Source organism: Streptomyces triculaminicus, assembly GCF_017349075.1.
GTDB classification, from domain to species: domain Bacteria; phylum Actinomycetota; class Actinomycetes; order Streptomycetales; family Streptomycetaceae; genus Streptomyces; species Streptomyces triculaminicus.
Map to the genome: position 1 here is coordinate 801684 of NZ_JAFMOF010000003.1, position 57671 is coordinate 859354.

Here is a 57671-nt window from a genome sequence, read left to right on the forward strand (position 1 = left end):
GGCATGCTCGTCGCCGCTGCCGTATGCCCCTGCCCGCCGCTGCTCGTCCCGGAAGTGGCCGCCGGTGCCGCCTCCGAACTGGACGCCCTGCGGGCCGCCTGCCTCGACGCCGTGGCCGTGCTGGCGGCCGCCCGCCCGGACCGCCTGGTCGTCGTCGGACCCGACGACGACCAGGAGCGCGGAACGTACCCCGAGGGTGCCACCGGCTCCTTCCGGAGCCTGGGCGTGGACCTCGGCGTGCGGCTGGGGCGGGACGACGCCGAGGACGGGCCGCAGGACGGCCGGGAGCTGCCGCAGCCCCTGGCCGTGGCCGCCTGGCTGCTGGAGCGCACCCGCTGGGCGACGCCCGTCGCGGGACTGGGCGTCGGCGAACGACTGGAGACCGGGCGCTGCCTGGAGGCGGGCCGGGAGCTGGCGGACGGGGCCGGGCGCGTCGCGCTGCTGGTGATGGGCGACGGCAGCGCCTGCCGGACCGTGAAGGCGCCCGGCTACCTGGACGAGCGGGCCGAACCCTTCGACGCGGAGGTGGCGCGGGCGCTGGGCGCCGCCGACACCGCCGCGCTGGCCGCGCTGGAGGCGGAGCGGGCCCACGATCTCAAGGCCGCGGGACGGGCTCCCTGGCAGGTCCTGGCGGGCGCCGCGGAGGGCGCCGGGCTGAGCGGCCAACTGCTCTACGACGAGGCGCCGTACGGCGTCGGGTACTTCGTGGCGAGCTGGTCCTAGGACCAGCGCCGACTCGTCGGACACGCCCTGGGCGGCCGGGCCGGGCCGGGGCCCGGCACGGCGACGGCCGCGGAGCGCGCTCCACGGCCGGCCGCCGACGAGGTGTGCGGAAGGTCAGGAGGGCCGGGAGCCCGTACCGCCGCCCTTGCCGTCCTTCTCGGCGAGGTGCCCGAGGGCATCCTTGGCCTTGCTCGTGCCGGTCCGGATCTGGCTGCTGTACTTGCCCTTGGTCTTCTCGTCGACCACCTGAGCGGCCTTCTCCAGCCCGCGTTCGATCTTGGCCTCGTGCTGCTGCGCGAGATCGCCGACCTTGCCCTTCAGCGGACCGAGCCTGGCCTTGAGATCGTTCAACAGCCCCATGGTGATCGCCCCTCGTCTTTCCTTGCCAAACCTACTTGCGGGCGCCCTCACCGGCCTCGCTGTCGGCCGCCTTCTCCGCGGACTGCTGCTTGGGGATCTCCACTCCCTCGGCCGCCTCGTCCGCGGCGTCCTCGGCCTTGGCCTCGGCCGCCTCCTCGGGCTTCTCCTCCGCCGTCTCGGCGACGTCGGTGGATTCCGCCGTCCGAGTGGCAGTCGCGGCCTCTTCCGTTGACGCCGGCGACTTCTTGCGGAGAAGCCTTGCAAACACGCCCATATCTACTCCATTACCTTACTGGTGTGAGCGAAATCCCATGTCGCCCGGGGCGTCCCATGGCGCCGCCGGCGAACACCGGTCCGCGAACCGGCTCTCGGGACCTCGCAACAGGCAACGAACCCGTCGGCGTCGCGTCACGTCGCTCGTTCGTGGGGCGGTCGCGAGGTTTGGGACACTGATCAGGTGAGAAACGCACCCCCCGCACCCCGGGTCATCGCCGTCGTCGGTCCCACGGCGGCCGGCAAGTCCGATCTCGGCGTCGCCCTCGCCCAGCGCCTGGGCGGAGAGGTCGTCAACGCCGACTCCATGCAGCTCTACCGCGGCATGGACATCGGCACCGCCAAGCTGACCCTGGAGGAGCGGCAGGGCGTGCCGCACCACCTGCTCGACGTCTGGGACGTCACCGAGGCCGCCAGCGTGGCCGAGTACCAGCGGCTGGCCCGGGCGGAGATCGACCGCCTGCTCGCCGAGGGCCGCACCCCGGTGCTCGTCGGGGGCTCCGGGCTCTACATCAAGGGCGCCATCGACGCCATGGAGTTCCCCGGCACCGACCCGGCCGTCCGGGCCCGGCTGGAGGCCGAGCTGGAGGAGGCCGGCCCGGGCGCCCTGCACGCCCGGCTCGCCGAGGCCGACCCCGAGGCCGCCCGCGCCATCCTGCCGGGCAACGGCCGACGCATCGTGCGGGCCCTGGAGGTCATCGAGCTCACCGGACGGCCCTTCACGGCGAACCTGCCCGGCGAGACCCCCGTCTACGACGCCCTCCAGATCGGCGTCGACGTCGAGCGGCCCGAGCTGGACGAGCGGATCACCGTGCGGGTGGACCGCATGTGGGAGGCGGGGCTCGTGGACGAGGTCCGCGCGCTGGAGCGCGAAGGCCTGCGCGAGGGGCGCACGGCATCGCGCGCCCTCGGCTACCAGCAGGTGCTCGACTTCCTCGCGGGGGAGTGCACGGAGGAGGCCGCGCGGGCCGAGACCGTACGCGCCACCAAGCGCTTCGCGCGCCGTCAGGACTCGTGGTTCCGGCGGGATTCGCGGGTGAACTGGCTCAGCGGCGCGGCCGACCGGCGCGCGGAACTCCCCGGGGAAGCGCTGGCGTTGGTCGAACGGGCGATTACAGCCTGATCACGTGATGGCATCGGGACGCTCCGTACGCCGTGCGGGCCTCGTCCGACGTGCCATCATCAAGGCTCGATCGAGCCGTGAAGTGCGAGTTGGGAGGGCGCGTGGCGATGGAGGCCGGCCCTCGTGACAGACCGCAGCAGCCGCCGCGTGGGGGACACCTCCCGGCGGTGGCCGGAGGAGAGCCGGAAGCACTCACTCCGGACGGCCCGGACGACACCCTCGAGCCCGTGCCGGACGTGACGGCGCCCGCGTCGTTCCGCGAGCTGCGGCCGCCGCGCAGGCTGCGCGCCTGGCAGCTCGCGCCCATCGTCGTCCTCGCCGCCGTCGGCTCGCTGATGTTCGCCTTCCCGCTCGCCTTCGAGTTCGGCGACGGCGGCCCCGTGGTGGCCATGCTCGGCCTGCTCATCAGCTGCTGCGCCGCCGGCTGGGGCGTGATGGCGGCCCGCCGCGTCGGCTACACCTGGCCCGGCCTGCCGCCCCGCGGCTCCGGCCGCCGCCCGGACTGGCGCTACGTGGCCGCGTACGCCGCCGTGGTCGTCGTGCTGGTGGTGCTCGCCGTGTGGCGGGTGGCCCGGCTGCGCTGAGCCGCCTGAAGGCCCCGGGAGGCGTTGTCGCAGGTCCCCCGTACCATCGAAGGCGTGAGCACCGCGCAGATCGCCTTCCTCAAGGGTCACGGCACCGAGAACGACTTCGTGATCATCCCCGACTACGACGGCCGCCTCGAGCTGTCGCCCGCCGCCGTCGCCCGGCTGTGCGACCGGCGGGCCGGGATCGGGGCCGACGGCGTGCTGAGGGTGGTGCGCTCCGCCGCCCATCCCGAGGCGCTGGGCATGGCCGACGAGGCCGAGTGGTTCATGGACTACCGCAACAGCGACGGCAGCATCGCCGAGATGTGCGGCAACGGCGTCCGCGTCTTCGCGCACTACCTCCAGCGGGCGGGCCTCGTCGAGGAGGGCGACGTCGCGATCGCCACGCGTGCCGGCGTCCGCGGCGCCCACATCGCCAAGGCGGCCCCCGACGGCACCCCCGGTGAGATCACCGTCGCCATGGGCCGCGCCGTCCTGCCCGACGGCGACGTCACCGTGACCGTCGGCGAGCGCAGCTGGCCCGCCCGCAACGTCAACATGGGCAACCCGCACGCCGTCTCCTTCGTCGACGACCTCGCCGACGCCGGCCGGCTGCTCGACGCTCCCGCCGTCGCCCCGGCCGCCGCCTACCCCGACGGCACGAACGTCGAGTTCGTCGTCGACAGGGGCCCGCGCCACGTCGCCCTGCGCGTCCACGAGCGCGGCTCCGGCGAGACCCGCTCCTGCGGCACGGGCGCCTGCGCCGTCATGGTCGCGGCCGCCCGCCGCGACGGCGCCGACCCGGCCGTCCTCGGCCACCCCGTCACGTACACCGTCGACCTGCCCGGCGGCCGCCTCGTGATCAGCGAGAGCCCGGACGGCACGGTCGAGATGACCGGCCCCGCGGTGATCGTCGCGGAAGGCGTGCTGGACGCCTCCTGGTTCGTCCGGGCGACCGCCTGACGCCCCGTTCGCGGCACGATCCACGCCCCCTTCCGGCGCGTTCCGGAAGGGGCGCCGCCCTTTCCGGGAGTGGGCTCCCTCGAATGGGTGATCCGGTTCACTCTGGGCGAGAGCGGGTGAGCGGTGCGTGATGGGCTCGGTAGCATCAAGCACCGGTCTGGAGGCGTGAGCCGACCGCCGGTCGACGCTGCCGGAGGTGCCCATGAGCGCAGAGGCCACGAACGAAGGTGCTCCCGGCCGCAAGCGCGGCCGCCGCATGGATCTGAGACGGCTCGGGCGGGCGGCGCTCAGCGGATCGGGCGCCCGCGGCCGGCTCCCTGATGCCATCGACCACGTCGCCAAGGTCCACCGGGGCCATCATCCCGGCGCGGACCTCGGCATCCTGGGCCGCGCCTACGCCCTCGCCGAGACCTCCCACCGGGGCCAGACGCGCAAGAGCGGCGAGCCGTACATCACCCACCCGCTGGCCGTGACCCTCATCCTCGCCGAACTGGGCGCCGAGACCACCACCTTGACCGCCTCCCTGCTCCACGACACCGTCGAGGACACCGAGGTGACGCTCGATCAGGTGGGCGAGCAGTTCGGCGCGGAGGTGCGCTTCCTGGTCGACGGCGTCACCAAGCTGGAGAAGGTCGACTACGGGGCCGCCGCCGAGCCCGAGACCTTCCGCAAGATGCTCGTGGCCACCGGCAACGACGTCCGTGTGATGTCCATCAAGCTCGCCGACCGGCTGCACAACATGCGCACCCTCGGCGTGATGCGCCCCGAGAAACAGGCCCGCATCGCCAAGGTCACCCGCGACTTCCTGATCCCGCTCGCCGAACGGCTGGGCGTGCAGGCGCTGAAGACCGAGCTGGAGGACCTGGTCTTCGCCGTCCTCCACCCCGACGAGTACGCCCGCACCCGCGACCTCGTCCTCGCCCACGCCGGCCGCCCCGACCCCCTGCGGGCCACGGCCGCACGCGTGCGTGCCGTGCTGCGCGAGGCCGGCATCGCCGCCGAAGTCCTCGTCCGGCGCCGCCACTTCGTCTCGGTGCACCGGGTGCTCCTCAAACGCGGCGAGCCGACCGGGTCCGACCTCGGCCGGCTGCTCGTGCTCGTCGCGGAGGACGCCGACTGCTACGCCGTCCTGGGCGAGCTGCACACCTGCTTCACGCCGTTCATCTCGGAGTTCAAGGACTTCATCGCGGTCCCCAAGTTCAACCTCTACCAGTCGCTGCACACCGCCGTCGCCGGCGAGGACGGCCACGCGGCCGAAGTGCTCATCCGCACCCACCAGATGCACCGGGTCGCCGAGGCCGGCGTCATCGCCCTGGGCAACCCCTACGCCGCCCCCGAGGCCCCCGACGCCGCCGACGGCGAGCGCGCCGACCCCACCCGCCCCGGCTGGCTCTCCCGGCTGCTGGAGTGGCAGCGGGCCGCCCCGACCCCGACACCTTCTGGACCTCCCTGCGCGACGACCTCGCCCAGGACCGGGAGGTCACCGTCTTCCGGGCCGACGGCGGGACGATCGGCCTCCCGGCGGGCTCCAGCTGCGTCGACGCCGCGTACGCGCAGTACGGCGACGGAGCCCACCACTGCATCGGGGCCCGCGTCAACGGCCGGCTGGCCACGCTCAGCACGGTGCTGCGCGACGGCGACACGCTGCACCTGCTGATGTCCCCCGACACCGCCTCGGGGCCCTCCCCGACTGGCTCGAGCACGCCCGTACGCCCGCGGCCCGCATCGCCATCGACCGCTGGCTGACCGCCCATCCCGCCTCCGAGCCCGTCGCCCCGGCGCCCGCCGCGCCCCGGCCCCCGGGCCGCCCCGGCCCGCCCAGCGTTCCGGCGCGCCCGTCGCCCGCGGGCCGGTCGCCGTCGTCGCCGAGGGCGAGGCGCCGCCGGGCGGGAGCGTACGCCTGGCGGGCTGCTGCACTCCCGTACCGCCGGACGAGATCACCGGCTTCACGGTGCGCGGCGGGGCGGTCACCGTGCACCGGGCGCAGTGTCCCGTGGTCGGCCGGATGGTCGGCTCCGGCCGACAGCCCGTGCGGGTGCGCTGGAGCAGCCCGGACGTCGCCGGAACGGGCGACTACAGGGTCACACTGCGCGCCGAATCGTTCAGCAGGCCGCATCTCCTCGCCGACCTGACCGAGGTGATCGCCGCGGAGGGCGCCGCCGTCATCTCCGCCGCCGTCGAGCCGCCGCACGAACAGCGCGTCCGGCACACCTACACCCTCCAGCTGCCGGACGCGGCGCTCCTGCCGGAGCTGATCCGGGCCATGCGGCGCGTACCGGGCGTCTACGACGTCGAGCGGGCCGGCCGGGCGGTGGCCGCGGCGCCCCTGTAGACGCGAACGGGAGCGGCCTCACGCGTGCGGGGTACACCCCCTGCCCGCAGGGAGCTGATACGACACTCGTACCACCATCCGAGACGCTCGTACGGGTGGGACCGCGCCGCGCCGCCGCCGGTGGACCGCCGTGCGCTGGTAGCGGTGGACGCATGCCGTACTCACCCGGGGGCCGCTCCCCTCAGCGCCGTCAGTCCCTGCGCCGCCGTGCCGTCCTGGTCGCGGCCGCGGCCGCCCTGGTCCTCGGAGCCGCCGCGCCGCCGGGGCCGCTCGCCGTGGGAATCGGCGACCGGCTCTTCCCGCACCTGGGCAATCCCGGCTTCGACGTCGCCGCCTACGACATCTCCTTCACCTACCGGGCCAACAACCAGCCGCTCGACGCGGTGACCAGAATCGTCGCCCGCGCCACCTCCCGGCTGGAGCGCTTCAACCTGGACTTCACCCACGGCACGGTCGGCAAGGTCGAGGTCAACGGCGTCCCCGCCCAGTACGCGGCCGCCGGGGAGGACCTGGTCGTCACCCCCGCGCAGGCGCTGCCCTCCGGAGGATCGTTCACGGTCACCGTCCAGCACACCAGCGACCCGCGCGGCGAGGGCGAGGGCGGCTGGGTGCCCACCGCGGACGGCCTGGTCATGGCCAACCAGGCCGACGCCGGCCACCGCGTCTTCCCCGGCAACGACCATCCCTCCGACAAGGCGCTGTTCACCTTCCGCGTCACCGCCCCCAAGGACCTGACGGTCGTCGCCAACGGCCGGCCCGCCGGCCGCAGCACCGAAGGGGCGAACACCACCTGGGTCTACCGCACGCTCCACCCCATGGCCACCGAGCTCGCCCAGGTCGCCATCGGCCGCTCCGCCGTGCCCCAGCGCTCCGGCCCGCACGGCCTGCAGCTGCGCGACGTGGTCCCCGCGGACGACCAGAAGGAGCTCGACACCTGGACGGCGAAGACCCCCTCCCACATCTCCTGGATGGAGGGAAAGGTCGGGCAGTACCCCTTCGAGAACTACGGCGTGCTCATCGCCGGCGCCTCCACCGGCTTCGAGCTGGAGACCCAGACCCTCTCCCTCTTCGAGCGCGACCTGTTCGTCAAACCCGGCTTCCCCGCGTGGTACATCGAGTCGGTCATGGTCCACGAACTCGCCCACCAGTGGTTCGGCGACAGCGTCAGCCCCCGCGTGTGGTCCGACCTCTGGCTCAACGAAGGCCATGCCACCTGGTACGAGGCGCTGTACGCGAACGAGAAGGCGGGCCGCAGGCTGGAGGACCGCATGCGCGCCGCCTACGGCCTGTCCGACCAGTGGCGCGCCGACGGCGGACCGCCCGCCGCGCCCAAGGAGACGGTCCCCGGCAAGAAGATCAGCATCTTCCGCCCGATCGTCTACGACGGCAGCGCGCTCGTGCTCTACGCACTGCGCCAGCGGATCGGGGCGGCCGCCTTCGACCGCCTGGAGCGCACATGGGTCGCCCGCCACCGCGACTCCGTCGCCAGCACGGCCGACTTCGTCGCGCTGGCCTCCGAGGTGTCCGGCCGCGACCAGTCGGGCTTCCTGCGCCCCTGGCTGTACGGACAGAAGACCCCGCCCATGCCCGGCCACCCCGACTGGAAGGCGGCCGCCCGGAAACCCGCGTGACGGCCCGGCGGGGGCATGGGACCATCGACGGGTCGGCGAGGCCGCCGGCCCCGGGAATCTCCGGGGCGTTCCGGGCGTTGCCGACCATGAGAGCCCTCGGCACGAGGGCTGCAAGCACCGACGACGTAAAGGATCAAATGACCTCCTCTTCTTCCCTTCCCCAGGACCGGCAGAGCCTCCCGGAGAGCCTTCGGGCCGACGCCCTGATGGAAGAGGACGTCGCCTGGAGCCACGAGATCGACGGAGCGCGGGACGGCGAACAGTACGACCGCTCCGAGCGCGCGGCGCTGCGGCGTGTGGCCGGTCTGTCCACCGAGCTCGAGGACGTCACCGAGGTCGAGTACCGGCAGCTGCGCCTGGAGCGCGTGGTGCTGGTCGGCGTCTGGACGTCCGGCACGGTCCGGGACGCGGAGAACTCCCTCGCGGAGCTGGCCGCGCTCGCGGAGACCGCGGGCGCCCTCGTCCTCGACGGCGTCGTCCAGCGGCGCGACAAGCCGGACCCGGCGACGTACATCGGCTCGGGCAAGGCCCAGGAGCTGCGGGACATCGTCCTGGAGACCGGCGCCGACACCGTCGTGTGCGACGGTGAGCTCAGCCCCGGCCAGCTGATCCACCTCGAGGACGTCGTCAAGGTCAAGGTGGTCGACCGGACCGCCCTGATCCTCGACATCTTCGCCCAGCACGCCAAGTCCCGCGAGGGCAAGGCGCAGGTCTCGCTGGCCCAGATGCAGTACATGCTGCCGCGGCTGCGCGGCTGGGGTCAGTCGCTGTCCCGGCAGATGGGTGGTGGTGGCTCCGGTTCGTCCGGCGGCGGCATGGCCACCCGTGGTCCCGGTGAGACCAAGATCGAGACGGACCGGCGGCGGATCCGCGAGAAGATGGCGAAGATGCGCCGGGAGATCGCGGAGATGAAGACCGGCCGCGACATCAAGCGCCAGGAGCGCCGGCGGAACAAGATCCCGTCCGTCGCCATCGCCGGTTACACCAACGCCGGCAAGTCCTCGCTGCTCAACCGCCTCACCGGCGCGGGCGTGCTGGTGGAGAACTCCCTGTTCGCCACCCTCGACCCGACCGTGCGCCGGGCCGAGACGCCGTCGGGCCGGCTCTACACCCTCGCCGACACCGTCGGGTTCGTCCGGCACCTGCCGCACCACCTGGTCGAGGCGTTCCGCTCCACCATGGAGGAGGTCGGCGACTCCGACCTGATCCTCCATGTGGTCGACGGCTCGCACCCGGCTCCGGAGGAGCAGCTGGCCGCCGTCCGCGAGGTGATCCGCGACGTGGGCGCGCTGGACGTGCCCGAGATCGTCGTGATCAACAAGGCGGACGCCGCCGACCCGCTCGTCCTGCAGCGGCTGCTGCGGATCGAGAAGCACTCGATCGCGGTCTCGGCGCGCTCCGGGCAGGGCATCGAGGAGCTGCTCACGCTGATCGACGCCGAGCTGCCGCGGCCCGCCGTGGAGCTCGAGGCCCTCGTGCCGTACACCCACGGCTCCCTGGTCGCGCGGGCCTACGCCGACGGCGAGGTGATCTCCGAGGAGCACACCCCGGAGGGCACGCTGATCAAGGTCCGGGTGCACGAGGAGCTCGCCGCCGAGCTCCAGAAGTACGTACCCGCCGCGCGCTCCTGACCGGCGTACGCCGCGGCCGTACGCCCCTGGGCGTCGCGGCCGCGGCGAAGCGGAAGGCCCGCCCCGACAGTCGTCGGGGCGGGCCTTCGCCGTGGTGCACCTACCGCTTGGTCAGCGCTTGTTGGCGAACTTCTGGCTGAGCGCGTCGTAGACGCCCTTCGCCTCCGGGCCCAGGCGCGGGCCGGCCAGCCAGGTGCTGTTGGCCGGGCCGATCGAGGTGTTGGAGACCAGCACCGCCTTGCCGTCGGGGCCGGGGGCGAACCAGCCGCCGCCGGAGGAACCACCGGTCATCGTGCAGCCGATGCGGTACATGGTCGGCTGCGACGGCTCGATCGTCAGACGGCCCGGCTTGTCGATGCAGTCGTACATCTTCTGGCCGTCGAAGGGCCGCGCGGCCGGGTAGCCCCAGGCGCCCATGCTGCGGATGGACTTCACCTGCGGGGTGCTGAAGTCGATGGTCAGGGCGTTGCCCACCGTCTCCTCCAGGGACTTGCCGTTGCCGTTCTCGGACTTCACGTGCAGGACGGAGAAGTCGTACGGGGCGCCCGCGCCACCGGTCTCGGCGCCCTGGGTGATCCACTGACCGGACGTCTGCGCCCAGTCCGCCCACCACACGCCGTACGGCGCGACGTCCGTCACCGGCGCGCTGTTGACCTGCGCGGCCGGCAGGCCCTTGTCGTTGTACGACGGCACGAAGGCGATGTTGCGGTACCAGCCGCCCTTCTTGCCGGCATGCACGCAGTGGCCCGCGGTCCAGACCATGTTGGACTTACCGGGGTGTGCCGGGTCCTTGACGACCGTCGCCGAGCAGACCATGTGGCCCTCGGGGCTGTCGAAGAACACCTTGCCCACCGGCGCGGCGTTGTCGTGGTACGGCAGGTCGACGGCCTTGGCCTGCACCGGGCGCGGCTCGGGGTCGGTGACGCCCTGGTCGCTCGAGCCGCTGCCCGGCACCGATCCGGGGGCGCCCTGGGTGGCGAGCGTCTTGTCGCTGGAGCGCGCGTCCTTCATCGTGTCGGGCTTCCAGTGGCCCTCGATGATGGGGTTGATGAAGTCGCGGGCCTCACGGACCCACTGGTCCTTGTCCCAGTTCTTCCAGGCCCCGTCCTGCCACTTCTTCTTCCACTTCTCCAGGTCCTTGCTCGGGATTCCCTTCGGAAGGCTGGGGAGGTCGTCGCCCTTCTGGCTCGCGGCGGCGCTGGGCTTGGTGTCGCCGCCCGAGGCCTTGTCGTCGGACGGGCCGCACGCGGTGGCGGTCAGCGCCAACGAGGCGATGAGTGCGGCGGCGGCCAGGGCCGGCCGGCGTGTCGATGGCATGGAGTGGACTCCCCCTGTGATCTGTACCTGTTGCGGACGAATGCCCGCTCTGCGCGCGGACTGTTGTGAACTTGTCATGCACCGCCCCGGCGAGGGGCAGGGCCACACTATGCCGGTGCCGGGGGAGACGGGCGCGGGTGGGTCCATGGTTCCGCTGTGAAGGATCTTGAGTTCCGGCCGTGATCCGCAGCTCCCGGCGTCGTTGGTACGTACGGGGGACACACGACCGTCGTTCAGCGGCAGGAGGAGGAAACCGAGCCGTGGCCCTGACCCAACTACCGCCGCCCGTACCGTCCGCGGGCGCCCAGGCCGGCCACGAGGGCATCCTCCGGCGACAGTCGGCGCGCGAATCGGCGGCACGCACGTACGCCCGCTCGCTGCCCATCGTGCCCGTCCGCGCGCGCGGCATGACGATCGAAGGGGCCGACGGCCGCCGCTACCTGGACTGCCTCTCCGGCGCCGGAACGCTCGCCCTCGGCCACAACCACCCCGTGGTGCTCGAGGCCATCCGCTCCGTCCTGGACTCCGGCGCCCCGCTGCACGTCCTGGACCTGGCCACCCCGGTGAAGGACGACTTCACCAGCGAGCTGTTCGCCACCCTGCCGCCCGGACTGGCCGAGTCCGCCCGCATCCAGTTCTGCGGACCGGCCGGCACCGACGCCGTGGAGGCCGCGCTCAAGCTCGTACGCACCGCCACCGGCCGCGAGGGCCTGCTGGCCTTCACCGGCGCCTACCACGGCATGACGTCCGGCGCCTTGGCCGTCTCCGGCGGAGCGCCCGACGTACGGGTGACCAGACTGCCGTTTCCGCAGGAATACCGCTGCCCCTACGCGACCGGCGGCGAGGCCGGCGAGCGCCTGGCGGCCCGCTGGACCGAGAGCCTGCTGGACGATCCCGGCAGCGGAGTCCCGGCCCTGGCCGGGATGATCGTCGAACCCGTGCAGGGCGAGGGCGGGGTGCTTCCCGCCCCCGACGCCTGGCTGCGTCGTATGCGCGAGATCACCGCCGCCCGCGGCATCCCGCTGATCGCCGACGAGGTGCAGACCGGCGTCGGCCGGACCGGCGCCTTCTGGGGCGTCGAACACAGCGGGATCGTCCCCGACGTGATGGTCCTGTCCAAGGCCATCGGCGGCAGCCTCCCCCTCGCCGTCATCGTCTACCGCGACGAGCTCGACGTGTGGCGGCCCGGCGACCACGCCGGCACCTTCCGGGGCAACCAGCTGGCCATGGCGGCGGGCACGGCCACCCTGCGGTACGTCCGGGAGAACGCCCTCGCCGAGCGGGCCGCCGCACTCGGCGAGCGCATGCTGGACCGGCTGCGCCCGCTGGCCGCCGACCACGCGTGCGTGGCCGAGGTACGCGGCCGCGGGCTGATGCTCGGCGTCGAGATCGTCGACCCCGAGGCTGCGGTGCCGGGCCCCCCGGTCGGCCCCGGTGCGCCCGGATCCGTCGCTTTGAGCGCCTCCGGATCTGTCGCTTCCGGCACGTCCGGGGCCTCCGGCTCCGCACCGACCGTCCCCGGCTCGCCCGGCGCCGGCCCGTGGACCGAGCCGCTGCCCGCCGCACCCGCGCTGGCCGCCGCCGTGCAGCAGGAGTGCCTGCGCCGCGGACTGATCGTCGAACTGGGCGGACGGCACGCGTCCGTGGTCCGCCTGCTGCCTCCGCTGACCATCACCGACGAACAGGCGGAGGCCGTCCTCGACCGCCTCGCCGACGCCATCGCCGCGGCCTCGCGCACCGGCCGCCGGATCCCCACCCCCCGAACGCCGAAGGAGGCAGGCGCCGCGACCCCGGCCGGAACGCCGTCCACCCGCGCGCCGCACACCGCATGAACGCGCCCCGCCCCACCGACGCGCCCCCGGCCGGCCAGGGAACGTCCCCCACGGTGCCCCGCCCGGGCGGCCACCACGGCGAACCACCGGCGCCGGGCCCGTACCCGTCCGCCGACCCGCTGGACCACCCCGACCCCCGCGCGGCCGCCGACGCGGCGGCCGTGGAGAACCTGCTGCGCTGCTGGGTGCGCGAGAACGACATCCCCCGCCCCCACGGCGACATCCTCTACCTCCCGCTCAACGCGTCCGGGATCCCGCTGAGCGTGCCGGTGCGCTACTGGTCCCGCACCGGCTGGCACCGCTTCGGCCAGGTCACCCTCACGGGCGGCCCCGACGACGCCCCGGCCTTCGACGCCGTCACCCTGGCCGCCCTGCTCGGCCGCGAGGCCGCCCACCGCGCCGCGCAGGCCGGGCACGCCCCCGCCGACGGCGGCGCCGAACTCGTCGCCCGGGTCGCCGACTCGGCCCGCCGCACGGCCGCCTTCCTCGCCGACCGGCGTGCGAGGCCCGCCGACCCGGACGACGGGAACCTCTTCCTCCACGGCGAGCAGTCCCTGATCCTCGGGCACCCCCTGCACCCCACGCCCAAGAGCCGCGAAGGCCTCTCCGACGCCGAGGCGACCGGCTACTCACCCGAGACGCGAGGCGCCTTCCCCCTGCACTGGCTGGCCGTCCACCGCTCCGTACTGGCCGCCGACTCCGCCTGGACCGAACGGGGCCGCGCCGTCGACGCGCCCACCCTCGCCGCCCGCATCGCCGGGCACGGGCTGGAACTCACGCTTCCGGACGACACCGTCGCCCTGCCCATGCACCCCTGGCAGGCCCGCGACATCCGGCACCGCCCCGACGCGGCCCGCCTGTTCGACGCCGGACTGCTGCACGACCTCGGCGCCCACGGCGAACCCTGGTACCCCACCTCCTCCCTGCGCACCGCGCACCGGCCCGGCGCGCCCGCCATGCTGAAGTTCTCCCTCGGCCTGCGCATCACCAACTCGCGCCGGGAGAACCTCCGCAAGGAACTGCGGCGCGGCGTCGAGGTGCACCGGCTGCTGCGCAGCGGCCTCGCCGAGCGCTGGCGGGCGGCCTGCCCCGGCGGCCTCGGCTTCGACATCGTCCGCGACCCCGCCTGGCTCGCCGTCGACACCCCCGACGGCACCCCGCTTCCCGGCGTCGACGTCGTCATCCGGCACAACCCCTTCGGGCCCGGCGACGACGCCGTGTGCGTCGCCGGGCTCACCTCGCCCCGGCCCTGGCCCGGCACCGCGACCACCGCCGGCCACCCCGCCGTGAGCTCCCGCCTCTCCCGGACGATCGCCCGGCTCGCCCACCGCACGGGCCGGCCCGGGGGAGCCGTCGCCGCCGAGTGGTTCCTGCGCTACCTGGACGCGGTCGTGCGCCCCCTGCTGTGGCTCGACGGAGCGGCGGGCATCGCCCTGGAGGCCCACCAGCAGAACACCCTCGTCCTGCTCGACGCCGACGGCTGGCCGGTCGGCGGACGCTTCCGCGACAACCAGGGCTACTACTTCCGGGACTCCCACCGCGCCGCGCTCGCCCGGCTGCTGCCCACGATCGGCGAGGAGAGCGACACCTTCGTCCCCGACGCCGTCGCCGACGAAAGGTTCTTCTACTACCTCGGCATCAACAACGTCCTCGGGCTGATCGGCGCCTTCGGAGCCCAGCGCCTGGCCGACGAGGAGGTCCTGCTGGCCGCCCTGCGCCGCTTCCTCAAGGACTCCCTCTCGGGCCCTTCCCCCACGAGCTCGTCGCTTCCCCGGCACTTCCTCGAGGCGCCCGCCCTGCGGTGCAAGGCCAACCTGCTGACCAGGCTGCGCGGCCTCGACGAGCTCGTGGGGCCGGTGGACACGCAGTCCGTGTACGTGACGGTCGCCAACCCGCTCGCGGCGTCGGCGGGGTGAGGGCCGATGAGCACCGAGAGAGACGACGGCCGCATCGCCCCCGCTCCTGCCTTCGACCCGTTGACCGACCCCCTGCCGGACGTGCTGACCGGCCCTCTCATCGATCCCCTCACCGCCCCGCTGTCGGACCTGTTGGCCGGTCCGCTGTCCGATCCGTTGTCCGGTTCGCTGTCCGGCCCGCTGTGTGATCCGCTCTGTGATCCGCCGCGCGATCCGTTCGCCGGGCCGGCCGGAGCGGACATCGCCGACACGATCGAACTGCCCCTGACCGACGGACTGATCGACTTCTTCGCCCACGAACGTCAGGTCGCCGCCGGGCCGCCACCCAGGCCCGACCTCCTCGACGGCGTCGCCGGCTGGGGGGCCGTCGGCACGGAAGCGGGCCCCTTCCAGCTCGTACCGGTCGGCATCGAGCGCGACCTCCGGCTGATCGGCCAGTGGATGAACGATCCGGCAGTCGCCGCCTTCTGGGGACTGTCCGGCCCGGACGGCGTGATCGCCGGCCATCTGCGGGCACAGCTGGACGGGGACGGCCGGAGCGTCCCCTGCCTGGGAGTGCTCGGCGGCGTCCCCATGAGCTACTGGGAGGTCTACCGCGCGGACCTGGACCCCATCGCCCGCCACTACCCCTCCCGGCCGCACGACACCGGGATCCACTTCCTCCTGGGCAACGTGGCCGACCGGGGGCGGGGCCTGGGCACGCTGCTGCTGCGGACCGTCGCCGATCTCGTACTGGATCACCGGCCCTCCTGCGGCCGGGTCGTCGGCGAGCCCGACCTGCGCAACACCCCGTCCCTCGCCGCGTTCCTCGGCGCGGGGTTCCGGCTGTCCGGCGAGGTGCAGCTGCCCGACAAGCGCGCCGCCGTGATGATCCGCGACCGTGCCCTGCGCGCGGTCCTCTGACGCGGAGCGGGTGGCCGTCACCGTGGCCGGACGGCGGCGGGCGGTGATTCCACCGGGTCCCAGGGCTCTCCCGGGTGCCGGGAGGGCCGTCTCGGCCCCCGATGTCAGTGCCGCCCCGTAGGCTGACAGAGCTATGACTGCCACCTCGCCTACTCTCACCGAACTGCTGCACGCGGCCGTCTCCGCCGTCGGGGGCACCGAACGGCCCGGCCAGGTCGCGATGGCCGAAGCCGTCTCCGCGGCCATCGACGGCAATTCCCATCTGCTTGTGCAGGCGGGCACCGGCACCGGTAAGTCCCTCGGCTATCTGGTCCCGGCCCTCGCGCACGGTGAGCGGGTGGTGGTCGCCACCGCGACGCTCGCGCTGCAGCGGCAGCTCGTCGAGCGCGATCTGCCACGCACGGTCGACGCCCTGCACCCCCTGCTGCGGCGCCGCCCGGAGTTCGCCATGCTCAAGGGCCGTTCGAACTACCTCTGCCTCCACCGGCTGCACGAGGGCGTGCCGCAGGACGAGGAGGAGGGGCTGTTCGACCCCTTCGAGGCGGCGGCCCCGTCCAGCAAGCTCGGCAAGGACCTGCTGCGGCTGCGCGACTGGGCGGACGAGACCGAGACCGGCGACCGCGACGATCTCACCCCCGGCGTCTCCGACCGGGCCTGGTCGCAGGTCTCCGTGACCTCCCGGGAGTGCCTGGGCGCCTCCAAGTGCGCGTACGGCGCCGAGTGCTTCGCCGAGGCGGCCCGCGAGCGGGCCAAGCTGGCGGAGGTCGTGGTCACCAACCACGCCCTGCTCGCGATCGACGCGATCGAGGGCGCGCCGGTGCTGCCGGGCCACGAGGTGCTGATCGTCGACGAGGCCCATGAGCTGGTCTCCCGCGTCACCGGCGTCGCCACCGGCGAGCTCACCCCCGGCCAGGTCAACCGCGCGGTGCGGCGGGCCGCCAAGCTGGTGGACGAGAAGGCGGCCGACGCCCTGCAGACCGCGGCCGAGAGCTTCGAGCGGCTGATGGAGCTCGCCCTGCCGGGCCGGCTCGAGGAGATCCCCGAGGACCTGGGCTACTGCCTGATGTCCCTGCGTGACGCCGCGCGCACGGTCATCTCGGCGCTGGGCAACACCCGAGACAAGTCGGTCCAGGACGAGGACGCGGTCCGCAAGCAGGCCCTCGCGTCCGTGGAGAACATCCACGCGGTCGCCGAGCGGATCGTGGAGGGCTCCGAGTACGACGTCGTCTGGTACGAACGGCACGACCGCTTCGGCGCCTCCCTGCGCGTCGCGCCGCTGTCGGTCTCCGGGCTGCTGCGGGAGAAGCTCTTCAACGAGCGCTCCGTGGTGCTCACCTCCGCCACGCTCAAGCTGGGCGGCGATTTCAACGGCGTCGGCGCCTCCCTGGGGCTGGCCCCCGAGGGCGTCGAGGGCGATGACCTCCCGGAGTGGAAGGGCGTCGACGTCGGCTCGCCCTTCGACTACCCCAAGCAGGGCATCCTCTACGTCGCCAAGCATCTGGCGCAGCCGGGCCGCGAGGGCACCCGCGGCGACATGCTCGACGAGCTGGCGGAGCTGGTGGAGGCCGCCGGCGGGCGGACGCTGGGCCTGTTCTCCTCGATGCGGGCCGCGCAGGCGGCCGCCGAGGAGCTGCGCGGACGTCTCGACGTGCCGATCCTGCTGCAGGGCGAGGAGACGCTGGGCGAGCTCATCCGGAACTTCGCCGCCGACCCGCGTACGTGCCTGTTCGGCACCCTGTCGCTCTGGCAGGGGGTCGACGTCCCGGGGCCGAGCTGTCAGCTGGTCGTCATGGACCGGGTGCCGTTCCCGCGCCCGGACGATCCCTTGATGAGCGCCAGGCAGCGGGCTGTGGAGGAGCACGGGGGCAACGGCTTCATGGCCGTCGCCGCGACGCATGCGGCGCTGCTGATGGCCCAGGGCGCCGGCCGGCTCGTACGGGCCTCGGGGGACCGGGGCGTCGTCGCGGTGCTGGACCCCCGCCTGGCCACCGCCCGTTACGGGAGCTTCCTGCGGGCCTCGCTGCCCGACTTCTGGTACACCACGGACCGCAATCAGGCCCGGCGCTCGCTGGCCGCCATCGACACGGCGGCGAAGGCCGAGGGCCGCTAGCCGGCGGAGGGGGGCCGAGGGCCGGTCACGGGCTGACGGCAGGGGCCTCCCCGGGCAGAGAAAAGCCCCGGAACCGGCGCAGTGGTTCCGGGGCCGGTCTTCCGGCGGGTGGTGTCACACGCGCCGCAGCACCGCCACGACCTTGCCCAGGATCGTGGCGTCGTCGCCGGGGATCGGCTGGTAGGCCGCGTTGTGCGGGAGAAGCCAGACGTGGCCGTCCTCCCGCTTGAAGCGCTTGACCGTGGCCTCGCCGTCGAGCATGGCGGCCACGATGTCGCCGTTCTCCGCGACGGGCTGGCGGCGTACCGTCACCCAGTCGCCGTCGCAGATCGCGGCCTCGATCATGGAGTCGCCGACGACCTTGAGGACGAACAGCTCTCCGTCGCCCACCAGTTGGCGGGGGAGGGGGAAGACGTCCTCGACGGACTCCTCGGCCAGGATCGGGCCACCGGCGGCGATGCGGCCGACCAGGGGAACGTACGAGGCGGCGGGCTTGCCCGAGGTGTCGGTGGGCTGGGTGCTCGGCTGATCGGAGCCGCGGACCTCGTAGGCCCGGGGGCGGTGCGGATCCCTGCGGAGGAAGCCTTTCCGTTCGAGGGCCATGAGCTGGTGGGCGACGGACGAGGTGCTGGAGAGCCCCACCGCCTGGCCGATCTCGCGCATGGAAGGTGGGTATCCACGGCGCTGGACGGAATCCCGGATGACCTCGATCACGCGGCGCTGCCGGTCGGTGAGCCCGGAGCTGTCGGCCCGGATGCCCGGGGGCCGTCCGGGGAGCGAGCGGGCCGGCTTCTGCCCCTCGGCGTTCATGGCTGCGTCATTCATCGGGTGTGCCTGGTCGAGTCGGTTCTGGGAGCGGTCCTGGGCGGTGATGGTGGCGCTGTCTGCGGTGGTGGTCACGTCGGCCCCTCTCGAGATGTTCTCCCTAGCTGGACAACGGTAGTTGCTTTCGAAAGGTTGCGCCAAACACACGTTCGAGTGAAATATCGAGGATCGGCTGACGTGATCTAGGGAGAGGGTGTACCAGCGGAGATCAATTCGCCCTATTACGGTAACCTTCGGTACGAAGTCCATGGGATCGGACCCCGTGCCCGACGGCTCGGCGCCGGTCCGGTGGCGGGTGCTCCCGGGCCGGGCGGTAGCCGGACATTAGCCGATTCGGGCCCCGCCGGACGGCGCCGCGCGGGCTCGCCGCGCCATGGGTCCAGTGTGTCACCCGCACGCCTTCGGCCCGCCCCCGGGCCTCGCGCGTGGGCGCGCCTCCCGCCTCGCCGGCATGCGACACGCTGGGCGTCGGTTGGCCGCTCGGCACCAGATCTAGTGCTTTGATGGCGACGGCTACCCATAAGTTGTGGTCGGTGCCCCCTCCTGGTCATCGCCAGTGGTGTCCATCGCCTATGCTGGGGGCTGCCCGGTGAGACCTCCTGAGGGGGACCGCCGGAGCCTGAGGCGTACGCATGTGTCGGCATTTGTCGATGATCATCGGCATTCGGCGGCGTTCGTCAGCGCTTTTGGACGTTATTTCGAGGTTCCTCGAGGGTGAAGGAGGGTGGAGAGCGATGCACTGCCCCTTCTGCAGGCACCCCGACAGTCGAGTGGTCGACAGCCGGACCACCGATGACGGCTGTTCGATCCGCAGACGCCGCCAGTGCCCCGACTGCTCCCGCCGGTTCACCACCGTGGAGACCGCGTCGCTCATGGTCATCAAGCGGAGCGGGGTCACCGAGCCCTTCAGCCGCACCAAGGTGATCTCCGGAGTGCGCAAGGCATGCCAGGGGCGCCCGGTCACCGAGGACGCCCTGGCCCAGCTCGGCCAGCGGGTCGAGGAGGCGGTGCGCGCCACGGGCAGCGCCGAGCTCTCCACGCACGACGTCGGGCTCGCCATACTCGGACCGCTCAAGGACCTGGACCTCGTCGCCTATCTGCGCTTCGCGTCCGTCTACCAGGCGTTCGACTCGCTCGAGGACTTCGAGGCCGCGGTCGCGGAGCTCCGCGCCGGCCTGGACGACGGCACCGGCGACGGTTCCGTGCCGGTCGCGGCCGGCCGTGCCGCGGACGGCGCGGTTCCCGCGCCCACCCCGGCCGCCGACTAGCGGCGACCCATCAAGACCTACCCGGCGCGCTGAGCGCGGCCGGGTGACAGAACACATCGCGCCCCGGAAGAATTAGGCGCATTAGGGCGTTTTGCCCGAAGAGGGAGGCGGCATGACCGAGACGACGAGCGGCTCCGCGCGAGGTTCCCGCTCCAAGGGAAACAAGGGCGGCAAGGGGCTGCGGATCGAACGCGTCCACACCACCCCCGGCGTACACCCGTACGACGAGGTGGTCTGGGAGCGTCGGGACGTCGTCATGACCAACTGGCGCGACGGCTCGATCAACTTCGAGCAGCGTGGCGTCGAGTTCCCCGACTTCTGGTCGGTGAACGCGGTCAACATCGTCACCAGCAAGTACTTCCGCGGTGCCACCGGCTCCCCTGAGCGTGAGGCCAGCCTCCGCCAGCTGATCGACCGCGTCGTCCTCACCTACCGCAAGGCCGGTGAGGAGCACGGGTACTTCGCCTCCCCGGCGGACGCCGAGATCTTCGAGCACGAGCTGACCTACGCCCTGCTGCACCAGGTCTTCAGCTTCAACTCGCCGGTCTGGTTCAACGTCGGCACCAAGCAGCCGCAGCAGGTCTCCGCCTGCTTCATCCTCTCCGTCGACGACTCCATGGAGTCCATCCTCGACTGGTACAAGGAAGAGGGGATGATCTTCAAGGGCGGTTCCGGCGCCGGCCTTAACCTCTCCCGCATCCGCTCCTCCAAGGAGCTCCTGTCCTCCGGCGGCAACGCCTCCGGTCCCGTCTCCTTCATGCGCGGCGCCGACGCCTCCGCCGGAACGATCAAGTCGGGCGGCGCCACCCGCCGCGCGGCCAAGATGGTCGTCCTCGACGTCGACCACCCCGACGTCGAGGCCTTCATCGACACCAAGGTGAAGGAGGAGGAGAAGGTCCGCGCCCTGCGCGACGCCGGCTTCGACATGGACCTGGGCGGCGACGACATCACGTCCGTCCAGTACCAGAACGCCAACAACTCCGTCCGCGTCAACGACGAGTTCATGAAGGCCGTCGAGACCGGCTCGAAGTTCGGGCTGCGCGCCCGGATGACCGGTGAGGTCATCGAGGAGATCGACGCCAAGGGCCTCTTCCGCAAGATGGCCGAGGCCGCCTGGGCCTGCGCCGACCCGGGCATCCAGTACGACGACACGATCAACCACTGGCACACCTCGCCGGAGTCGGGCCGGATCACCGCGTCCAACCCCTGCAGCGAGTACATGCACCTGGACAACTCCTCGTGCAACCTCGCCTCCCTCAACCTCATGAAGTTCCTCCGCGACGACAACGGCAACCAGTCGTTCGACGCCGAGCGCTTCGCCAAGGTCGTCGAGCTGGTCATCACGGCGATGGACATCTCCATCTGCTTCGCCGACTTCCCGACCGAGAAGATCGGCGAGACCACCCGCGCCTTCCGCCAGCTGGGCATCGGCTACGCCAACCTCGGCGCCCTGCTCATGGCCACCGGCCACGCCTACGACAGCGACGGCGGCCGCGCCCTGGCCGGCGCGATCACCTCGCTGATGACCGGCACGTCCTACCGGCGCTCCGCCGAGCTGGCCGCGGTCGTCGGCCCGTACGACGGCTACGCCCGCAACGCCGACGCCCACCAGCGCGTCATGAAGCAGCACGCCGACGCCAACACCTCCGCCCGGCGCATGGACGACCTGGACACCCCCGTCTGGGCCGCCGCGACCGAGGCCTGGCAGGACGTGATCCGCCTCGGCGAGAAGAACGGCTTCCGCAACGCCCAGGCCTCCGTGCTGGCCCCCACCGGCACCATCGGCCTGATGATGGACTGCGACACCACGGGCGTCGAGCCGGACCTGGCGCTGGTGAAGTTCAAGAAGCTCGTCGGCGGCGGCTCCATGCAGATCGTGAACAACACGGTCCCCAAGGCGCTCAAGCGTCTGGGCTACCAGCCGGAGCAGGTCGAGGCGGTCGTCGCCCACATCGCCGAGCACGGCAACGTGATCGACGCCCCGGGCCTGAAGCCCGAGCACTACGAGGTCTTCGACTGCGCCATGGGCGAGCGCGCGATCTCCGCCATGGGCCACGTGCGCATGATGGCCGCCGCGCAGCCGTTCCTCTCGGGCGCGATCTCCAAGACCGTGAACCTGCCCGAGTCGGCCACCGTCGAGGAGGTCGAGGAGGTCTACTTCGAGGGCTGGAAGATGGGCCTGAAGGCCCTCGCGATCTACCGCGACAACTGCAAGGTCGGCCAGCCGCTCTCCGCCAAGAAGAAGGAGAAGGAGGAGGCCAAGGCTCCCGTGGCCGCCCCCGCCGTCGCGGAGAAGGTCGTCGAGTACCGCCCGGTCCGCAAGCGCCTCCCCAAGGGCCGCCCGGGCATCACCACCTCCTTCACGGTGGGTGGCGCCGAGGGCTACATGACCGCCAACTCCTACCCGGACGACGGTCTCGGCGAGGTCTTCCTGAAGATGTCCAAGCAGGGTTCGACCCTCGCGGGCATGATGGACGCCTTCTCGATCGCCGTGTCGGTGGGCCTGCAGTACGGCGTGCCGCTGGAGACCTACGTCTCGAAGTTCACCAACATGCGCTTCGAGCCGGCCGGCATGACGGACGACCCGGACGTGCGGATGGCGCAGTCGATCGTCGACTACATCTTCCGCCGCCTGGCGCTCGACTTCCTGCCCTTCGAGACCCGCTCCGCCCTGGGCATCCACTCCGCCGAGGAGCGTCAGCGCCACCTGGACACCGGTTCGTACGAGCAGGCCGACGAGGAGGTCGACGTCGAGGGTCTCGCCCAGTCGGCCCCGCGCCACGTCGAGCCCGCGAAGCCGGAGGTCCCGGCCCAGCCGGCGGCCGCCGCACCGGCCCCCAAGCAGGTCCACAACTCCACCGAGCTCGTGGAGATGCAGCTGGGCCTGAACGCCGACGCACCGCTGTGCTTCTCCTGCGGCACCAAGATGCGCCGCGCGGGCAGCTGCTACCTGTGCGAGGGCTGCGGCTCCACCAGCGGCTGCAGCTGAGTGCGAGCCCTGGGCGGGCATGAGAGTTAGGTGCTCGGAGCTTTAGGCGCTCGGAGCCCGGAGTGAGGTGTCGGCGGTTTCGCCGGCACCTCACTTCTGCGTAGGGGGCCCGTGGCTGCCGCGCAGTCGGCGCGGCACTGCCGGCACCGGCCGCGCGGCTATTCGGCGTGCTCGGCTGCCGCGATGGTGCGCTGCAGGGTGACACGAGCCTGCGCGAGTTCGTCCGCCCGCTGATCGAGACGGGTGAGCTGGGCGCGGAGCTTGTCCAGCACCCCTGGGCAGGGACGCAGCGAGCCGTCCGCGACGGAACAGGGCAGCACCTGCCGGATCAGGCTGGTGGACAGCCCGGCCGCCAAGAGGGCGCGGATCTGCCGGACTCTCTGCTCGGCGGCGTCGTCGTAGTCGCGGTATCCGTTGGCATGACGGATCGAGGCGAGAAGGCCGACGCTTTCGTAGTAGCGGAGCAAGCGCTCGCTCGTCCCGGTTCGTTTGGCCAGCTGCCCGATCAGCACTGCTTCTCCCCCGAACTTGACCTTGCCATGGTGTCAACCTTCAACGATGGGACCGGCGGCGGCATTCCGCCGCCGTCACCGCTCCTGAACAGGGGAAATTCGTTGATCATCGACGCGCACAGCCATGTCCACGACCCCGTGCACCGTCACATCGCTCTGCTGGACGAGGCGGGAGTCGACCGCGCGGTGCTCTTCGGCACCCGGCCGCACCCCGAGCGGGCCACCGATCCGGCCTCGTTCCGGCGGGAGATGCGCGTGCTGCACAAGACGGTCAGCGGGCAGTCCGGCGATCTGGACGCCCACCAGGCCGCCCAGCAGGAACTCGCAGCGGCGTGCGCCGCGTATCCCGATCGCTTCATCGGCTTCGGCAAGGTCCGCCTGGACCAGTCGGCCGAACAGATCGCGGCGGAGGTCGAGCGGGAGGTCGTCGGCCGGGGTTTTCGCGGCATCGGTGAGCTGACCCCGCCACCGGACGGGGCCGGTCGGATCGAGCCCGTTCTGCGGGCGGCCGCCGATCACGGCGGGTTGCCGGTCGTCGTGCACGGGTTCGCGCCGACCACGGCGGGAGACCTGGCGACTCTCGCCGGACTCGCGCGCCGCCACCCGGCCGTCCCCGTGGTGATCAGCCAACTCGGCGGTCTGAACTGGCTGACGGCCATCGAGCTGGCCCGGGAGACCCCGAACCTGTTCCTGGAACTGTCGACGGCCGGCGTCATCTTCGCGGTCCGGCTGGCGATCAACGAGGTACCCGACCGCACGATGTTCGGCTCGGACGCGCCCTACGGCGACCCGTCCCTCGCCCGGGCCACCGTCGAACGCGTGACCAGGCCGGGCGCGCTGCGTGATCGCGTCCTCGGCGGCACCCTCGCGGAGCTGCTTGATCTCTGACCGGGCGTGCGGTCGCGACCGTTCCGACCGCCTTGTTCCGACTGCCCTGTTTCCGACCGTCCTCCCGGGTGTACTCCTCGGGTACGTGACCCAGGCCACTGCCGGGGCCGTACGATGGGTCGGTGCTGGTCAAGTGGATTCGCTGCACCGTGGTGGACCGCCGGGGCTTCGAGCGGGGGCAGCGAAAGTGGGCGGGACTCCTGGGCGAGCCCGGATTCCGGGGGCAGGGCGGCGGCTGGAGCAGGGCCCGCCCTGACGTCGTCCATCTCTTCGGCTTCTGGGAGAACCGGGCCTTCTACGACTCCTTCATGGCGCGTTCGCACGACAGACTGGCGGCCGCGCAGGTCGGCACGTACACGGACATCCAGGTGCGGCTCTTCGAGCATCGCTTCGACGTGAAGGTCGGTTTTCAGCCACAGTTCGCGGACGCGGACGTGGTGCGGTTCGCCCACTGCCGGATCCGCGAGGAGCGCGTGGAGCACTTCACGCTCATGCAGGAGAAGGTATGGAATCCGGCGATGGCCGGATCCCCGGGAATGCTGCGGGGCGTGTTCGGGGAGGCGCCGGGTCAGGAGTTCCTGGTGCTGTCCCTGTGGAACTCCGAGGCCGAACACGGCAAGTACCGGGCCGACCGGGTCGAGCGCCTCGGCCTGCGCGCGCAGACCGAGGCCGATGTCGCGGCGATTACCGGTGACGTGGTGAAGATAGAGCAGTCCTGGACGGTGTGATCTCCGGGGCGGTCCTCGCCGCCTTCGAGGACCGTGGCGGGTACGAGGCCGACGCCGCGGGGTCGGGGGCGTGAGGCGCCCGCCCTCCGTTCGAATTAGGGTGGCTGCATGTCACGGCCCCGGCGCATCGTCCTCATCCGGCACGGAGAGTCGGAGGGAAACATCGACGACACGGTGTACGAACGGGAGCCGGACCACGCCCTGAGCCTGACGGAGGCCGGCCGCAAGCAGGCCGAGGAGGCGGGAGTCCGGCTGCGGGAGCTCTTCGGGGACGAGGAGGTCTCCGTCTACGTCTCGCCGTACCGGCGCGCCCACCAGACCCTCCAGGCGCTGGCGCTCGACCCGCGCCGCATCCGGGTCCGCGAGGAGCCGCGGCTGCGTGAGCAGGACTGGGGAAACTGGCAGGACCGCGACGACGTCCGCCGCCAGAAGGCCTACCGCGACGCCTACGGCCACTTCTTCTACCGCTTCGCCCAGGGCGAGTCGGGTGCCGATGTGTACGACCGGGTGGGTGCTTTCCTGGAGAGTCTGTGGCGCAGCTTCGACGACCCCGGCCATCCGCCGAACGTTCTCCTGGTCACCCACGGTCTCACCATGCGGCTGTTCTGCATGAGGTGGCTGCACTGGAGCGTCGCCGAGTTCGAGTCGCTGTCGAACCCCGGCAACGCCGAGACACGGATGCTGGTGCTCGGGTCGGACGGCCGCTATCACCTTGACCGGCCGTTCGAGCGCTGGTGCACCCCTGAATCGTATGGCTTCACCGGTTAGAGTTCGCTGCGATGACCGCTGACCGATTCCACCGAGCCCTCGCGAGCCTGCGAGGGCTGGCCGTGGGTGACGCCCTCGGCTCCCAGTTCTTCGTCCCCGCCAACTATCCGTCGCTCAAGCGCCACGAGCTGCCGCCGGCCCCGTGGCGCTGGACCGACGACACCGAGATGGCCTGCTCCGTGCTGGCCGTCCTCGCCGAGCACGGCCGCATCGACCAGGACGCCCTCGCGCGGTCCTTCGCCGAGCGCCACGACTTCGACCGCGGCTACGGTCCGGCGGTCAACCGGATGCTGCGCCTGGTCAGGGAGGGCGGCGACTGGCGCGAGCTGGCCGCCGGGCTCTTCAAGGGGCAGGGGTCCTGGGGCAACGGCGCCGCCATGCGCATCGCCCCGCTGGGCGCCTGGTACGCGGACGACCCCGAGCAGGCGACGCACCAGGCCGAAATCTCCGCCTACACCACCCACCAGCACCGCGAGGCCGTGGCCGGGACCATGGCGGTGGCCGCGGCGGCGGCCATCGCGGGAGACCCCTCCCGGACCGTCGCCCCCGAGGCGCTGCTGGACGGCGTGATCGCGCTGGTGCCCCGCAGCGCGGTCCACGCCGGGCTGCGCCGCGCCCGCGACATGCTCGACTACGCGGACGTGACCACGGTGGCCGCCGTGCTGGGCTGCGGGCGCCGTACCAGCGCCCATGACACGGTGCCGTTCGCGCTGTGGGCGGCGGCCCGGCATCTCGGCTCGTTCGAGAAGGCGTTCTGGACGACGGCGCGGGCCGGCGGTGACGTGGACACCACGTCCGCCATCGCCTGCGGCGTGGTCGCCGCCGCGGAACGGGGCGCTCCGCCGGAGAGCTGGCTGCGCGACACCGAGGCGCTCCCCGCCTGGCTGCCCGACGGCCCGCGCTGACCGGAGGGCGGTCGGGGAACGAGGAGTGGGGCGGGGGGCGGGACAGCCCGGCGCCAGGGGCGTAACCTTACTGGCGCCATGCCCTACCAACCGCCTACCCACAGCGTCGAGCGCTCTCTCCGAGCGACGACCGGAGCAAAGATCGTCGCCGGTGTGGACGAGGTCGGCCGAGGGGCCTGGGCCGGTCCGGTCACCGTGTGCGCCGCCGTCACCGGCCTCCGCCGCCCGCCGGAGGGTCTCACCGACTCCAAGCTGCTGACCCTCAAGCGACGCACCGCTCTCGCCGCGACCCTGGAGAGCTGGGTCACCGCCTACGCCCTCGGCGAAGCCTCCCCGGGGGAGATCGACGAGCTGGGCATGACGGCGGCGCTGCGGCTGGCCGCGACCCGTGCGCTGGAGGCCCTGCCCGTGCGGCCCGACGCGGTGATCCTCGACGGCAAGCACGACTACCTCGGTGATCCCTGGAGGGTCCGTACGGTCATCAAGGGCGACCAGTCCTGTGTGGCCGTCGCGGCGGCCTCCGTGATCGCCAAGGTCCGGCGCGACGCGATGATGGCGGAACTGGGTGCGGTCCACGCGGACTTCGCATTCGGGGACAACGCCGGATACCCGTCCCCGGTGCACCGCGCCGCTCTGGAGGAACTGGGCCCGACCCCGTACCACCGGTTGTCCTGGGCCTATTTGGACGCGCTGCCGAAGTGGCAGCATCTCAAGAGGGTGCGCATCACCCCCGACAGCATGGCTTTGGAGGCCGGTGGCCAGCTCGGCTTCGACTTCTGAGTGGCCCAAAACGCCACCCGCCGACGCGACTCGCACCGGCGTTTGATAAATATCGACTCATGCCTCTCATCCCCGAGGAGCCTCAGATTCACGAGAGTGTCCCGGGTCCCCGCGCAGTTCCGGCCCCCGGCCGTACCGCGCCGACCCCCGCCCTGTTCCTGGTCCCCGCCCGGCCCCCGGCCCGGTCCCGCCCCGCGTGGCCCGGTGCCGGCCCCGCCCCGGCCCGCCCCGCGCGGCGGAGCCCACCCCGCAGATCCAGCTGATACCCGCGTCCGTCGACGGTGCCCTGGACGCTGCGGACGAGGCCGTCGACCTGCTGCTCGACACCGGCCGGGCGCCCAGCGAGGTGCTGGTGCTCACGACCGGCGACGCCCACCCGTGGGCGGCGCACGAGCTGTCCTTCGGTGAAGCGTCCTACTGGGCGCAGCACGACGCCGGCGACGACGTCTTCTACGCGGCCGCCGACGCGGAGCGGGCCCGCCCGCGCCCGGTCGTGGTCGTGGCCGTCAACGGCGGCACGGACGCCGCGGTGGCCGGCGCGCTGCCCGCGGCGATGTCCCGCGCCGGCGCGCTGCTGATCGTCTGCGGTGACCCCGAGCGGGTCAACACCCTCCTGGCCGCAAGCGTCTGACGGGTGGTTCCGGTGGCCGGCCGTCCCGTACGGGGCTGCCCGGCCGCCGTGTCCCTCACCGTGCGGCCGCGCGGCGGTACGCCTCGCTCACCCCGCCGCCGGAACCGGTGCGCGGGGAGGGGAGGACGGGCGAGCGCGGCTGACGCCCACTGCGACCCTCGCCGAGGATCCGCCAGCCGGCGGTGGTGAGGGTGATGTACGCGCCGCAGCGCAGCCCGTGCAGGGTGCAGGCGTCGCGCAGTCCCCACATCCATGCGCCGTCCTCCTCGGTCCAATGGGCCTCGCCCTCGCGGCAGTAGAGCAGGACGGCCGTGCGGACCGGGGACCGTCTGCGCAGGTCGTGCGGGATGACCCGGCGGAGCTGGGAGAGGAGCGCGTTGCGCAGCTCCCAGCCGTCGGCGGGTCCGGTCCGGCGGACGAAGGAGGCACTCGCCGCGAGTCGTTCGTCCGGATGGAGGACCGCGACGACCGCCGTGGACGGCGCCGGCAGGTGACGGTCGCACAGGCCGGCGACCACTTCGCGCGGATTGCACAGCAGCGGAATGCCGGACGCGGCCCATTCGGCGGGTTCGAGCAGCCTGCCCAGACGGGAAGCGGAATCGGCGGACAGCGGTGGGGCGAAGCCGAGGGCCATGATTCTCCCTTCGTCTGCACGCCCACGGCGCGGGGCTGGAGGTCATGCGGGGCGTGTGCCGCGATGGCGGTCCCGGCGGGCCGGCGACGGGCGTGAGCGGGGAGCCGCTTCGATTCTCCCGGCACCACCGGCCCTGCGGCAACGATCGATTGGCGCCACTGACCGGTATCCGACGGTCACTCCTCCGCATTCCGCCCCGGCCTCGGGCACACCCCGCCCCATCTCACCCCTGTACGGCCAGGACCAGCGGAAACACCTCCGGCGCACCACAGCGTCGCAGCATGCGGGCGGCCACCGCGAGCGTCCAGCCGGTGTCGGCCAGGTCGTCCACCAGCAGCACCGGCCCGTTGGCCGAGGCCAGCGCTTGAGCGAGGGCGGGAGGAACGGTCAGGGCTCCGTCCAACGCCCTCAGACGCTGGGCGCTGTTGCTGCGCGGCGCGCGGGTGTCGGCATCCCGGTCCCCGTACTCGACGGTGCCCAGGAGCGGCATACGGCCGACCGAGGCGATGCGTTCGCCGAGGGAGCGGATCAGCCGTGGCCGGGTGCGGGAGGCGATGGTGACGACGCCCACCGGGCGGGCCGGCGCGTCGGGCGCTCCCGACGCCCAACCACCGGGCCCGCGCGCCCAGTCGGCGAGCACGGTCACCACGGCGTCCGCGACGTCATCCGGAACATCTGCATCCGGTGCCTGCGGTGCCAGCAGGGGCCGCAGGCGGTTGCCCCAGCCGATGTCCGAAAGCCGCCCGAGCGCCCGGCCGGGAGCGGCCTGTTCGCCGGCGGGAATGCGGCCCTTGAGATCCACGCCCACCGCGGGCATGCCGGTCGGCCACATCCGCCGCGGCTCCACCTCCACGCCCGGACGGCCCAGCTCTCCCCGGGAGGCGTCCAGCGACCCGGAGGACACCTCGGCGGTGAACCGGGGCGCCGCGCAGTTGTCGCACCGCCCGCAGGGAACCGCCTGCTCGTCGTCAAGCTGCCGCCGCAGGAACTCCATACGGCATCGCGTGGTCGTGGCGTACTCGCGCATCGCCTGCTGCTCGGCCTCGCGCTGCCGGGCGACCCAGGCGTACCGCTCGGCGTCGTAGACCCACGGCGCGCCCGTCGCCGTCCAGCCGCCGCGCACCCGGTGCACCGCGCCGTCGACGTCGAGGACCTTGAGCATGGTCTCCAGGCGCGAGCGGCGCAGCTCCACCTGCGGCTCCAGGGCGGGCAGGGACAGGGGCCGGTCCGCGGCGGCCAGCACGTCCAGCGTGCGGCGGACCTGCTCCTCCGGCGGGAAGGCCAGCGAGGCGAAGTACTTCCAGATCGCCTCGTCCTCGCGGCCCGGCAGCAGCAGCACCTCGGCGTGCCGCACGCCACGGCCCGCCCGGCCCACCTGCTGGTAGTAGGCGATGGGGGAGGAGGGCGAGCCGAGGTGGACCACGAAACCGAGGTCCGGCTTGTCGAACCCCATGCCCAGCGCGGACGTCGCCACGAGCGCCTTGACCCGGTTGGCGAGGAGGTCCTCCTCGGCCTGCTGACGGTCGGCGTTCTCCGTCTTGCCGGTGTACGGGGCCACGACGTGCCCGCGCCGGCGCAGGAACGCCGTGACCTCCTCGGCCGCGGCGACGGTCAGGGTGTAGATGATGCCGGAGCCCGGCAGGTCGTCCAGATGGTCGGCGAGCCAGGCCAGCCGGTGGGCGGCGTCGGGCAGGCTCAGCACGCTCAGGCTGAGGCTCTCCCGGTCCAGCGGCCCACGCAGGACCAGCGCCTGCTCCGCGCCCTCGCCCGTCCCCAGCTGCTCGGCGACGTCGGCCGTGACACGCGCGTTGGCCGTGGCGGTCGTGGCGAGCACGGGCACGCCCGGCGGCAGGTCGGCCAGCATCGTGCGCAGCCGGCGGTAGTCGGGCCGGAAGTCATGGCCCCAGTCGGAGATGCAGTGCGCCTCGTCGACGACCAGGAGACCGGTGGCGGCGGCCAGCTTGGGCAGGACCTGGTCGCGGAAGTCGGGATTGTTGAGCCGCTCGGGGCTCACCAGCAGCACGTCGACCTCGCCCGCGGCGACCTCGGCCTGGACCGTGTCCCACTCCTCGGTGTTGGAGGAGTTGATCGTGCGCGCGTGGATGCCCGCGCGCGCGGCCGCCTCCACCTGGTTGCGCATGAGCGCGAGGAGCGGGGAGACGATCACCGTGGGACCGCTGCCGCGCTCGCGCAGCAGCGCGGTGGCGACGAAGTACACCGCCGACTTGCCCCAGCCGGTGCGCTGGACGACCAGCGCCCGGCGCCGGTCGGCGACGAGGGCCTCGATCGCGCGCCACTGGTCCTCGCGCAGCTTCGCCGTGCCCGTGGTGTCCCCGACGAGACGGGCGAGGACGTGGTCCGCCGAGGTGCGGAGGGCTTCGTTGGTCATGCCCCCATGCAACACGAGGGCACTGACAAAGCGCGAATGGGCGGCCGCGACCTGTGGAAAACCCGGGAGGCGGCATTGTCCACAGGGGCGATCGGATCATCATTCCGGAGTTATCCACAGGCCTGGCGGGCCCGGGCGGATCCACGGGACTCTCGGGCCATGACACAGCGTGATGAATCAGCCCGCCCGTCCGTCTCGCCCGCCGCCCCGTCCCCTGCCTGGGACGCCAGGTCCGAAACGCAGATCACCCTCCGCAGCCCGGGTGAACTGGCCGACGCCCTGCCCTACCTGATGGGGTTTCATCCGACCGACAGCGTGGTCCTGCTGGCGCTGCACGGCGAACGCGGCCGCTTCGGCGGCCGCCTCAGGCTCGGCATTCCGCGCAACAGCGAGGAGTGGCCCGAGGTCAGCGACCAGCTCGCCGAGACCCTCGTCGCCGGGTGCGTCAAGCGGGGCGCCCGCCCCGACGGCATCGTCCTGTTCCTGTGCCAGGACCCCAGGACGGGGGAAAGCGGGCGCGAGGTGATGGAGCGCCTTCGTCCGCTCGCCCAGAGCCTGCGCCTGGCCTGCGGAGGGCTCGACGTGCCGGTGTACGAAGCGCTGTGCCTGTCCGACGGCCGGTTCTGGTCCTACTGCTGCCCCGACGAGCGCTGCTGCCCGGCCGAGGGCACCCTCCTGGCCCTTCCCGGCACCTCGGTGATGGCGGCGGCCGCCGCCTACGCGGGGATCCAGGTGCGCGGGACGCTGCGTGAGATGGAGGCCCGGTACGCCCCGCTCGAGGGCGAACGCGGCCGGGAGCAGGAGTCCGCCCTCGACGCCGCGGCCGCCGACCTCATTCCCCGCATTCTGGGCGGCACGGACGGCGAGATGCTGCGCCGCGAGACGCTGGACCTCGCGGACCTGGTCGTGGAGCGGTTCCGCGTGGCGCCGCCGCTCGCCGCGCCGCCGGAGGCCGATGCCCGGGACGACGCGCTCCTCGCCTGCGACGAGGCGGCCGCGATCATCCTCGGCCTGCAGGACCGCGTCACCCGTGACCGGGCGGCGGAATGGATGGAGGGGCCGCGGGCCGCGGCGGTGCTGCGCCTCTGGCGGGCCCTCGCCCGGCGCTGCGTGCCGCCGTACACCGAGCACGCGGCCGCGCCGCTCACCCTCGCCGGCTGGGTGGCGTGGTCCATGGGAGACCACCCTGATGCGCGGGTCGCCCTGAGCCAGGCACTGACCGCCGACCCCGAGTACCTCTTCGCACAGCTCCTGCACCGCGCCTGCAACGACGGCATGGACCCGGAGCCCCTGCGCCGCTGCCTGCGCGGCGAGCGCCGCGGACGCGCCGAGCCCCCGGCCGCCGTCACCGGGACGGACACCAGGACGGACGCCGGGGTGATCACCCGCGGGACGAAGGGAGCCGACGAGCCGGGTGAGGTCCGGGACGCCATCCGGGACGGCGACCCGGAGGGCGTGCCGGGCGGCATCCCGCAGGAGGTGGGCCCGGCCGGCCCGGACTCCGTCGTTCCCGCCGCAGGGGCCGCCTCCCCCGGGCCGGGCGGCCCCGCCCGGCCCGGGGGCCCGAGCGCGCCGGCCGGAGTGAAGGGGCCCGCCGGGAAGGCGCGTACGCGCCGCCGCGCCGGGCAGCGGGGCGTGCGGGGACGGCAATGAGCCGACTCCGGGCCGGTCGCCGTGACCTCGCCCGGGCCGCCGACGTTCACCTGAGTGGCCCTCACTCGTTGTCGGTCGTCCAGGTCCGCGACGCGCAAGGGAGCAGACAGATGCGAGGCATCGCCCCCACGGTCCTCCGCTCAGCCGCCCCGTCCCACCGCAGCGCACCGCCCCCGGCCGGCCCCAGGGACCGCGGCCCGTGCACGAGGCGCTGATCTGCGTCGCACTGCCCGCTCTCGCGATCTCCGGTGCCCAGGGGCAGCTCACCGGGGAGGGCTGGACGGCTTCTACCGGGGCGGACGCAGGCTCCTCGCCCGGTGCCGGGTGCGGGTGGGCGGGGTCGAGCCGGTGCCCGTGCAGGGCCGGATGCTCGCGGCGGACCGGGCCCGCTTCGTCGGCACGGTACGGACCGCCGCCGATGCCGGACCCGATCCGGCCGTCACCGTCGAACGACTGCGCGAGGCCGCGGGCGTCGAGCGCATCACCCTGCGCAGCGCGGCGGTCCGGGAGCTCCGGCTCGTGCTGGAGGTGTCCCTGGGCACCGACCTCGCCGAGCTGGGCGCCGTCGCCGCCGGGCAGGCCGGGCCGGAGATCCCGGCCGCCGTGCACGGCTCCGGACTGCGCTGGTCGGCGCCCGGACTGCGGGCGGTGGTCAGCGCGGAGCCCGCGCCCGGGGACGTCCTGGCCTCGGCCGGCCTGCTCTGCTGGGAGATGGACCTGCCGCCCGGCGGCTCCCGGAGCATCGAGCTGCGGGTCCGGGCCGAGCGGCCCGGCAGGCCGCGCGGGCCCGAGCCCGCCCAGGGCGGTGGCGTCGCGCCGCCCTGGGGGGACGCCGAGGCCGACGGGGACGATCCCCGGACCGCCGCGCTGCTGGCGGCGAGCCTCGAGGACCTGCGGGCGCTGCTGGTGCGCGACCCCGCCCACCCGGGCGAGGTCCACCTAGCCGGGGGCATCCCCTGGCGCTGCGGGCACCTCGCGCCCGCCGAGGCGCTGTGGGCGGCCCGTATGACGCTCCCCCTGGGCGTGCGGCTGGCCGCCGGGACGCTGCGCGCGCTGGCCCGCACGCAGATGCCCGGGCCCGGCCCCGACCGTGGGCTGATTCCCGGCGCGCTGCGTCACTCGGGAGCCCATCTGCCGCCTGGTTGCACGGGGGTGGAGGCGACGCTGCTCTTCCCCGTGGTGCTGGCCGAGGCCCGGCGGTGGGGGCTGCCGGAGCAGGAGACCCGCTCGCTGCTTCCCGCGGCCGAGCGATGCCTGGACTGGCTGAGTACGGCCGTCGGGGACGGGGAGTACCTGCCGGACCCGGCCCCGGCGGGCCCGTACCGCTGTGAGGTCCAGGCCCACGCCCACCGGGCCGCCCTGCTCGGAGCGGACCTCCTCGAGGCGTACGGGCGGCCCGGCGCGGAGGGACTCCGGGAGTGGGCGAGCACCTTGCGACGCCGTTTCCGGGAGGACTTCTGGGTCGACGACATGGCCGGCGGCCGCCCCTTGGCCGCCCTCGCCCCCGACGGCCGACGGATACCGCACCTGGGATCCGCCGCCGCGCACCTGCTGGACACCGGCCTGCTCGGGGCGGGGGGCCACGCCCCGGGGCTGCTCGACGCGGTCCGCACCGAGCAGCTCGCCCGGCTGTTCGGTGGTCCCGCCCTCGACTCCGGCTGGGGCCTGCGCAGTCTGGGGGCGAAGGAGCCGGGCCACAATCCGTTCGGGCATCGCAGCGGGGCCGTCCGGGTTCACGAGACGGCCGTCGCGGTGGCTGGTCTCTTCGCCGCCGGCTACGAGAACGAGGCCCAGGGCCTGTTGCGGGGAGTGCTCGACGCCGCCGAGACCTTCGGCCATCGGCTGCCGGAGATGTACGCGGGGGAGCAGCGCACCGCCGGCAGCGCTCCGTTGCCGCACCCGGCGGCCTGCCGGCCGGCGGCCGTCGCGGCGGCGGGCGCGGTGCAGCTGCTGACCTCCCTGGCCGGCATACGCCCGGACGTGCCCGCCGGCAGCGTGGCCGTACGGCCGCCGCGCAGTGCCCCGCTCGGCGAGTTGCGGCTGACGGGTCTGCGCGTCGCCGACCAGCCGTTCGCCGTACGCGTCAGCAGGCTGGGGCTGGGCATGGTCGAGGAGGCCGCCGACGGCCTGCAGTTGGGGGTGTGAGCGTCGTGCGGGCCCGGCCGCCCGGCGAGGGGCTGACGGGTGTCGGACAAGCACCTGTTTATCGTCAGGCAGACGACTATGATCGCGTCATGCCCTACGACCCGTCGGCCTTCCCGCCCTTCGCTGTCACCGTCGACCTGGTCGTGCTCACCGTGCGGCGCCACGCGTTGTGCGCGCTGGTCGTTCGCCGTGGTGAGCCGCCGTACCAGGGCCGTTGGGCCCTGCCCGGCGGATTCGTGCGGGGCGACGAGGACCTGGCGACCGCGGCGGCGCGTGAGCTCGCCGAGGAGACGGGCCTGCAGGCGCACGACCCGGCCGGCCCGGTGGTGGCGGGCGGCGCGCACCTCGAACAGCTCGCCACCTATGGCGACCCCAAGCGCGATCCCCGGATGCGGGTGGTCAGCGTCGCCCACCTGGCGCTGGCGCCGGACCTGCCCGCCCCGCGCCCCGGTGGCGACGCGCGCAGCGTGCGCTGGGCGCCCGTGGAGGACCTGCTGGACCAGGAGGCGGGGTACGGCCGCGACGGAGAGCCGGAGGATCCGCTGGCCTTCGACCACGCCCGCATCCTCGCGGACGGGGTGGAGCGGGCCCGCTCCAAGATCGAGTACTCCTCGCTCGCCACCGCCTTCTGCCCGCCGGAGTTCACCGTCGGGGAGCTGCGCCGGGTCTACGAGGCGGTGTGGGGCGTGGCTCTGGACCCGCGGAACTTCCATCGCAAGGTCACCGGCACCCCGGGCTTCCTGGTTCCCACCGGCGGCACCACGACACGCCAGGGCGGCCGCCCCGCGCAGCTCTTCCGGGCCGGCGGCGCCACGCTCCTCAACCCGCCCATGCTGCGGCCCGAGGCATAGCGGACCGAGGCCTGGCGGCCCGGCGGGACCGCGGGGGCTCGTTCACGCGTCGGGCGGGACACGCGTGAGGGAAGAGGCCTACGTTGCGTAGCAAATAGGACATATCGGGTTACGGTGCTGCGGTACGGTCCCGCCGTCCCGTGAGTGAAGCCATGATCCAGGCCATCGGACTCACCAGCGTCCCCCGCCGCAACCAGCCCCCCGCCGTCGACGACCTCACCTTCGAGGCGCGCCCGGGGCGCGTCACCGCCCTGCTCGGCGCGCCCGGAGCGGGCAAGACCGCCGCCCTGCGCCTGATGCTGCGGCTCGACCCGGGCCGCGGCGTCACGCTCTACCGCGGCCGCGCCCTCGACCGGATTCCCCACCCCACCCGCGAGATCGGCGTCCTCCTCGGCGACGTCCCGGGTCACCCCGCCCGTACCGCCCGCGGCCATCTCCGCATGCTCAGCGCCGCCTCCGGCGTCCCCGCCGAGCGCGCCGACGAGGTGCTCGACGTCGTGGGCCTCAGCGGCCTCGCCGACCAGCGCCTCGGCGACTTCTCGCTCGGCATGGACCGCCGCCTCGGCATCGCGGCGGCCCTCCTCGGCGACCCGCACACGCTCGTGCTCGACGAGCCCGCCCGCGACCTCTCGCCCCGCGAGACGGCCTGGCTGCACGGGCTGCTGCGCGGCTACGCGGCCCAGGGCGGCGCCGTCCTCGTCAGCTCCGGCGACCCCATCGAAGCGGCCCGCCTGGCCGACCAGGTCGTCACCATCGACCAGGGCCGCCTGATCGCCGACCAGGAGGCCGCGGTGTTCGCCGGTTCCCGGCTGCGGCCGCGCGTCGCCGTCCAGTCGCCCCTGGCCAACCGCCTCGCCCACGTGCTCGCCTCCGAGGCCGACACGGCGCAGGAGAAGGTGGGCGCGCCCCCCGTGGAGGTGGTGCACGAGGGCGGCAGCCGGATCTGCGTCTACGGCAGCAGCTGCGCCGCCGTGGGGGAGACCGCCTACCGCCACGGCATCCTGGTCCACCGCCTGGTGGAGGAGGTCGCCGACACCGGGCCCGTGACCCCGCTCGAGCGCGCCGACGGCCGGGGCGAGGCTCCCGACTCCGAGGCCGCCTCCGAGGTCGCGGCGGGAGCCCTCGCCCGCCCGCAGCCGCCCCTCCCCGCCCCCGGCCCCGCCTGGCCCCTGCGCTACGAACTGCGCCGCGCCACGGGCGTCCGCACCGGCTGGACGGTGGCCGTGCTGGCCCTCACCGCCTCCCTGCTCGTCTCCGTGCTCCTCGCCCGCACCGGCGCCGCCGTCGATCTGCGCCTGCTCACCGGCTGGCCCTCGTGGCTGCCCCTGCCGCCGGCCGCCTTCGGCGCGGGGCTGCTCGGGGCGCTCGCCTTCGGCCAGGAGTTCCGCTATCCCGCGCTGGCCCCCGACCAGGGCTCCGTGCCCCGCAGGCTGGGCCTCCTCGGGGCCAAGCTCGCGGTCACGGCCGCCGTCGCCCTTCTCCTCGCCCTCATGGCCGTCGCCCTCGACGCGGCCGTGCTCCGGCTGCTCTTCGGCGGATCCGTCGTCCTTCGGCCCGCGGGCTGGGGCACGATGCTCGCCGGGTGGGTCGGGCTCACCCTGGGCTGCGCCTGGGCCGGCCTGCTCGCCGCGGGCCTGTTCCGGTCCACCGCCCTGGGGGTGGTGGCGGTGCTGGCGGTGCCGACGGTGGTGGTGCCCGTGCTGGGCGGCGTGCTCTCCCAGCCGGCCGCCCGGTCGCTGATCGGGCTTCCGGAGCGACTGCGGTCGGCCGCCGTGGTGCAGTGGCCGGCCGGACTGGACCAGGGCGTCTCGGCGGCGCTGCGGCTGATGTCCCAGCCGATCGGCTGGGCGCTCGCCCTGTGCCTGACGGGTCTGCTCGGGGCCTATGTCCTGACGGTCTTCCGTGGCCGCCCGAGGTGATGGCTGTGCTATTGCGCCATGCCGGACGCGAGGGAACGCAGAGTGACAATCAGCCTGGAGGGGGAGCGGGAGAAACCCCGATACCGTCACGCTCCGCAGTTGCCAGGCCCCGCAGGGTGCCCTTTTCTGTCCGTTTGGGCGTCAATTGTGAGGTAATGGGCGATCACCCTTTCGTGTGCTTTTCACCAAAGACCTCAAGGGGCCTGGAGGTGTCGCCGACAAAGGAAGCGTGAGTACCCTTGCGCACACCATGATGACCGCGGCTCGTCCCGCCGACTCCGGCCTCGCCGGCCCGGGCGAGCTAGACCGCTACTCCTACGCGGAGGCCTCCGGGGCCGACCGCGGTGCCGTGCCCGCCTGGGACGGCGACACGGAGCTGAGCCGGGCCGGCCGCCGCGCCGCCGGCAGCCGGGGCCGAGGGCTGCACGGCCAGCTCGTGCAGCAGCTGGGCCAGATGATCGTCTCCGGCGACCTGGGGGCCGACCGCCCGCTGGTCCCCGAGGAGATCGGACAGCGCTTCGAGGTCTCCCGCACCGTCGTCCGTGAATCCCTGCGCGTCCTCGAGGCCAAGGGCCTGGTCAGCGCCCGCCCCAACGTCGGCACCCGGGTCCGGCCGGTCAGCGACTGGAACCTCCTCGACCCGGACATCATCGAATGGCGGGCCTTCGGGCCGCAGCGCGAAGACCAGCGTCGTGAGCTGTCCGAGCTGCGCTGGACGATCGAACCGCTGGCCGCCCGGCTCGCCGCCGGTCACGGCCGCGAGGACGTCCAGCAGCGGCTCGCCGACATGGCCGAGATCATGGGCCACGCCCTCGCCCAGGGTGACTCGCTCACCTTCGCGCGCGCCGACGCCGAGTTCCACTCCCTGTTGCTGCAGGTCGCGGGCAACCGCATGCTGGAGCACCTGTCCGGCATCGTCTCCGCCGCCCTGCACGTCTCCGGGGCCTCGGCCGGCGGCTGCGACCGCCCCACCGAGGCGGGCGTCGGTCAGCATCTGCGGATCGTCGACGCCGTCGGGGCCGGTGACGGCACCGGGGCGGAGGCGGCCATGCGGCAGCTGCTCGTGTCCCATCCCGAGGTCGAGCGAGTGGTGCCCGCCCCGCGCGAGCACTGAGCGCGGGGTCGCAGGACACCGGGGCGGTTCGTGCGGGACCGCTCGTCCGGCGCGCGCGTGCGGCCGTACGCGCGAGCCGGACGGGCCGTTCCGCACGGCCGTGCGTGACGGCCGTATCGGCGATCTGTCCATATCTGTGGCCTTCGCTCCGTTATGTGGTGTGACTCGGGCCACGGGGATTGGGCGTAACGCTCCTTGAGGCAGCGCGATGACTAAAGAGGTGGTAGCCGCGGAGGGAATACAGGTCTCGCTCGAGACGCTGTGTTGCTCTGCACTATCGCCCGCGCCGTCGGTTCATCCATTGCCGGCGGTCGTCGGATCCGGTCGCCCGTTCACAGGGGTCCGGGTCCGGAAGCCGTTTCCATCGTTCCGAGAGGTTGTTCGTGTCGGCCAGCACATCCCGTACGCTCCCGCCGGAGATCGCCGAATCCGAGTCTCTGATGGCGCTCATCGAGCAGGGAAAGGCCGAGGGGCAGATCGCCGGCGACGACGTGCGTCGGGCCTTCGAGGCTGACCAGATTCCGCCAACCCAGTGGAAGAACGTTCTGCGCAGCCTCAACCAGGTCCTCGACGAGGAGGGTGTGACGCTGATGGTCAGTGCCGCAGAAGCGCCCAAGCGCACCCGCAAGAGCGTCGCAGCGAAGAGCCCGGCGAAGCGCACCGCCACCAAGGCCGTCTCCTCCAAGACGGTCACGTCGCGGCAGTCGTCTTCCTCGGCGTCCACCGCGTCCTCGGCATCCGCCTCGGGTGCGTACGACGAGGCCGACGAGGCCGTGGCGCCCGCCAAGAAGACCGCGGCCAAGAAGGCCGTGGCGAAGAAGGCGGTGGCCAAGAAGACCACCGCGAAGAAGACGGCGGCCAAGAAGACCGCCGCCAAGAAGGACTCCGACGAGCTTCTCGACGACGAGCTCCTCGACGAGACCCCCACCCCGGGCAAGGGTGAGGACGAGGACGAGAGCGGCGAGACCAAGGGCTTCGTCCTGTCCGACGAGGACGAGGACGACGCTCCCGCGCAGCAGGTCGCGGTCGCCGGTGCCACCGCCGACCCGGTCAAGGACTACCTGAAGCAGATCGGCAAGGTCCCCCTGCTCAACGCCGAGCAGGAGGTCGAGCTCGCCAAGCGCATCGAGGCCGGTCTGTTCGCCGAGGACAAGCTGGCGAACTCCGACAAGCTGGCCCCGAAGCTCAAGCGCGAGCTGGAGATCATCGCCGAGGACGGCCGGCGCGCCAAGAACCACCTGCTGGAGGCCAACCTCCGTCTGGTGGTCTCCCTGGCCAAGCGCTACACCGGTCGCGGCATGCTCTTCCTGGACCTCATCCAGGAGGGCAACCTCGGTCTGATCCGCGCCGTGGAGAAGTTCGACTACACCAAGGGCTACAAGTTCTCCACGTACGCCACCTGGTGGATCCGCCAGGCGATCACGCGCGCGATGGCCGACCAGGCCCGCACCATCCGTATCCCGGTGCACATGGTCGAGGTCATCAACAAGCTCGCGCGTGTCCAGCGCCAGATGCTCCAGGACCTGGGCCGCGAGCCCACCCCGGAGGAGCTGGCCAAGGAGCTCGACATGACCCCGGAGAAGGTCATCGAGGTCCAGAAGTACGGCCGCGAGCCGATCTCCCTGCACACCCCGCTGGGCGAGGACGGCGACAGCGAGTTCGGTGACCTCATCGAGGACTCCGAGGCCGTCGTTCCGGCCGACGCGGTCAGCTTCACGCTGCTGCAGGAGCAGCTGCACTCCGTCCTGGACACGCTCAGCGAGCGTGAGGCCGGCGTGGTCTCCATGCGTTTCGGTCTCACCGACGGTCAGCCGAAGACCCTCGACGAGATCGGCAAGGTCTACGGCGTGACGCGTGAGCGCATCCGTCAGATCGAGTCCAAGACGATGTCCAAGCTGCGTCACCCGTCGCGCTCGCAGGTCCTGCGCGACTACCTGGACTGATCCCGGCACGGCCCGGACTCGTCCGGCCGACCGGTTCACCGGGCCCGGTTCCTCCTTTCGGAGGGGCCGGGCCCGGCGGCTTTCCGGATGCGCTCACGGACACGAGGTGTGACGCTGGGTAGGCTCAGCACTCCACTGCGTGGGGAGATCCGTATGCGCGCCCTGAGGTACCTGCTCGTCGGAGCGGTCGTGCTGCTGCTCGCGGCACCCGCCTCGATGGGAGCGAGGGACCACAAGGTCGTGGGGGGCGTGGCCGTGAAGGTGTCCGACGTGCCCTGGATGGTGGCCCTGGGGAGCCGGGAGCGCTTCGGGGACGTACGGTCCGGCCAGTTCTGCGGCGCGGTCGTGGTGGGGCCCAGGACGATCGTGACGGCGGCCCACTGTCTGAGCCGGGACGTCCTGGGCGTGGACCCGGCCGAGGCCAAGGACTTGCGGGTGATCGCCGGGCGCGCCGACATGCGCGGCTCCGGGGGCGTGGAGGTGCCGCTGCGGTCCTCGTGGGTGAACCCCGAGTTCAACATGGAGACCAACGCCGGCGATGTGGCCGTCCTCACTCTGGCGGAGCAACTGCCGGGCAGTCGTCCGCTGGGCCTGGCGCGGCAGGGCGACCCGGCCTACGAACCGGGCACCGCGGCGGGGGTCTACGGCTGGGGCGACACGACCGGCAGCGGCTCCTACTCGCAGACGCTGCGGGCCGCGCGCGTGCTCGTGCTGGAGGACGCGCTGTGCCGCAAGGCCTACCCGGGAGGCCCGGAGGGCACGTACAGCCCGGAGACGATGCTCTGCGCGGGGCTGCGGGGCGGCGGGCGCGACGGGTGCCAGGGGGACAGCGGAGGCCCTCTCGTGGCCCGGGGACGGCTGGTGGGCCTGGTGTCCTGGGGGAGCGGTTGCGCTCAGCCGGGCCATCCAGGGGTCTATACGCGCATCTCCGCCGTCGCGGCCCTGGTCCGGGCCCACAGTGCCGAACCCCTGCCCGAGAACGTCCCTCCGGCGAAACTGCCGCCTCCGGCGGCCCCGGCCGCCTCACCGCCCGCGCCGCAGACCGTTCCCGCGCCGTCACCGGTGCCGCGCCCGGGCCGGGTGGCGCGGTGAGAGCGGCGACCGCTCCCGGGGCGCCGGTGGCCGGAGGCGGGTACGAGAGCGGGCGGCCTCCCCCTCGGGGGGAGCCGCCCGCGGCTGTCCCGCTTTGGGTGGCGGGACCTCGCTCGTCGTGGATGCGATGGGTCGGCGTACGACCGGGGACTCAGTGGTCCTCGTCGGACGCGGACGCCGGGACGGCCGTGAGCCGCTCCGTCTCGTCCTGTATTTCCGCGGCGATCTTCTTGAGTTCTGGCTCGAACTTGCGGCCGTGGTGGGCGCAGAAGAGCAGTTCACCGCCGCTCATGAGAACGACGCGCAGGTAAGCCTGAGCGCCGCACCGGTCGCAGCGGTCTGCGGCCGTCAGCGGGCTCGCGGGGGTCAGAACAGTAGTCACGTCGCCTCTTCTCTAGCTCGACGAGCTGTCGTACCAGGGTCAACATCCAACCAGGCCGAAAACGTTCCCGCTCGTGGCTTTTCCTCGAAACTTCCTTCCGAGTCGGGCCGGATCTTGACGTTTGGCGGCGAATGAGCCGTATTGCGTGGGCTTACGGTTTCACGTCGCTGGGGGCTGTCGTCCTCCCGGCCGGCTTGCCGGGTTGTTCTTGAGGACGTGCCCGGAGCCTAAATGGTTCATGCCTCGAAGGGAACGTGATGTGCATGTCACTCCATCGAGGTATCGAACATCTGATCGATGCTCGATTAGCATGGTTGTTCTCAAGGGTCGCGGCACAAAGGCTCTACCAGGCCTCGGTACCCTCTGAACGGCGAACGAGCCACCCATGTGCCCGCACTCGGGCCAGACAGAAATTCAGCGAGGAGCGAACCGCGTGACCGCCGATACGTCCGTGCCGTCCACCGCATTGCTGACCGGGGCAGACCGGGACGGATCCAACTACACCGCGCGGCACCTGCTCGTCCTCGAGGGACTCGAAGCCGTCCGCAAGCGACCGGGCATGTACATCGGCTCGACCGACAGCCGCGGCCTGATGCACTGCCTCTGGGAGATCATCGACAACTCCGTCGACGAGGCCCTCGGCGGCTACTGCGACCACATCGAGGTGATCCTCCACGACGACGGGTCGGTGGAGGTGCGGGACAACGGCCGCGGCATCCCCGTGGACGTGGAGCCCAAGACCGGGCTGTCGGGCGTCGAGGTCGTGATGACCAAGCTGCACGCCGGCGGCAAGTTCGGCGGCGGCTCGTACGCGGCCTCCGGCGGTCTGCACGGCGTCGGCGCCTCCGTCGTCAACGCCCTCTCCGCGCGCCTGGACGTCGAGGTCGACCGCAACAGCCGGACCCACGCGATCAGCTTCCGCCGGGGCGTCCCCGGCATCTTCACCGAGTCCGGCCCCGACGCCCCCTTCGACCCCGCGAACGGGCTGCTCAAGGGCAAGAAGGTGCCGAAGACCCGCACCGGCACCCGGGTGCGCTACTGGGCCGACCGCCAGATCTTCCTCAAGGACGCCAAGCTCTCGCTGGAGACCCTCTACGGACGGGCCCGGCAGACCGCCTTCCTGGTGCCGGGGCTGACGATCGTCGTCCGCGACGAGCGGGGCATCGACGGCACCGAGGCCACCGAGGAGACCTTCCGCTACGACGGGGGCATCAGCGAGTTCTGCGAGTACCTCGCCCAGGACAAGGCCGTCTGCGACGTGCTGCGACTGTCCGGGCAGGGAACCTTCAAGGAGACCGTCCCGGTCCTCGACGACCGCGGCCACATGACGCCCACCGAGGTCACCCGTGAGCTCGGCGTGGACATCGCGCTGCGCTGGGGCACCGGCTACGACGCCTCGGTGAAGTCCTTCGTCAATATCATCGCCACCCCCAAGGGCGGCACCCACGTGGCCGGATTCGAGCGGTCGATCACCAAGACCGTCAACGAGGCGCTGCGCTCGTCCAAGCTGCTGCGGGTCGCCGAGGACGACGTCGTCAAGGACGACGCCATGGAGGGGCTCACCGCGGTCGTGACCGTACGGCTCGCCGAGCCGCAGTTCGAGGGCCAGACCAAGGAGGTCCTGGGCACCTCGGCGGCCTCCCGGATCGTGGCCAATGTGGTGGCCAAGGAGCTCAAGGCGTTCCTGACGTCCACCAAGCGGGACGCGAAGCAGCAGGCCAGGGCCGTGCTGGAGAAGGTCGTCGCGGCCGCGCGGACGCGCATCGCCGCCCGTCAGCACAAGGAGGCCCAGCGCCGGAAGACCGCGCTCGAGTCCTCCTCGCTGCCGGCCAAGCTCGCCGACTGCCGCAGCGACGACGTCGAGCGCAGCGAGCTGTTCATCGTCGAGGGCGACTCGGCGCTGGGCACCGCGAAGCTGGCGCGGAACTCCGAATTCCAGGCGCTGCTGCCCATCCGCGGCAAGATCCTCAATGTCCAGAAGTCGTCGGTCTCGGACATGCTCAAGAACGCCGAGTGCGGCGCGATCATCCAGGTGATAGGAGCCGGGTCCGGCCGGACCTTCGACATCGACGCCGCGCGCTACGGCAAGGTGATCTTCCTCGCCGACGCCGACGTGGACGGCGCCCACATCCGCTGTCTGCTGCTCACGCTCTTCCAGCGCTACATGCGGCCGATGGTGGAGGAGGGCCGGGTCTTCTCGGCGGTGCCCCCGCTGCACCGGGTGGAGCTCATCCGCCCCAAGAAGGGGCAGGACAAGTACATCTACACCTACTCCGACAGCGAGCTGCGCCAGACGCTGCTGGAGCTGGGGCGCAAGAACATCCCGTACAAGGACGGCATCCAGCGCTACAAGGGTCTCGGCGAGATGGACGCCGACCAGCTCGCGGAGACCACGATGGACCCCCGCCACCGCACCCTGCGCCGGATCAACATCAGCGACCTGGAGGCCGCCGAGCGCGCCTTCGACCTGCTGATGGGCAACGAGGTCGCCCCGCGCAAGGAGTTCATCACCAACTCGGCCGCCACCCTGGACCGCTCCCGCATCGACGCCTGACGGCGCTCCGGCCCGGGCCGCGCGACGCCCCCGCCCGGGGCGGCGCGCGGCGGCCCGGGGCCCTCGGCCGCTCCCGGGAGCGGATCCGGCCGGATTCGGCCATCACCTGATGGAGTGAACGTCCCCCTGGGAACGGGGCCGGATCTCTCCGGTCTGTCCATCCTTGGGCACGCGGCCAACCGGGTCGGCGACCGAGGAGAGCTGAAGTGGACGAGAGCGACGGGCGCGCTGCCGTAACGGTTCGTCAAAAGGGCGGCCGCCGGGCCGGGACGCCGGGGGAGACCGTTCGGCGGGCGACGGCCTCGCCGCAGGCCGCGCCCGTGCGCGACGCCGCGGGCATCTACCACGAGGTCCACCGCAGCCCCGCCTTCCGCGAAGTGCGGCGCCGCTACCGCCGGTTCGCCTTCCCCGCGACCGCCGCCTTCCTCGGCTGGTACCTGGCCTATGTGCTGGCGGCGACCCTGGCGCCGGGCCTGATGGCCCGTCCCGTGGCCGGCGCGGTCAACGTGGCGATGGTGGCCGGGCTCGCCCAGTTCGCCTCCACCTTCCTGCTGACCTGGGCGTACGCCCGCCATGCGCGGCTGCGCCGGGATCCGGCCGCCCTGGAACTGCGCTGGGCGGTCACGCTGGGGACGCTTCCCGCCGCCCGGCCGGAGCCGCTCGCGCTCCCGGCGGCGCCCCGGGCGGCCGCGCCGGGGCGGGACGGCCTGCGATGACCGGCACCCACCAGAGCGCGGCGCTCGTGCTCTTCGGCGTCTTCGTGGTCGTCACCCTGGCCATCGCCACCTGGGCCGGGCGCGAACGCCGGGGCTCGGCCGAGGAGTTCTACGCGGGCGGCCGGCTGTTCTCCCCCCTGGAGAACGGTTTCGCCATCGCCGGTGACTACATGTCGGCCGCCTCCTTCCTCGGGATCTCCGGCCTCATCGCTCTCTACGGCTACGACGGCATGCTCTACTCCGTCGGCTTCCTCGTGGCCTGGCTGGTCGTGCTCTTCCTCGTCGCCGAACTCGTCCGCAACTGCGGCCGGTTCACCCTCGCCGACGTCCTCGTCGCCCGGCTGCGCGAGCGGCCGGTCCGCATCGCCTCGGGCATCTCCTCCGTCACCGTCTCCGTGCTCTACCTCGTCGCCCAGATGGTCGGCGCGGGCAGCCTGGTGGCCCTCCTGCTGGGCGGCACCGGAGACCGGGCGCGCGGCTGGACCGTCGTCGGCGTCGGGGCGCTGATGGTCCTCTACGTCACGCTCGGCGGGATGCGGGCCACCACCTGGATCCAGATCGTCAAGGCCGTGCTGCTCATGGGCGGCACGATCACCCTGACCGTGCTCGTGCTGGTCCGCTTCCACGGCGACCTCTCGGCCCTGCTGACCACCGCCGCCGACCGCAGCGGCCACGGCCGCGACTTCCTGGCACCCGGCCTGAAGTACGGCCGCGACCTCACCTCCCGGCTGGACTTCGTCAGCCTCGGCCTCGCCCTCGTCCTGGGCACCGCGGGGCTGCCGCACATCCTCGCGCGCTTCTACACCGTGCCGACCGCCCGCGCCGCCCGGCGCTCGGCGGTCTGGGCCATCGGCCTCATCGGCGGCTTCTACCTGATGACCATCGTGCTCGGCTTCGGCGCGGCCGCCGTGCTGGGCGGCGACGCCGTGCGGGCCGCCGGCTCCGCCGGCAACACGGCCGTCCCGCTGCTCTCCCTCGACCTGGGCGGTGGCGCCGGGTCCACCGGAGGAACGATCCTCTTCGCCGTGGTCGCGGCCGTGGCCTTCGCCACCATCCTGGCCGTCGTCGCCGGAGTCACCCTCGCCTCCTCCGCCTCGGTGGCCCACGACCTCTACGCCTCGCTGAGCCGCCGCGGCGCGCGCGGGCCGCACGGCGAGGTGGCGATCGCCCGCCTCGCCGCGGCCGGCACCGGAGCGGTCGCCATCGGGCTCGGGCTCCTCGCGCAGCACCTCAACGTCGCCTTCCTGGTGGGACTCGCCTTCGCCGTCGCGGCCTCCGCGAACCTCCCCGTGCTGCTGTACACGCTCTTCTGGCGGCGGTTCACCACGCGCGGCGCGGTCTGGTCGGTCTACGGCGGGCTGGTCCCGGCCGTGCTCCTCGTCGTCCTCTCGCCGGTGGTCTCCGGAGCACCCGGCGCGATCTTCCCCGGCCTGGACTTCGCGCTCTTCCCCCTGGAGAACCCCGGCCTGGTCTCCGTGCCCGCCGGTTTCCTCGCCGGCTGGCTCGGCACACGGCTCTCGCCCCGCCCCGCCGACCCGGCGGCCCACGCGGAGACCGAGGTCCGGGCGCTGACCGGCGCCGGAGCCGCCTGACGCCCGGCGCGGCGGGCCCCGGGTCCGGACTCAGCGCCCGGTCGCCCAGGCGTAGCGGTGCTCGGGCCGGCCCGTCTCGCCGTACCGCAGCGTCAGGCTGAGCCTGCCCGACTCCTCCAGCCGCTTGAGATAGCGCTGGGCGGTGGAGCGGCTCAGTCCGGAGCGCTCCGCCACCTCGTGCGCGGACAGCGGCCGCGCCGCGTCCGCGAGCACCCGGCGTATCAGGTCGGCGGTCGGCGCGGAGTGCCCCTTGGGCAGCGGAGCGGTCGTCGAGGCGGTGCGCAGGGCCCCGAAGATCCGGTCGACCTGGTCCTGCCCCGCCTCGCCTGCGCCGTCGAGCGTCCGGCGCAGACGCGCGTACGCCTCCAGCTTCACCCGCAGCCCCGGGAAGGCGAACGGCTTCACCAGATACTGCAGCGCGCCGTAGCGCATCGCCGTCTGCACGGTGGTGACGTCCCGGGCGGCGGTGACCATGATGACGTCGGTGTGATGCCCCAGCTGCCGGACGCGGCGCATCAGCGACAGTCCCGTCTCGTCCGGCAGGTAGTGGTCGAGCAGCATCAGGTCGATGCCGCCGCCCTCGAGCGCCTCGAGGGCCTGCGCGGCGTTGTGGGCCGTCGCCCGGACGCGGAAGCCCGGAACCCTGCCGACGTACGCCGCGTTGATCTCGGCGACGCGGAAGTCGTCGTCCACGACCAGGACCTCGATCACCGCTTCACTCCTTCGGGTACGCGCGTATCCTCCGTCGGCCGTGGCCGCAGCGCCTCCGGCAGCTCGACCGTGAACACCGCTCCGCCGCCGTGCCGTTCACCCACCCGCGCCGAGCCGCCGTACCGCTCGGCCAGCCGCCGTACGAGCGCGAGGCCGAGGCCCCGGGGGCGGTGGGGCGCCGCCTCCTTGGTGGACCAGCCGTCGGCGAAGACCAGCTCCCTCGTCCCGGCCGGCACCCCCGGCCCGTTGTCCGAGACCGTCAGCACGACCGTGCCGCCCACCGCCCGCAACTCCACCTCCACGAAACCCTCCGTACGCCGTAGCCCGGCCACCGCGTCCAGCGCGTTGTCCACGAGATTGCCCAGCACCGTGACCAGGTCCCGGGGATCGACCACGCGCTCCGGCAGCCGCGTCCTCGCGCTGACGCGCAGGGCCACGCCGCGCTCCGCCGCGACCGCCCCCTTGCCCACCAGCAGGGCGCTGACCAGCGGCTCGCGCACCCGCTCGGTGACCTGCTCGGCGGTGGTGCGGTGCGCCCCGGTCACCTCCGCCACGAACTCGGCGGCCTCGTCGTACAGCTCCAGCTCCAGCAGCCCGAGCACCGTGTGCATCCGGTTGGCGTGCTCGTGGTCCTGGGCGCGCAGCGCCTCGGTCAGGCCCCGGGTGCCGTCGAGCTCCCGGCCGAGCTGCTCCAGCTCCGTACGGTCGCGCAGCGTGGCGACGGCGCCGCCGCCGGTGGTGGTCATGCGGTTGACGACCAGGACGCGCCCGTCGCGGACGGTGAGCAGGTCCGTGCCGCTCACGCGCCCCGCCAGGACGTCGGCGGTCCGGCCCGGCGGCAGGACCGCGTCGAGCGGCCGGCCGATGGCGTCCGGGCCCAGCCCGAGCAGGCGCTGCGCCTCGTCGTTGACCAGGCGCAGCCCGCCCCGCCGGTCGAGGGCGACCACGCCCTCGCGGATGCCGTGCAGGATCGCCTCGCGCTCCTGCAGGAGCGCGGAGATCTCGGACAGCTCGATGCCGTGGGTGCGCTTGCGCAGCCGCCAGGAGACGGCGAACGCGGCGAGCGCGCCGACGCCGAGCGCGGCGCCCGCGTACACGAGGATGCCGGGCAGGGCGTGCAGCAGGACGTCGCGGACGTCGTCGTAGGCGATGCCGACGGAGACCGCGCCGACGATGGCGCCCTCGGTGTCGCGCAGCGGCACCTTGCCGCGCGCCGACCGGCCGAGGGTGCCGTTCTCGATACCCGTCCACTCGCGGCCGGCCAGGGCCGGGCCCGGGTCGGTGCTGACGTGCCGGCCGATCGCGGACGGGGTGGTGTGGGAGAAGCGGATGCCCCGGGTGTCGACCACGACGACGTAGCTGGCGTCCGTGGCCAGGCGGATGCGTTCCGCGGCGGCCTGGACCGGCCCGTCGGGGTCCGGCCGGCCCGCCAGCAGGGCCCGGGCGATGCCGGGCTGCGCGGCGGTCGCCTCGGCGATGGCCAGGGCCCGGTGCTCGGCCTGCTGGTCGAGCTGGGCGCCGAGCGGCGCCAGGAAGAGCCCGGCGGTGAGCGCGGTGACGCCGGTGGTGATCAGGAGCTGGACCGACAGGACCTGCGCGAAGACGCGACGGGGCCACCGGGGGCGCATACGGGTGCCTTTCGTCTTCCGATGTGCGGGCCGTCGAGGGACGTGGCGCGGTGGGCGCGCGAACCAACGACGCGCACTGAACGTAGCCGGGAGATGGCCGTTTGTGTCTCCCTCGTGTCACTTTTGTTGTTCTATCGCGAGCAAAACGAGCAGAACAGACTTCGTGCGCTCAACTCGCACAGCGCTCACAAGACTGCCCCCGCCTCCCGGGCCCCTCCTAACCTCCACCACCGGTCGCCCCGCACGACAGCGCGGCGCCGAGACCCCCGAACGACGGCCGGCAGCGGAGGCGGACGGATGAACAACGACACGGCGAACGCCCATCCACCGGGAAGTGCCCCGGCGATCGAGCTGCGCGGCGCGAGCAAGACGTTCCGTACGCCCTCCGGGGCGCTGCACACGGCCGTACGCGATCTTGATCTCACGGTCGGGCAGGGCGAGTTCGTGGCCGTGGTCGGCCCGACCGGCTGCGGCAAGTCGACCACGCTCACCCTGGTCAGCGGCCTGGAGGAGCCCACCGAGGGCGAGGTCCTGGTCGGTGGCGAGCCGGTCGAGGGGATCAGGCCGGAGGTCGGTTTCGTCTTCCAGCAGGACGCGCTCTTCCCCTGGCGGACCGTGCTGTCCAACGTGATGGCCGGGCCGCGCTTCCGTGGCGAGCCGAAGGCGCGGGCGCGCGAGCGGGCCCGCGACTGGCTGGCACGAGTGGGCCTCGCGGCCTTCGAGGACCGCTACCCGCACCAGCTGTCCGGCGGCCAGCGCAAGCGGGTGGCCCTCGCCCAGACCTTCGTCGGTGATCCAGCGATTCTGCTCATGGATGAGCCGTTCTCGGCGCTCGACGTGCAGACCCGCGCCCTGATGTCCGACGAGCTGCTGGAGCTGTGGGGCGGCTCGCGCTCCGAGGGCGGGAAGGCCTCCGTGGTCTTCGTCACCCACGACCTGGAGGAGGCCATCGCGCTGGCCGACCGGGTCGTGGTGATGACGGCCGGCCCGGCCACCGTCAAGCAGATCTTCCCCATCGGCCTGCCCCGGCCGCGCAAGGTCGAATCCGTACGCCTGGAGCCGGAGTTCGTCGAGATCTACCGCGAGATCTGGTCCTGCCTGGGCGAGGAAGTCCGCATCACCCGTGAGAGGGGTGCCTCCCATGTCGCTTGAGTCGGCCGAGTCCGTCGGCGCACCTATCGCCCTGAAGATGGGGGCCAGCCGGACCGAGACACGTGCGAAGGCCGCCCGCCACCGCCGCCTCCTCGTCCTCGGCGCCCGCGCGCTGCTGCTCGTCGTGCTGCTCGGCGCCTGGGAGGTGCTGGCCCGCACCAAGGTCATCGACCCGTTCAACTTCTCCATGCCGTCGAAGGTCTGGGACCAGATCGTGCAGTGGACGCTGCACGGCACCGCCCAGGGCTCGCTCGGCGAGCAGATCTGGTACACGCTCTACGAGGCCCTGCTCGGCTGGGTCACCGGGGTGGCGGGCGGAGTGGTCCTCGGCATCGCGCTCGGCCGCGTCCGGTTCCTGGCCGACGTCCTCGGCCCGTACATCAAGGTCCTCAACGCGCTGCCGCGGATCGTGCTCGCGCCGATCTTCCTCATCTGGTTCGGCCTCGGCCCCGCCTCCAAGGTCGCCTCGGCCGTGGTGCTGGTCTTCTTCCCCGTCTTCTTCAACGCCTTCCAGGGCGCCCGCGAGGTGGACCGCCATCTCGTCGCCAACGCCCGCATCCTCGGTGCGAGCAACCGGCGCGTGACCCTTCAGGTGGTCATCCCCTCCGCCACCTCGTGGATCTTCACCAGCCTCCATGTGAGCTTCGGCTTCGCGCTCATCGGCGCGATCGTCGGCGAGTACATCGGCGCGACCAAGGGCATCGGCCTGCTCGTCGCCTCCTCGCAGGGGACCTTCAACTCGGCCGGCGTCTACGCGGCGATGGCCATCCTCGCCGTCGTCGCCCTCCTCGCGGAGGGGCTGCTGACCTTCGCGGAGAAGCGGCTCTTCCGCTGGAAGACCGGCTCGCCCGGCGGCGAGCGGTGACGCGTCCCTCACCGATCCCACCCCGTTTCCCACACCCCCTTGCCCACTCACCCAAGGAATCGATGATGCGTACGTTCGGCACCCTCGCCAAGGTCTCCTCGACGGCCCTCGCGGGCGTGATGTGTCTGGCGCTCTCCGGCTGCGCCGACGAGTCCTCCACCGCGGGCAAGAGCGCCGCGGTCGACGACTCGTCCTCCGGCGAGACCGTGAAGATCATGGTCGGCGGCCTCGACAAGGTCATCTACCTCCCGGCGGTGCTCACCCAGAGACTCGGCTACTTCAAGGAGGAGGGGGTGACGGTCAAGCTGCTCTCCGAGCCCGCGGGCGTGCAGGCCACCACCTCCCTGGTCTCCGGCGACGTCCAGGGCGTGGTCGGCTTCTACGACCACACCCTTGACCTGCAGGTCAAGGGCAAGCCGGTGGAGTCGGTGGTCCAGCTGGCCCAGACGCCGGGCGAGGTGGAGGTCGTCTCCCGGGAAGCCGCCGCCGGCATCGCCTCGCCCAAGGACTTCAAGGGCAAGAAGCTCGGCGTGACCGGGCTCGGCTCCTCCACCGACTTCCTCACCAAGTACCTGGCCGTGAAGAACGGGGTGAAGGTCAGCGACTTCACGCCCGTGGCCGTCGGCGCGGGCCAGACCTTCATCTCCGCGCTCGAGAAGGGCTCCATCGACGGCGGCATGACCACCGACCCGACCGTCGCCCAGATCCTCGCCAAGAACTCCGGCAAGGTGCTCGTCGACATGCGCACCCCCGAGGGCGCCAGGGCCGCGCTCGGCGGGCTCTACCCCGCCTCGAGCCTCTACATGAACACCGACTGGGTCAACGGCCACAAGGACACCGTCCAGAAGCTGGCCAACGCCATGGTCAAGACCCTCAAGTGGATGTCCGAGCACTCGCCGGAGGAGATCGCGGACGAGATGCCCGGCGACTACGCCCAGGGCGGCCGGGAGCTCTACGTCAAGGCGATCGCGAACACCCTGCCGATGTTCACCAAGGACGGAGTGATGCCCGCCGACGGGCCGAAGACCGTCCACGAGGTCCTCAAGTCCTTCAACCCCAACCTCAAGGGCGCCACGGTGGACCTGAAGAAGACCTACACCACCGAGTTCGTGGAGAAGGCCGCGGGCTGAGAGCGGTCCCGGCCGCCGGCCCGACTCAGGCGGCCGGGGTGACGGCGACGACCGGGGTGACGGTGACGACGTCCATCCGGGCCGGCGTGCCGAGCGCCCTGCCGCACGACTCCGGGCGCGGCGGCTCGGCCGCGCCCTGCTCGACCTCCACCCGCCAGGCGCGCCCGTCGCGGTGGGCGACGGTCACGGTCCAGCGGGGCGCCTCGCCGTCGGTGGCGGTGACGTCGAGGGCGTCGGCGCCCTCCTCGCCGGTCAGCGCGCGCACGGCGAGCTCGGCGGCCTGGCCCGGGCGGTCCCAGACCGAGCGGCCCCGGCAGTTGCGGGTGACGATCCGGCCGTCGCGGGCCGCCTCGAGCGCGTCCTTGACGTCGTGCGCGGTGGCGCGTCCGTAGGCGTAGCCGTACGGCAGGACGAGCAGCGTCGGCGCGAAGCGATGACCGCCTATGTGGGTGACCTCCCAGGCCTCGGTGCCGCCCGAGGCGGCCAGCTCGGCGGCCAGCGGCCTGCCGAGCAGGGCGCAGCAGCGGTCCCGCTTGCCGTTCGTGCAGACGAGGGCCAGGGGGGCGCCCTCGTAGGCGTCCCACAGGCCGCCGTGCTCGCCCGCCCCGAGCGCCGCGAAGTCCAGCTCGAGCAGCGCGGCGGGGTCGGCGATCCGGGTCGTACGGATCCAGGAGCGGCCGGGGGCGGTGTGGGCGACGAAGACCCGCCGGCCGGCCGGTTCGTGGCAGTCGGCGTGCCGCCCGGGGCGGCGGATGAGCTGGACGCGTACGCCGGTGCCCTTGGTGGCGCGGTCCAGGCCGCGGCCGACGGCGGCGTCGAGGTGGCTGGAGAGGAGCGCGTCGGAGCCCCAGGGGCCGGGCTGCTCGATCAGCAGCCATGTCCGCGCGGTCGCGGCGGTACCGGCCAGGGGCTCGGTCAGCAGTCGGGAGGCGGTCGCGCACGTGCTCACATAGGTGAGCCTAACCTGACCTCGGGCCGATGCGACACTTGAGCCGGTCGATTCGTATGAGGAGTCGCCCCGGAGGGACCCCGGACGGACCCCGGCAACAGCCGGACCACGCCGGTGGCCGGACGGGCGAGCGGACCGGCCACCGCACCGATGCGACGACGGAGGGCGCCCCCTTGGCCAAGCGACAGATCCCGGTCATCGTGCTCGCGGGCTTTCTCGGGTCCGGCAAGACCACCCTGCTCAACCACCTGCTCAGCAGGAGCGGCGGCAGCAGGATCGGAGCGATCGTCAACGACTTCGGCAGCATCGAGATCGACGCGATGAGCGTCGCCGGCCAGGTCGACTCCATGGTGTCGCTGGGCAACGGCTGCCTGTGCTGTGCCGTGGACACCAGCGAGCTGGACGTCTTCCTGGACCGGCTGGCCCGCCCGGCGGCCCGCATCGACGTCATCGTCATCGAGGCCAGCGGCCTGGCCGAGCCGCAGGAAATCATCCGCATGATCCTGGCCAGCGACAACAAGAGCATCGTCTACGGCGGACTGGTCGAGGTGGTCGACGCCGCCGAGTTCGACGCCACGCGCGAGCGGCACCCCGAGCTCGACCGCCATGTGGGCATCGCCGACCTCGTGGTGCTCAACAAGGCCGACCGGATCGGGGACGAGGCGCGCGAGGACCTGCTCGCGACGCTCGCCGCCCTCGCGCCCGGTACGCCGGTCGTCCCCGCGTCGTACGGCCGCGTCGACCCGGAGTTCCTCTTCGACCGCAAGCCGCGCGAGGAGCGCGTCGAAGCGATCCGGCAGCTGTCGTTCGAGGACCTGTGCGCCGCCGACGAGGACCACGAACAGGACCATCACGGTCATCTGCACGCGGGCTACGAGAGCGTCGAGTTCGCCTCCGACGAGCCCATGCACCCGCGCCGGCTGATGGACTTCCTCGACAGCAGGCCGAAGGGCCTCTACCGCGTCAAGGGCTTCGTCCACTTCGGGGTGGCCGGCCACCGGCAGAAGTTCACCCTGCACGCGGTCGGCGACTTCCTGCGCTTCTACCCCTCGCCGTGGGCGCGCTCCGAGAAGCGCGCCACCCGGCTCGTCATGATCGGCAGCGGCATCGACGCCCGGGCCCTGCGGGACGGCATCGAGGCCTGCCGGGACACCGCACCGCAGGAGACCGGCGACCACAGCATGTGGGGCGTCCTGCGGTACGCGCAGTCCTGAGGTACGCGCAGTCCTGAGGTACACAGTCCTGGGCCCGGCCGGCGAGGCCGGGCCCAGGACCCGGAGCACCGGGCTCAGGTGCCCTAGACCGGGCCCGCGACCGAGGCCACCGGAATGACCAGGGGCGTCCCCGAGCCGTCGCGGCGCGGGTCGGGCTCCGGCAGGGCGGCCGGCGTGCCGTTGGCGGTCGCGGCACGGGCCGGGGCGGCCCCGGCCCAGGCCAGCACCAGGCAGTCCTCGCCCTTGAGGAAGCGCTGGCAGCGCACGCCGCCCGTGGCCCTGCCCTTGCGGGGGTACTGGTCGAACGGCGTGAGCTTCGCCGTCGCCTCCCAGGTCGCGCCGGGCAGCCCGCCCCGGGCGCCGGCCACCGTGAAGACGACCGCGTCCTCGGCGGGGTCGACGGCCGTGAACGAGATGACCTTCGCGCCGGAGGACAGCTTGATGCCGGCCATGCCGCCCGCGGGGCGGCCCTGCGGGCGCACCTGCGCGGCCTGGTAGCGCAGCAGCTGGGCGTCGTCCGTGAGGAAGACCAGGTCCTCCTCGCCCGTGCGCAGCTCCACCGCGCCGACGACGCGGTCGCCGTCCTTGAGGGAGATGACCTCCAGCTCGTCCTTGTTGGCCGGGTAGTCGGGGACCACGCGCTTGACGACGCCCTGTTCCGTGCCGATGGCGAGCCCCGGCGAGGACTCGTCGAGCGTGGTCAGGCACACCACCAGCTCGCCGTCCGCCAGCGACAGGAACTCCGACACCGGGACGCCGCCCGCCAGGTTCGGCGGGGCCGCCGTCTCCGGCAGCTGCGGCAGGTCGATCACCCGCAGGCGCAGCAGCCGGCCCGTCGACGTCACCACGCCCACCTCGCCCAGGGCGGTCGCCGGGACCGCCGAGGCGATCACGTCGTGCTTGACGCGCTTGGTGTCGGCGGCGCCGTCGAACGGCTCGCCCGTGGCCGTACGGGCCAGCAGGCCGGTGGAGGACAGCAGCACCCGGCACGGGTCGTCCGCGACCTGCAGCGGCATCGCCGCCGCCGGGACGCCCGCCGACTCCAGCAGCACCGTGCGCCGGTCGGTGCCGAACTTCTTCGCCACGTCGGCCAGTTCGGACGAGACGAGCTTGCGCAGCTCGGCGTCGGACTCCAGGATCCGGGTCAGCTCGGTGATCTCGGAGTTCAGCCGGTCGCGCTCGGACTCCAGCTCGATCCGGTCGAACTTCGTCAGCCGGCGCAGCGGGGTGTCGAGGATGTACTGCGTCTGCGTCTCGGAGAGTGAGAAGCGCTCCACGAGTGATGCCTTGGCCTCGGCGGCGTTCTCACTCGATCGAATGATTCGGATGACCTCGTCGATGTCGACGAGCGCCACCAGCAGGCCCTCGACCAGGTGCAGCCGGTCCCGCCGCTTGCCGCGCCGGAACTCGCTGCGTCGTCGCACCACCTCGAAGCGGTGGTCGACGTAGACCTCCAGCAGCTCCTTGAGGCCCAGCGTCAGCGGCTGGCCGTCGACCAGCGCCACGTTGTTGATGCCGAAGGACTCCTCCATCGGCGTGAGCTTGTAGAGCTGCTCCAGGACGGCCTCGGGGTTGAAGCCGTTCTTGATCTCGATGACCAGGCGCAGGCCGTGGGCGCGGTCCGTGAGGTCCTTGACGTCGGCGATGCCCTGCAGCTTCTTGGAACCGACCAGGTCCTTGATCTTGGAGATGACCTTCTCCGGACCGACCGTGAAGGGCAGTTCGGTGACGATCAGGCCCTTGCGGCGGGGGGAGACGTTCTCCACGGAGACGGTGGCACGGATCTTGAACGTGCCGCGGCCGGTCTCGTACGCGTCGCGGATGCCGTTCAGGCCGACGATCCGGCCGCCCGTGGGCAGGTCCGGGCCGGGCACGTACCGCATCAGGGTGTCGAGATCGGCGGCCGGGTGCCGGATCAGGTGCCGGGCGGCGGCGATGACCTCGCCGAGATTGTGCGGCGGCATGTTCGTCGCCATGCCGACCGCGATCCCGGACGCGCCGTTGACCAGCAGGTTCGGGTAGGCGGCGGGGAGGGCGGCGGGCTCCCGCTCGCTGCCGTCGTAATTCGGCGCGAAATCGACGGTGTCCTCGTCGATCGACTCCGTCATCAGCGACGACGGGGACGCCATCCGGGCCTCGGTGTAGCGCATGGCCGCGGGCGGGTCGTCGTTGCCGAGGGAGCCGAAGTTTCCGTGCCCGTCGACCAGCGGCAGCCGCATGGAGAACGGCTGCGCCATGCGCACCAGGGCGTCGTAGATCGAGGCGTCGCCGTGCGGGTGGAGCTTGCCCATCACCTCGCCGACGACCCGGGCGCACTTCACATGGCTCCGGTCCGGCCGCAGGCCCATCTCGTTCATCTGGAAGAGAATGCGGCGCTGGACCGGCTTGAGGCCGTCCCGGGCGTCCGGCAGGGCGCGGGAGTAGATGACCGAGTAGGCGTACTCGAGGAAGGAGCCCTGCATCTCGTCGACGACGTCGATGTCGAGGATGCGCTCCTCGAAGTCTTCCGGCGGCGGGGTCTTCGTGCTGCGGCGGGCCATCGCGGCTGCTGCTCCTTCGATCGATTGCCGAGGCGGGTCTGACGCCGACCATTGTGGACCGCCCCACTGACAACCCCGACCGCGACCCGTCCGGGAAGGGTGGCGGGGGCCGGGAACTTCTCCGGATGTCGGTGCGCTTGCATACAGTGACAGCACTGTTCATCACGCGAGTCGTCGCGAGGCACCGCGGGATCTCAAGAGATCGAAGGGACGTACATGCCCATGGGTCACACGGCCACGCAACAGGCCGCCGCCGGCGGTCTGAAAGCGACCGAGCACCGCCTGGCCAACGGCCTGCGGGTGGTCCTCTCCGAGGACCACCTGACGCCGGTGGCCGCGGTCTGCCTCTGGTACGACGTCGGCTCGCGCCACGAAGTCAAGGGCCGCACCGGCCTCGCCCACCTCTTCGAACACCTGATGTTCCAGGGCTCGGCGCAGGTCAAGGGCAACGGCCACTTCGAGCTGGTGCAGGGCGCGGGCGGCTCGCTCAACGGCACCACCAGCTTCGAGCGCACCAACTACTT

44 protein-coding genes and 2 pseudogenes (1 of these 46 only partly in view) are annotated in these 57671 nt (G+C 72.7%); 34 read left to right on the forward strand and 12 right to left on the reverse strand.

Translation table 11 applies throughout. From position 1 onward, the window contains the following. Positions 1-3 precede the first annotated feature (3 nt). Positions 4-723 (forward strand): class III extradiol dioxygenase subunit B-like domain-containing protein, encoded by a 720-nt coding sequence (locus J1792_RS22190; RefSeq protein WP_086566396.1) that lies wholly within the window; start codon positions 4-6, stop codon positions 721-723. A 114-nt stretch (positions 724-837) separates the two neighbouring features. Here J1792_RS22190 and J1792_RS22195 read toward each other — a convergent pair whose 3' ends face one another. Further along, a complete protein-coding gene (locus tag J1792_RS22195; RefSeq protein WP_086566395.1) occupies positions 838-1083 on the reverse strand; it encodes an antitoxin in 246 nt (81 codons plus the stop codon). Between the two features lie 31 nt (positions 1084-1114). Continuing rightward, complete coding sequence (locus J1792_RS22200; RefSeq protein ID WP_086566393.1) at positions 1115-1357, reverse strand: hypothetical protein; 243 nt, start codon at positions 1355-1357, stop codon at positions 1115-1117. 183 nt (positions 1358-1540) lie between these two features. Between J1792_RS22200 and miaA the strand changes: the two genes are divergently transcribed. The 6 genes and pseudogenes from miaA to hflX all read left to right on the forward strand — a co-directional run bounded on the left by miaA (position 1541) and on the right by hflX (position 9602). Then, the gene (miaA, locus tag J1792_RS22205) at positions 1541-2479 is read left to right on the forward strand and encodes a tRNA (adenosine(37)-N6)-dimethylallyltransferase MiaA (RefSeq protein WP_086566391.1); all 939 of its coding nucleotides are present in this window, start codon (positions 1541-1543) and stop codon (positions 2477-2479) included. A 107-nt stretch (positions 2480-2586) separates the two neighbouring features. After that, positions 2587-3063: a hypothetical protein gene (locus J1792_RS22210; RefSeq protein ID WP_086566389.1), complete on the forward strand. Its 477-nt coding sequence runs from the start codon at positions 2587-2589 to the stop codon at positions 3061-3063. Positions 3064-3117: 54 nt separating this feature from the next. Continuing rightward, on the forward strand, positions 3118-4008 hold the full coding sequence (gene dapF / locus J1792_RS22215) for a diaminopimelate epimerase (RefSeq protein WP_086566437.1): 891 nt from the start codon (positions 3118-3120) through the stop codon (positions 4006-4008). A gap of 202 nt (positions 4009-4210) precedes the next feature. Further along, a pseudogene (locus J1792_RS22220) lies at positions 4211-6340 on the forward strand (RelA/SpoT family protein). A gap of 152 nt (positions 6341-6492) precedes the next feature. After that, complete coding sequence (locus tag J1792_RS22225) at positions 6493-7971, forward strand: M1 family metallopeptidase (protein WP_086574977.1); 1479 nt, start codon at positions 6493-6495, stop codon at positions 7969-7971. 137 nt (positions 7972-8108) lie between these two features. Beyond that, positions 8109-9602 (forward strand): GTPase HflX, encoded by a 1494-nt coding sequence (hflX, locus tag J1792_RS22230; RefSeq protein ID WP_086574979.1) that lies wholly within the window; start codon positions 8109-8111, stop codon positions 9600-9602. Positions 9603-9713: 111 nt separating this feature from the next. On the opposite strand, the gene J1792_RS22235 is transcribed toward hflX, so the two are convergent. Beyond that, positions 9714-10919, reverse strand: a complete 1206-nt coding sequence (locus J1792_RS22235) for a trypsin-like serine peptidase (protein WP_207248032.1) — start codon at positions 10917-10919, stop codon at positions 9714-9716. A gap of 260 nt (positions 10920-11179) precedes the next feature. On the opposite strand from J1792_RS22235, the gene J1792_RS22240 reads away from it, so the two are divergent. From J1792_RS22240 to J1792_RS22255, 4 genes are all read left to right on the forward strand, one after another. Next, positions 11180-12751 carry a diaminobutyrate--2-oxoglutarate transaminase family protein gene (locus J1792_RS22240; RefSeq protein WP_207248033.1) on the forward strand — a complete coding sequence of 524 codons (1572 nt, stop codon included), beginning with the start codon at positions 11180-11182 and terminating at the stop codon, positions 12749-12751. After that, positions 12748-14667: an IucA/IucC family protein gene (locus J1792_RS22245; protein ID WP_207248034.1), complete on the forward strand. Its 1920-nt coding sequence runs from the start codon at positions 12748-12750 to the stop codon at positions 14665-14667. The genes J1792_RS22240 and J1792_RS22245 overlap by 4 nt, the downstream gene beginning before the upstream one ends. Positions 14668-14673: 6 nt before the next feature. Then, positions 14674-15570 carry a GNAT family N-acetyltransferase gene (locus J1792_RS22250; RefSeq protein ID WP_086570150.1) on the forward strand — a complete coding sequence of 299 codons (897 nt, stop codon included), beginning with the start codon at positions 14674-14676 and terminating at the stop codon, positions 15568-15570. Between the two features lie 133 nt (positions 15571-15703). After that, positions 15704-17680: an ATP-dependent DNA helicase gene (locus J1792_RS22255; protein WP_086570152.1), complete on the forward strand. Its 1977-nt coding sequence runs from the start codon at positions 15704-15706 to the stop codon at positions 17678-17680. Between the two features lie 114 nt (positions 17681-17794). On the opposite strand, the gene lexA is transcribed toward J1792_RS22255, so the two are convergent. Further along, the gene (gene lexA / locus J1792_RS22260) at positions 17795-18580 is read right to left on the reverse strand and encodes a transcriptional repressor LexA (RefSeq protein ID WP_086570154.1); all 786 of its coding nucleotides are present in this window, start codon (positions 18578-18580) and stop codon (positions 17795-17797) included. A 659-nt stretch (positions 18581-19239) separates the two neighbouring features. Here lexA and nrdR point away from each other — a divergent pair. Further along, positions 19240-19773 (forward strand): transcriptional regulator NrdR, encoded by a 534-nt coding sequence (nrdR, locus tag J1792_RS22265; protein WP_086570156.1) that lies wholly within the window; start codon positions 19240-19242, stop codon positions 19771-19773. A gap of 112 nt (positions 19774-19885) precedes the next feature. Next, the gene (locus J1792_RS22270) at positions 19886-22762 is read left to right on the forward strand and encodes a vitamin B12-dependent ribonucleotide reductase (RefSeq protein WP_086570158.1); all 2877 of its coding nucleotides are present in this window, start codon (positions 19886-19888) and stop codon (positions 22760-22762) included. Positions 22763-22920: 158 nt separating this feature from the next. Here J1792_RS22270 and J1792_RS22275 read toward each other — a convergent pair whose 3' ends face one another. Beyond that, positions 22921-23274, reverse strand: coding sequence for a MerR family transcriptional regulator (locus J1792_RS22275; protein WP_086570160.1), 354 nt, complete (start codon positions 23272-23274; stop codon positions 22921-22923). Positions 23275-23376: 102 nt separating this feature from the next. On the opposite strand from J1792_RS22275, the gene J1792_RS22280 reads away from it, so the two are divergent. The 6 genes and pseudogenes from J1792_RS22280 (at position 23377) to J1792_RS22305 (ending at position 27974) form a co-directional block, all read left to right on the forward strand. Then, on the forward strand, positions 23377-24162 hold the full coding sequence (locus tag J1792_RS22280) for an amidohydrolase family protein (RefSeq protein WP_207248035.1): 786 nt from the start codon (positions 23377-23379) through the stop codon (positions 24160-24162). 122 nt (positions 24163-24284) lie between these two features. After that, positions 24285-24890, forward strand: a complete 606-nt coding sequence (locus J1792_RS22285; protein ID WP_086570164.1) for a YdbC family protein — start codon at positions 24285-24287, stop codon at positions 24888-24890. A gap of 108 nt (positions 24891-24998) precedes the next feature. Continuing rightward, positions 24999-25658, forward strand: coding sequence for a histidine phosphatase family protein (locus tag J1792_RS22290; RefSeq protein ID WP_086570166.1), 660 nt, complete (start codon positions 24999-25001; stop codon positions 25656-25658). An 11-nt stretch (positions 25659-25669) separates the two neighbouring features. Further along, positions 25670-26563: an ADP-ribosylglycohydrolase family protein gene (locus J1792_RS22295; RefSeq protein ID WP_207248036.1), complete on the forward strand. Its 894-nt coding sequence runs from the start codon at positions 25670-25672 to the stop codon at positions 26561-26563. 78 nt (positions 26564-26641) lie between these two features. After that, a complete protein-coding gene (rnhB, locus tag J1792_RS22300) occupies positions 26642-27343 on the forward strand; it encodes a ribonuclease HII (protein WP_086575318.1) in 702 nt (233 codons plus the stop codon). A gap of 59 nt (positions 27344-27402) precedes the next feature. Continuing rightward, positions 27403-27974: pseudogene (locus tag J1792_RS22305) on the forward strand (hypothetical protein). A 55-nt stretch (positions 27975-28029) separates the two neighbouring features. On the opposite strand, the gene J1792_RS22310 reads toward J1792_RS22305, so the two are convergent. Both J1792_RS22310 and J1792_RS22315 read right to left on the reverse strand, forming a co-directional pair. After that, positions 28030-28608: a hypothetical protein gene (locus tag J1792_RS22310; RefSeq protein ID WP_086572451.1), complete on the reverse strand. Its 579-nt coding sequence runs from the start codon at positions 28606-28608 to the stop codon at positions 28030-28032. Between the two features lie 223 nt (positions 28609-28831). Beyond that, the gene (locus J1792_RS22315) at positions 28832-30997 is read right to left on the reverse strand and encodes a RecQ family ATP-dependent DNA helicase (RefSeq protein ID WP_086572452.1); all 2166 of its coding nucleotides are present in this window, start codon (positions 30995-30997) and stop codon (positions 28832-28834) included. A gap of 159 nt (positions 30998-31156) precedes the next feature. Here J1792_RS22315 and J1792_RS22320 point away from each other — a divergent pair, with 159 nt between their 5' ends. From J1792_RS22320 to J1792_RS22350, 7 genes are all read left to right on the forward strand, one after another. Continuing rightward, positions 31157-32650 carry a DUF4192 domain-containing protein gene (locus J1792_RS22320; RefSeq protein WP_207248037.1) on the forward strand — a complete coding sequence of 498 codons (1494 nt, stop codon included), beginning with the start codon at positions 31157-31159 and terminating at the stop codon, positions 32648-32650. Positions 32651-32974: 324 nt separating this feature from the next. Next, complete coding sequence (locus J1792_RS22325) at positions 32975-34795, forward strand: glycogen debranching N-terminal domain-containing protein (RefSeq protein ID WP_372446151.1); 1821 nt, start codon at positions 32975-32977, stop codon at positions 34793-34795. A gap of 89 nt (positions 34796-34884) precedes the next feature. Continuing rightward, positions 34885-35646, forward strand: coding sequence for an NUDIX hydrolase (locus tag J1792_RS22330; protein WP_086573643.1), 762 nt, complete (start codon positions 34885-34887; stop codon positions 35644-35646). Between the two features lie 152 nt (positions 35647-35798). Then, positions 35799-37565 (forward strand): ABC transporter ATP-binding protein, encoded by a 1767-nt coding sequence (locus J1792_RS22335; RefSeq protein ID WP_207248172.1) that lies wholly within the window; start codon positions 35799-35801, stop codon positions 37563-37565. 175 nt (positions 37566-37740) lie between these two features. Continuing rightward, positions 37741-38679 (forward strand): FadR/GntR family transcriptional regulator, encoded by a 939-nt coding sequence (locus tag J1792_RS22340; RefSeq protein ID WP_086567211.1) that lies wholly within the window; start codon positions 37741-37743, stop codon positions 38677-38679. Between the two features lie 383 nt (positions 38680-39062). Then, positions 39063-40622 (forward strand): RNA polymerase sigma factor, encoded by a 1560-nt coding sequence (locus J1792_RS22345; protein ID WP_179198785.1) that lies wholly within the window; start codon positions 39063-39065, stop codon positions 40620-40622. A 153-nt stretch (positions 40623-40775) separates the two neighbouring features. After that, positions 40776-41714 (forward strand): serine protease, encoded by a 939-nt coding sequence (locus tag J1792_RS22350; RefSeq protein ID WP_207248038.1) that lies wholly within the window; start codon positions 40776-40778, stop codon positions 41712-41714. Between the two features lie 151 nt (positions 41715-41865). Here the strand turns inward: J1792_RS22350 and J1792_RS22355 are convergent, their stop codons facing one another. Next, complete coding sequence (locus J1792_RS22355) at positions 41866-42096, reverse strand: DUF7455 domain-containing protein (RefSeq protein ID WP_086567216.1); 231 nt, start codon at positions 42094-42096, stop codon at positions 41866-41868. Between the two features lie 433 nt (positions 42097-42529). Here J1792_RS22355 and J1792_RS22360 point away from each other — a divergent pair, with 433 nt between their 5' ends. From J1792_RS22360 to J1792_RS22370, 3 genes are all read left to right on the forward strand, one after another. Continuing rightward, entirely contained in the window at positions 42530-44650 is a 2121-nt protein-coding gene (locus J1792_RS22360) for a DNA gyrase/topoisomerase IV subunit B (protein WP_086567217.1), read from the forward strand. A gap of 206 nt (positions 44651-44856) precedes the next feature. Next, on the forward strand, positions 44857-45366 hold the full coding sequence (locus J1792_RS22365; protein ID WP_207248039.1) for a DUF485 domain-containing protein: 510 nt from the start codon (positions 44857-44859) through the stop codon (positions 45364-45366). Then, positions 45363-46958, forward strand: a complete 1596-nt coding sequence (locus J1792_RS22370; RefSeq protein WP_207248040.1) for a monocarboxylic acid transporter — start codon at positions 45363-45365, stop codon at positions 46956-46958. The genes J1792_RS22365 and J1792_RS22370 overlap by 4 nt, the downstream gene beginning before the upstream one ends. Positions 46959-46988: 30 nt before the next feature. On the opposite strand, the gene J1792_RS22375 is transcribed toward J1792_RS22370, so the two are convergent. Both J1792_RS22375 and J1792_RS22380 read right to left on the reverse strand, forming a co-directional pair. Further along, positions 46989-47669 (reverse strand): response regulator, encoded by a 681-nt coding sequence (locus J1792_RS22375; protein ID WP_086567222.1) that lies wholly within the window; start codon positions 47667-47669, stop codon positions 46989-46991. Continuing rightward, the gene (locus J1792_RS22380) at positions 47666-49297 is read right to left on the reverse strand and encodes a sensor histidine kinase (RefSeq protein WP_086567223.1); all 1632 of its coding nucleotides are present in this window, start codon (positions 49295-49297) and stop codon (positions 47666-47668) included. The genes J1792_RS22375 and J1792_RS22380 overlap by 4 nt, the downstream gene beginning before the upstream one ends. Positions 49298-49594: 297 nt before the next feature. Here J1792_RS22380 and J1792_RS22385 point away from each other — a divergent pair, with 297 nt between their 5' ends. The 3 genes from J1792_RS22385 (at position 49595) to J1792_RS22395 (ending at position 52444) form a co-directional block, all read left to right on the forward strand. Next, complete coding sequence (locus J1792_RS22385) at positions 49595-50449, forward strand: ABC transporter ATP-binding protein (protein ID WP_086567225.1); 855 nt, start codon at positions 49595-49597, stop codon at positions 50447-50449. 37 nt (positions 50450-50486) lie between these two features. Further along, on the forward strand, positions 50487-51314 hold the full coding sequence (locus J1792_RS22390; protein WP_242646511.1) for an ABC transporter permease: 828 nt from the start codon (positions 50487-50489) through the stop codon (positions 51312-51314). A gap of 65 nt (positions 51315-51379) precedes the next feature. Further along, the gene (locus J1792_RS22395; RefSeq protein ID WP_372446152.1) at positions 51380-52444 is read left to right on the forward strand and encodes an ABC transporter substrate-binding protein; all 1065 of its coding nucleotides are present in this window, start codon (positions 51380-51382) and stop codon (positions 52442-52444) included. 25 nt (positions 52445-52469) lie between these two features. Here J1792_RS22395 and J1792_RS22400 read toward each other — a convergent pair whose 3' ends face one another. After that, positions 52470-53393: a ferredoxin family protein gene (locus tag J1792_RS22400; RefSeq protein WP_086567230.1), complete on the reverse strand. Its 924-nt coding sequence runs from the start codon at positions 53391-53393 to the stop codon at positions 52470-52472. Between the two features lie 173 nt (positions 53394-53566). Between J1792_RS22400 and J1792_RS22405 the strand changes: the two genes are divergently transcribed. Next, positions 53567-54607, forward strand: a complete 1041-nt coding sequence (locus J1792_RS22405; protein WP_086567231.1) for a CobW family GTP-binding protein — start codon at positions 53567-53569, stop codon at positions 54605-54607. Between the two features lie 83 nt (positions 54608-54690). Here J1792_RS22405 and J1792_RS22410 read toward each other — a convergent pair whose 3' ends face one another. Further along, positions 54691-57147: a DNA gyrase/topoisomerase IV subunit A gene (locus J1792_RS22410; protein ID WP_086567233.1), complete on the reverse strand. Its 2457-nt coding sequence runs from the start codon at positions 57145-57147 to the stop codon at positions 54691-54693. 222 nt (positions 57148-57369) lie between these two features. On the opposite strand from J1792_RS22410, the gene J1792_RS22415 reads away from it, so the two are divergent. Next, positions 57370-57671 carry the 5' end (the start) of a M16 family metallopeptidase gene (locus J1792_RS22415; protein WP_086567234.1) on the forward strand. The gene runs 1048 nt beyond the window's last position, so the window shows 302 of its 1350 coding nt (coding positions 1-302); its start codon is at positions 57370-57372; its stop codon lies off the right edge, out of view.

What these genes read in the sequence shown, in the direction of transcription:
- J1792_RS22250 (WP_086570150.1), top strand. Translation starts at nt 14,674, where the DNA reads ATGAGCACCGAGAGAGACGACGGCCGCATCGCCCCCGCTCCTGCCTTC.
- J1792_RS22390 (WP_242646511.1), top strand. Translation starts at nt 50,487, where the DNA reads ATGGGGGCCAGCCGGACCGAGACACGTGCGAAGGCCGCCCGCCACCGC.
- J1792_RS22200 (WP_086566393.1), bottom strand. Translation starts at nt 1,357, where the DNA reads ATGGGCGTGTTTGCAAGGCTTCTCCGCAAGAAGTCGCCGGCGTCAACG.
- J1792_RS22270 (WP_086570158.1), top strand. Translation starts at nt 19,886, where the DNA reads ATGACCGAGACGACGAGCGGCTCCGCGCGAGGTTCCCGCTCCAAGGGA.
- J1792_RS22190 (WP_086566396.1), top strand. Translation starts at nt 4, where the DNA reads ATGCTCGTCGCCGCTGCCGTATGCCCCTGCCCGCCGCTGCTCGTCCCG.
- J1792_RS22295 (WP_207248036.1), top strand. Translation starts at nt 25,670, where the DNA reads ATGACCGCTGACCGATTCCACCGAGCCCTCGCGAGCCTGCGAGGGCTG.
- J1792_RS22290 (WP_086570166.1), top strand. Translation starts at nt 24,999, where the DNA reads ATGTCACGGCCCCGGCGCATCGTCCTCATCCGGCACGGAGAGTCGGAG.
- J1792_RS22330 (WP_086573643.1), top strand. Translation starts at nt 34,885, where the DNA reads ATGCCCTACGACCCGTCGGCCTTCCCGCCCTTCGCTGTCACCGTCGAC.
- J1792_RS22310 (WP_086572451.1), bottom strand. Translation starts at nt 28,608, where the DNA reads ATGGCCCTCGGCTTCGCCCCACCGCTGTCCGCCGATTCCGCTTCCCGT.
- J1792_RS22255 (WP_086570152.1), top strand. Translation starts at nt 15,704, where the DNA reads ATGACTGCCACCTCGCCTACTCTCACCGAACTGCTGCACGCGGCCGTC.
- J1792_RS22315 (WP_086572452.1), bottom strand. Translation starts at nt 30,997, where the DNA reads ATGACCAACGAAGCCCTCCGCACCTCGGCGGACCACGTCCTCGCCCGT.
- J1792_RS22350 (WP_207248038.1), top strand. Translation starts at nt 40,776, where the DNA reads ATGCGCGCCCTGAGGTACCTGCTCGTCGGAGCGGTCGTGCTGCTGCTC.
- J1792_RS22245 (WP_207248034.1), top strand. Translation starts at nt 12,748, where the DNA reads ATGAACGCGCCCCGCCCCACCGACGCGCCCCCGGCCGGCCAGGGAACG.
- J1792_RS22380 (WP_086567223.1), bottom strand. Translation starts at nt 49,297, where the DNA reads ATGCGCCCCCGGTGGCCCCGTCGCGTCTTCGCGCAGGTCCTGTCGGTC.
- J1792_RS22320 (WP_207248037.1), top strand. Translation starts at nt 31,157, where the DNA reads ATGACACAGCGTGATGAATCAGCCCGCCCGTCCGTCTCGCCCGCCGCC.
- nrdR (WP_086570156.1), top strand. Translation starts at nt 19,240, where the DNA reads ATGCACTGCCCCTTCTGCAGGCACCCCGACAGTCGAGTGGTCGACAGC.
- J1792_RS22225 (WP_086574977.1), top strand. Translation starts at nt 6,493, where the DNA reads ATGCCGTACTCACCCGGGGGCCGCTCCCCTCAGCGCCGTCAGTCCCTG.
- J1792_RS22395 (WP_372446152.1), top strand. Translation starts at nt 51,380, where the DNA reads ATGCGTACGTTCGGCACCCTCGCCAAGGTCTCCTCGACGGCCCTCGCG.
- J1792_RS22335 (WP_207248172.1), top strand. Translation starts at nt 35,799, where the DNA reads ATGATCCAGGCCATCGGACTCACCAGCGTCCCCCGCCGCAACCAGCCC.
- J1792_RS22370 (WP_207248040.1), top strand. Translation starts at nt 45,363, where the DNA reads ATGACCGGCACCCACCAGAGCGCGGCGCTCGTGCTCTTCGGCGTCTTC.
- J1792_RS22385 (WP_086567225.1), top strand. Translation starts at nt 49,595, where the DNA reads ATGAACAACGACACGGCGAACGCCCATCCACCGGGAAGTGCCCCGGCG.
- J1792_RS22195 (WP_086566395.1), bottom strand. Translation starts at nt 1,083, where the DNA reads ATGGGGCTGTTGAACGATCTCAAGGCCAGGCTCGGTCCGCTGAAGGGC.
- hflX (WP_086574979.1), top strand. Translation starts at nt 8,109, where the DNA reads ATGACCTCCTCTTCTTCCCTTCCCCAGGACCGGCAGAGCCTCCCGGAG.
- rnhB (WP_086575318.1), top strand. Translation starts at nt 26,642, where the DNA reads ATGCCCTACCAACCGCCTACCCACAGCGTCGAGCGCTCTCTCCGAGCG.
- J1792_RS22235 (WP_207248032.1), bottom strand. Translation starts at nt 10,919, where the DNA reads ATGCCATCGACACGCCGGCCGGCCCTGGCCGCCGCCGCACTCATCGCC.
- J1792_RS22210 (WP_086566389.1), top strand. Translation starts at nt 2,587, where the DNA reads ATGGAGGCCGGCCCTCGTGACAGACCGCAGCAGCCGCCGCGTGGGGGA.
- J1792_RS22410 (WP_086567233.1), bottom strand. Translation starts at nt 57,147, where the DNA reads ATGGCCCGCCGCAGCACGAAGACCCCGCCGCCGGAAGACTTCGAGGAG.